The organism is Phyllobacterium sp. YR620 (genome assembly GCF_900104165.1).
GTDB lineage: Bacteria > Pseudomonadota > Alphaproteobacteria > Rhizobiales > Rhizobiaceae > Phyllobacterium > Phyllobacterium pellucidum.
Map to the genome: position 1 here is coordinate 1 of NZ_FNJP01000007.1, position 57,671 is coordinate 57,671.

The following is a 57,671-nucleotide window of genomic DNA, read 5'->3' on the forward strand; positions in this document are numbered from 1 at the left end:
CAATCGACCTACGAATTGTGGACTGAAGTCGATCCGTCAAAGACTTATCTTTCTTTCACCGGGGACAATCCGCGCAGGCTCAAAAAGCTGGACGACATACGTGCAATCGGTGTCGACGGGACCGGAAGAACGGCGTTCAACATTGTCGTTCCCGCCATTGACCGCACCCAAGCGACGGCTCCCATGCTTCACACAGCCCAGGGTTTGGCGATCCTTGCCAATATGCCGAACCAGACGGTGACGGTCTCGTCCACCCTGCCGGCAGAGCAGTCGCCCGGTGCGCTGACGGTCCTTCTTGGTACCGACGAGGAACTGCAATCCCTCGCGCCGTGGGCAGGAGACAGTCGAACGGCGCCTGGCGTGGCATTCGTGGACGACCCTGCAAACGGCAGTTCGATACTCCGCTTTCGCGGCGCCGATTGGCAATCTGTCACCAATGCGGTTGCCGGGTTCGTCGACCCGCTGAAGCGCGATCTCAGCGTGCCGCGGACGTTCATTTCTACCCAGACATGGCGGTCACCCGACGTGCCGCTTTTCATTTCTTCATCGCGGGTAAAGCTCAGCGAACTTGGGGTGGATACGAAGAATTTCACCGGACGCCGGCTGCGTACGGAATTTGCAATTGGCGTTCCTTCGGATTTCTACGCGAACGAGTATGGAAAGGCGACCATTCTCCTCGACGCCGCCTACTCGGAAGACGTTTTGCCGGGCAGTCAGATCAATATTTACGTCAACGACAATATTGCCGCCACGCTACCGATAACCACTTCAGGCGGCGAAATCCTGCGGCATTTTCCGATCAGCTTCACCATGCGGCACTTCCGGCCCGGCGTGAACCTGATCACCATCGAGGCCGCGCTTACCACCAAGACGGATTCCATCTGCGCGCCTGGATCCAACGCATCCTCGACGACGCGGTTCGCGCTCTTCGATTCGTCTGAATTCGTCATTCCAAGTTTTGCCAGGATCGGTACCCTCCCCAACCTTGCCGGCTTGAGCGGAACGAGCTTCCCCTATAACCGTTCGAGCAAGCCATTGCCTGTCGTGATGAACAACGCCGGGGAAAAAAGCCTGTCGGCGGCCGCAACGCTGCTTGCCCGCATGGCCGTGGCTGCCGGACGGCCGATGGAGGTCGATCCGAGGGCTACCGCGAATTCCGCCATGAATTCAAATGCCCTGTTTATCGGCGCCATCCCGCAAATCGAATCGAGTGTCCTGACGCAGACCGGGATTTCCGAAAACACTCGGACGATCTGGAGCGCCGTCAAAGGCAATGTCGAACCGGCACCAGAGGAAAATACCCAAAGCGACTTCAACGAGTGGCGCGAGCGGCTTTCCGGTAGAGGTTGGCGCGGCCAGATTTCTTCTTTTGACGACTGGCTGAACCGCACGTTCAACATTTCCCTGGCGAGCCTCATGACCTCCGATGAGAGCGATGCGCCCTATACGCCGGAACCTGCCGCTACGCTCCTCGTTGCCCAACGGCCAAATCCGAACGGCGACGGGGTGTGGACAGTGGCAACGTCGGCAACAGACGACAATCTCATCGAGGGCGTCCGCGCCCTGACGCGGCAGGATCACTGGCCCGAACTCCAGGGCCATATTTCCATCTACAAAGCCGGCACCGACGAAATGCAGATGGTCCCGGTGGGTAACTACACCTTTGTTCAGTCACAGCCGCTGTCATTTTCGAACATGAGACTGGTCATCGCCAATTGGCTTTCCGGCAATATATTGTGGTTTTCGTTAATCCTTGTTGTCCTTGCCAGCGTGCTTGGCATCGCGACCTCGCGGATGCTGGCAAATCTCGGGAGGCGCATATGAGAGCCTATGCCTGCCTTCTATGTCTTTTGCTCGCCTGGGCCGGCAGCGGAGTTGCGATGGCGCAAAACTTGTCGGGAACCGTGAAACCAGCGGATTGGGCCGCCTATAAATCACGCTTCATTGATGCAGGTGGACGGGTGATTGATGATGCGAACGGCAATATCAGCCATAGTGAAGGCCAGGGTTATGGATTGCTGCTCGCATATCTTGCCAATAGCAAGGCGGATTTCGATCTGATCTGGTCATTTACAAAAACCGAGCTTTTGTTGCGCGACGACGGTCTTGCCATGTGGAAATGGGATCCCTCGGCAAAACCGCACATTGCCGACAGCAACAATGCCTCCGATGGCGATATTCTGATCGCCTATGCCCTGTTGCTGGCGGGAGGCGAGTGGGAACGCAACGATTTCATCGGCGCCGCAAAAACGATTATCGGCGGGATCGGCAAATCGAACGTTGTCAAATGGCAGGACCGCCTTCTCCTGCTGCCCGGTGCCAAGGGATTTTCGGAATCCGACCGCACTGACGGTCCGATCATCAACCTGTCCTATTGGGTCTTCGAGGCCTTTCCGAAATTTGCCTCGATCGACAAGACGACAGACTGGATGCAATTGAGCATGACCGGCGTCGGGCTTCTCAATAAGGCCAGTGCCGGTCCGCGGTCGCTGCCCACAGACTGGATGTCAGCCAAAACCCAGTTAAAGCCCGCCAAGGGATTTCCCGCGGAATTTGGGTACAACGCCTTGCGCATTCCCCTCTACCTTATGCGTGCCCGCATCTACGACCGGGAATTGCTTACGAGGTTGCGCAAGGGCATGACCTCGGAAAGCGGCCAGGTGGTCATTACCGACAGCGACAGCGGAAATGTGAAGGAAACGCTCTCCGACGCGGGGTATGCGATCATTCCGGCACTCGTCGCTTGCGTGCTGGACAAGGTAAAGTTGCCGGAGGCCGTACGCTCGTTCGAACCGTCTCTATACTACCCGTCAACGCTGCATTTATTATCGCTTTCGTTCGCCCATAGTCAGCATCCGGAATGTTTATGAAGAAGCCGGTCCTCATCATCGCACCCCTGATGGTCGCTTGCGCCGCAGCCTTTGCGCTTCAGCAAAGCTATCTGCCGGAGTCGGCGACGGCCGGAGAGACGATCCGGTCGGCGCTGATGGGAGGCGCAAAAGGCAGTTCCGCCCAAGCGGATTCAGCCGGTGAATATGTCATCGCGCAGTCCGGCCGAACGCCTGCTCGCCGCACGCAGCCTGCACCGGAGCAGCCGCCTGCTCCCGCGACGACGCCGAAAGTCGATGAAACCGCGCTGCGTTATTTTGCCCGCCAGGGCGATCAGCGCCGGTTGGCGGCGGAGATCGCCCGGTTGCGGGCGCTCTACCCCGATTGGACACCCCCCGCCGATCCCCTCGCCGTGCCAGTTCAGACCGATGCATCGCTCGATGCCATGTGGAAGCTCTATGCCGACGGCAAACTCGCCGAATTGCGCAAGGCCGTGCAGGATAGGCAGAGTACAGAACAAGGCTGGACACCGCCCGCCGATCTGATGGACCGATTGGACCTTGCCGAAGCGCGCGAGCAACTGATCAATGCCTCCGACCTGAAGCAGTACGATACGGTGATCCGCGTCGGCGCGGCCCATAACAGTCTGATGACCTGCAGCGAGATCGACGTGCTGTGGCGGACGGCCGAAGCTTTCGCCAAAACCGATCGCGAGGCCCGTGCGAAAGCTGCCTACGCATATATCCTCGAGACCTGTACCGATCCGGCTGAACGGCTTGCGACGGTGCAGAAGGCGCTGCCGCTCCTGACGCGGCCCGATCTCGACACGTTGTTGGCAAAGGCCAAAATCCTGCCCGACGGGAAGAGCGAATTCGATTCGATACGCGACGACCTTGCGCGCAAAGCCATCGCCGACGCAGGGTCTGACCCGAAACTTGTCGTACCCCAGCCCGATATCGAGCGGGTGGAGAAACTTGCGACCGCTACAACGGGGCCTTCCGATCCGCTTATCCTCGGTTGGTATTATCTGCGCCGCAATAATTTCGAGGCGGCAGAAAAATGGTTCAAGCTTTCATATGATCGCGAAAGCGCGCCGTCATCCGCGCAAGGCTTCGCACTTGCGATGATCGCGCGCTCGCGCCCGGCAGAAGCCGAAGCAGTCATGTACGAATGGCGCGACAGCTCGGACGACACGAAGGCGGTCTACATGGCTGCCGTGGCAAATCTTCTGGCGCAGGACCCGCCGGTGGAGATTGCGCCTGCGATCCTGCAGCGCATGGTGCCGGAGGTCGTGGAAGCAAAGGATGCCAATGCCGCGCAGCAGCTCGGTTGGTACGCTTATCTGCTCAATCAGTTCGAGACCGCTTCAGGCTGGTTCTCGATGGCCCTGCAGTGGAAGCCGGACGACGAACCATCCTCCTACGGGCTCGTACTGACGCGCCAACAGCTCGGTGATGCGGCAGGCGTAGCGGCGATCCAGCGGCGCTGGGCTGGTCGCTCGGAGCGCATCGCGCGGCTCGGTGAACAGCGCAAGACGCGGCAACCCGGGCTAGCGCCCTCGCCCGAGCGGTTCGGCGACACGCTGGAGCAAACGCAACTGCGGCCGACCCTGACCACGCCGCTTGCGCTGCAGGATATGCCAGCCCCGATTTCCCCTGCCAGCCCACCGGCGGCGCCTCGGACGCTGGCGGACCAGGTCGCCGAGACCATTTCCCGCCAGCGAGCCGACGCATACGAGCAGCCTGCACTCCAAACCGAGCAGGCGCCCCGACCGAGATCGCCGGAAGCGCGTCCGCGTCAAGCGACGCGCGCGGCCACCAACAATGCCGGCGCGCGTTCGGTCCGCGGCTGCACGACAACGATCGACCCGCAGGCTCTTTCACCCGAGAACGCGTTGTCGCGTGGCTGGTGCCTCATGGATATCAATCGCCCACTCGAGGCAGCCGCAGCATTCGAACGCGGCCTCCTGAGCCGGTCTGAGGCACAGCGGAGCGACGCAGCCTATGGCCAAAGCCTTGCCTATCTGCGTGCCGGTCTCAGCGACAAGGCCGCGGTGGCCGCCTCAAAGGCTCGCCAGCAGCAATCCCGCCAGATCGAACTCGACATCGCACTGCTTTCGTCGCGCGCAACGGAGGCCTTCAACGCCGGCCGTCCGAACGAGGCCATCCTCGCACTCGACCAGCGGGCGCGGATCGCTCCCGAACGCACCGACCTCATGATCCTGCGCGGCTATTCCTACATGAAGTTGAACCGGCTCGCCGATGCCTTGCGCATTTTTGAGGCCGTTGCGGCGACCGGCAACAAGGAAGGCTTGCGGGGGATAGCAACGATAAGGGCGATAAGGAACAAAGAGTACTGAGGGCAGTGCAGCTTCTCGTGAATGCCAACGGATCACGAACGTCCCAGAATGTGTTCGACAAGACGAGTTGCTTCGTCGGCGACCGCCAATATGATGCCAGACTTGCGTGTCGAGCCGAAATCCAGTCCCGCGAAGTAGAGGCCCGGGAGGACCCCGACGCCATCCTTGTGAATCGGCTGTCCGGCAGCGTCGAGCGCAGCTGCAAGTTTCACATAGCTGAAATCGCCCTTGAAGCCGGTGCACCACACCACGCTCGTGATACCGAACCCGGCAAGATCGAGCGAATTGATGGCGGGATCCGGCCGATGCCACTGGACCGTCTCCGCTGCGTCAGGAACCGGAACCGGCGCATCGATACCGGCTCGGGCGATATATTCATCGATAAAGCGTTTGGCACTATCCGAGGCTTCGTCTCCAAAGCGAACATTTGCTTCGACATCGTCGGCGAAAGCGAGGCGGCCATGCACAACACCTGTCAATCGCCCGAGAAGCACAATCCCCTGGGCGGCGAGCGCCTGAAGGCTTATCGTGTGCTCCGACCCGAGTACACCACGCGCCGGGATGCGTCCGGCCGACCGAATGATCTCCTCTCGCCGCAGGTCGAGAAACCCGCTTTCATCCAGCCAGATCATGATATCGCGCCCGCGGTAACGCCGTGGGAGCCGCCCGACGCGGCTCGTCGCAAGGAACACCGTCCGACCCGCTTGCGCCAGTTCCTCAGCGATCTGGGCCCCTGATTGGCCGCTTCCAACCACCAGAACCGCTCCACGCGGCAGATCGGCAGCACTTCGATAGCCCGAAGCGTCGACCTGATAAATATCAGGCGGCATCGCATCCGACGAGACCGGACGCACCGCACGATTGAGGCTGCCGCTTGCGATGATCACGTTGCCCGCCCGATGTGTGCCGCGTGAGGTGGTCAGCCGATAGTTGCCATTCTCGTGCGTAAGTTCGCTCACTGCTGTGTCGGGCTCGATAGGCAGGCCGTTTCTCCCGGCGAAGTCCTCGAGCAGGGCGACGAACTGGTCGCGCGTTAGGCAGCCGTACGGATCCTTACCCTCGTACCGGTCTCCAGGCATTGTAGTCTGCACGTTGGGCGTATTCATATGAAAGGCATCCCACCGCTGCGTGCGCCACGTCTCTCCTATGCGACCACGCTCCACCACGCTATGGCGCAAGCCCCGTCGTGCCAGCCAATAGCTTACACCGAGGCCCGCCCAGCCGGCCCCGATGACAACAGCGTCGAGAACATCGCCACTACCATCCATTTGCTGCGGTGATTTCATGATCGGCATCCCCCGAGCCATCCCCGCTCGGTATTAAGCCTTGTTGACCGCAACTAGTCCAGCGCCGCCGGTCTCTTTGCGATGAGCTATCCGCTTGGTCTGCAAGGAGACCCGGGCGGGAACCAAAAGCAACGGTCGTAAGTTGCTGCTCAAAGGAGATACCGATGTCAAACACTGGCAAAAACCGAGACTCCCAGAAGACCCCAAAGGCGGACGCCAAGGGACAATTTGCCCGCACGGGCCACGGTTCGGACAATGACGGCGTCGTAAGTGCGAACCCCCGGGTGCTTTCGGGAAAGTCGGATGGTGACGCGACATTCAAGACAGATGCAAAAGCGAATGAACGTGACAGGCGTGCACCGGCGAAATAATCGGCGGTGCTTGCTGGCCGATCGCGATCACCGGCTGCAACGATCTCGGCATAAAGCCACCATGCGATTATTTTCGTTCAACCGAAGACCGTCTCAACAGTTGGAAACCGCTGAAATTCTGGAGGCCCGGTACTGCGCTTCCCGTCCGGCTTCTGCCATGTCCGGTGCGGAACGTTCCAGGAATCGTGCCGTTAAGAACTTAAGACAATACACGTCGACGTTTAAGATCGGTCGGAGAGGGTTGAATGCGTTTCCTGCGAAACAATGGGCTGACAATTGCGCTTTTTCTGGCCTTTGCCGGGAGCGTGGTCGGCATGATCTGGTCCGGTTGGCGGCAACAAAACCAGGAGTTGAGTCTTCATGGGCAAGCGCTCCTGTCTCTGACCGGCTACCTGTCCGATGAGGCATTCTGGTCCGCTTTGTTTGAGAACTGGGAAAGCGAGTGGTTGCAGATGGCGACCTACGTCGTATTGACGGCTTATCTTTTTCAAAAGGGCTCTTCTGAATCGCGCGATCCTGACAAGCCTGAAAAAAAGCAGGACCCCGGCAGCGGAAGCTGGATTTACGATCATTCCCTGGGATTGGCACTGTTGGCTTTATTCGGCTTGTCCTTCGCCGGGCATTTCTTCGCAAGCCTCGCCACTTACAACTCTGAGGCCGCCTTGCACGGGGAGGCGGCGCTAACGCCGTTGAGCTATATGGGCAACGCCCAGTTCTGGTTCGAGTCGTTTCAAAATTGGCAATCGGAGTTCTTCTCGACTGCCATGCTTGTCGTTCTGTCCATCTTTCTGCGGTATCGCGGGTCCCCTGAATCCAAGAAAGTTATGGCGGCTAATCAACAGACCGGAGATTAGCGGCGGCGCGATCTCTGAGATCGCGGTCCTTGTGACCAGATATCGGCAAGCCATCGCGCGGTGTTACGGAACGCTAGTGTATCTCCCGCGTTGGAAGCCTGTAGATATCCCACTAGGAGAACACACTGATGGCCGACAAAACACTCGAAACATTGTTTCATGAAACGTTGAAAGACGTCTACTACGCCGAGCGCAAGATTTTGAAGGCATTGCCCAAGATGGCACGTGGCGCAACCTCGCCCGACCTAAAAGCCGCTTTTGAGAAGCACCGTGGCGAGACCGAAATCCATGTCGAACGTCTCCAGGAGGTATTCGAGATTTTGGGCAAGCCGGCACGTGGCAAGACTTGCGATGCTATCGAAGGTATCCTCGCCGAAGGCGACGAAATCCTCGAAGATTTCAAGGGGCAGCCAGCTCTCGATGCGGGCCTGGCTTCAGCCGCGCAAGCCGTCGAACATTACGAAATGGCCCGCTATGGGACATTGGCCCGCTGGGCCGGCGAGCTTGGCTTAAAGGACGCACAGAAGCTTCTCGTCACCACTTTACAGGAAGAAACGAAAACCGACGAAGCTTTGACCGCATTGGCGGAAGGCGCTTTGAACCCGGCAGCGATGGCTGCCTGATTCGACAGGGAGCGCTTTCAAAAGGCGCTCCCCTCTTCTCCAGCGTCAATGGTCCATGTTGCCACCGGACAGGCCTCATGCGCTGGGCGATATCGACTTCCCATAGCGGTCGAGCAGGACCGCGACATCCTTCAGAATCGCTGTCAGGAGTCTAGTCCTGTCAATCGCGATCGTCAGGTCCCGACGCTCAAACAGCGCTATGCAGATCTCGCCGGGATCGTGTCGCGATTGATAGGCCAGTCCGTCAGGCTGGTCGGGATGATCCCATAGTGCGTCAGCCCACTGCCCGCATGGCTCATATGGCCCTGTGGAAATCGCGTTGTCCGTGCCCAGCGCCTGCAACCCCGTTCCGTGCACCCGCACGATACGAAGATCGCGTTGCGATCTGAGTTCGGTTGCGGCTCGACTGGTAATTTCGGACGCGGGCACCATCAGCCGTTGCGGGTTACGCAGGATCGTTTCCGCCAGTGCCCCGCTTAGTGACATTCCCACATAGAGCACTCCGAAGCGGCCGCCGGCGCTGTCGAAGCGATTTGTTGGCGAGCTGCCTTTTCCCGGTCCGAAGAAGACGGGGGCAAGTGTGGAACGGTGGATGCGATGCAGCACCGTTCCGGCAGGCAACAGGTCGATTGGCAAGGGCTTTGTGTCGAGCCAGGCAGGCGGTGGCGGCGCGGCCCCGGAAGGGCCACGCTGATCAGTGCTTGCCGCCATCAGGCAAAGCCATCCGATCCATCAGCGCGGACAAGCCGCAAGACGGCGTCCACCTCTCCGTGCCGCAGCGCCTCAAGTGGCGATCGACCGCCAAGCACTGTGTCGGGAGCAAGCAAGAAGTCGAGAGTTGCCCACGGACCTGCCGACGCAAGGCCACGCACGACATCGGCGATCCCGGCAATCACCTCACCCTCATTGAGTTGGCAGGCTGGGTAGCGCCAGTCGCCGCCTTCGCGAACAGCCAGCATTGTGTTCGACCGCCGTCTCTTGTCGACCGCCTGTCTGGTGATGCCAAGGATTCGGCCCGCTTCGTCTGCGGACAATACGCCGCCCGCAAGCTTGAGCAGCCGCTGGCGATGTTCGACATTCCGGGCGAGCGCCGGGACCAGTGGATCGAGATCGGTCACCGCCGATCCCAGTATATCCGAGCGGCTGAGTAGCTGGGCAAGCGAGCCGGCGTCGGTCGGGGCGGCAAGCGCATCCGTCAACGTCTTCGCCGACGCATTTGCGGAGATGCGCTCCAGCGCTGACATTGCCCGTCGCAGGAACGCCGCCTGGACGGAATTCGGATCAGCATGAATATTGAGCGTCAGGGTCGGCGCAGCATGTTCGCGGGCCATCGCGACCTCCAGTGGTTGTCTTTGTATTTATATGGTTCAAGAATATACAAAGTCAACCTACTACGAGGCCGCGCGCACGAGGTCGATGCCGTTTGCGCTTGCCCATTGTCCGATGTCCTGCCGCGTCAAGGCGCATGCCATCATATCCGGAAATTGATCCGGCGTGCAGGCAAAGACCGGACAATCCATCGCGGCGATCGCGCTGGCATTGCGCACGTCGTAGCTCGGCCGGCCGTCGTCGGACAGCGCCAGCAGCACGATTACGTTGACGCCCGCCTGCTTGAATGCCGCTACGCGCGCCAGCATCGACGCTGCATGCCCGCCCTCGCAGAGGTCCGTGACGAGAACGAGGTGCGTCTTGCCTGGCCGGTCGATTTTGGTCTCACAATAGGCAAGCGCAGCATTGATATCGGTGCCACCCCCCAGTTGAACCCCGAAAAGCACCTTTACCGGGTCCGCCAGCTCCTCCGTCAGATCTACGATAGCCGTATCGAAGCAGATGAGTTTCGTTGAAAGAACCGGCAGGGACGCCATAACCGCCGCAAAGATCGACGCATAGACGACGGATGTCGCCATCGACCCCGATTGATCGACGCACAGCACGACGTGATCGAGATCGGCTCTCGTGCGGGTCTTGCGGGCGAAACCGATCAGCGTCTCCGGCACCACCGTGTTGTAGCGCTCCTGGTAGTGGCGAAGATTGGCACGGATCGTTCGCGGCCAGTCGATATCGGCGTGCCGCGGCCGACGTGTCCGCCGCGACCGGTTGAGAGCGCCGGACAATTTCTCAACGGTCTTTGCCCGAAGGCGCTGCATCAGTTCCTCAACGACCTTGTCGATCACCATCCTGGCGGTCTCCAGCGTCCTTTCGGGCATCGCGCCTCGCAGCGAGATGAGATCGGCCACGAGATGCACATCTGCTTCCAGTGTCGCAATGAATTCCGGCTCCAGCATCAGTGCCTTCAGATTGAGACGTTCGAAGGCGTCCTTCTGGATAATCTGCACGACCGGTGCGGGGAAGAATTCGCGGATATCGCCGAGCCAGCGCGAGACCTTCGGGGAAGAAGCACCGAGCCCGCCGCGCTTCCCCCGCGTCTCCGACGCGTAGAGAGCAGACAGCGCGTGGCCAAGTCGCTGGTCGCGTTCGCCAAGTCCATCCATGTCGTCATCGCCAAGTGCCAGTTTCCAGCGGCGGATTTGTTCCGAAGTCATGCGCTTATTCCCAGGATTTGCTTCAGCAGCGGGAGCGCGCGTTCGAAGGCGGGATTCTCTTCGCTCACGGATCGCACTGGCCTCCGCTCCTTTCTGCCGCCCGCGATGCGCTCAAGCACTCGCTTTCGGCCGACGGAATCAAGGCCGGCAAGGGCGCGTCGGAAGAGCGGCAGGCTCTCGACGAAAGTCTCCTCGTCCAGTCCGCAAAGCCACTCGTCGATCAGAAAGAGCAGCGTCTGGTCCTGAATAAGCACGTCCGCGGACCCGGCAACGAAAGCTTCGATGAAAGCGCCGGCGCGGGACGGCATTTCACCAAGCACATGCCGCGAGAAGGCAGCCGACACCTGCAACTCATCCCACAGGCCGAGATCATGCAGGCGGCGCAGGCTGAAACCGATGAGAGGCGCAAGGGATTGCGCATCATCGACCATAAGCGCGAGTTGACGCCGCCAATCCTCGAGCAGTCCTGAATCCCCAAAAAAGCCGACGGCTTCGTCGTAGGCGCGCATTGCATTCAAGCGCTGCAAGGTTGCCTCGTCGTCGAGTTGGCGAGAACCGACGCGGACACCGGCATTAGCTTCTGCACTAAGCGCCGTGATCAGGGCACGCAATTCCAACTCCGGCAGCTTACGGGCGGTGCCGTAGCGTACGATACGCACGAGAGGAGCGACGGCGTTCATCACGTCGGTAATATCGTTGTTATGCACGGCGGTCGCCTGCAAAAGGTTGATGCAGGTGCTGGCGGCTTGCGGAAGATCGGCAACCAGTGCGTAGCGGACAAGTTCGGCAAGTTGCGCAATGCCATCCGTTTTGTGAGCGCGTTCGACGGTTGCGGAGGCCGCGGCCTGCTCAATGGTAAGCCCCCAGACCAGGGCTTCTGCCAGGCGGACAGACATGTCGGGAGACCAGGACACGCTCCAGATCTCGCGATAGGTTCCCCGGCCCGCCTCGGCGTCAATCAGGCGGCCCCAATTAACGCGGATAAGATTGAGACGGTGCAGCAAGGTCGATTTGAGGAGGCCTGCCTCGCTGCGAAGATCGAGCTTTATTTCGCTCGGCTGCTCGTCCGGCTTGAGCCGCGTCTTGCGGCACCAAAGCTCGAAATCCTTCGCCAGCGGCATTTGCGGAACCGCCTTATCGATCTTGCCTATACGGCTGTCGATATAAAGTTTCCGCTCGATCATCGCCAACTGGATATCGTCTCCGTGGCAAAGGCTCGAAAGGGATGCATCCCGCATTTCGGCGAGGCCAGGCATGCCGATCCCGCGCATGCTTGCAAGTGCGAGTGCGAGGCGCGCGGCCTCTATGGCGGAGGCCGTCGAAGCGTCGAACCCCTCCTGCCGTAAAAGCGCCGCTGTCCGGGCCTGCCAGCCCGCCGCAAAGGCCTCTGGTCCATCGTGACGGTCGCCCGAATAGAGGTCCCAAAGATGGCGATACCATCCGGGAGAAACCACGCCTGCGCCGTATCCGGAGGCACGGCTCAGCCGCCCATCGCTCCAGGGCGCCCAGGTCGCTTCGACCTTTATTTTTGGAAGGTCCTTTATGATTGCACGGTCCTCGGCAGCGGACGTGGCTGTGCTCAGCCCGCCGATGTGCCAGGCGCCTACCACCACCGCGACTTCGCCATCGTGCTGCTTCAGCGCGTCCCTTATGTGGATCCGCATGAAAGCCTCACGGCGCTCTTCGCGCAGCCGCTCCGCAGCGCTCCTGTCATCGTAGCCGCCGGGATACTTTCGCAGTTCGGTCATGGCCGTTTCAATGGCGGCGAAGATGTCGAGGGGCGACTGGCCGCCACCATATTGTTCGATCAAACCGTTCCAGAAGGTTTCCCCGTCACTGTATCCGGCTGCGCCGGCCAGCATATCGAGAGGATCGAGGCGCCCTGCGTGACCGGCGTCGTTCCCGCTTTCGTCCGCTTCAGCGTCAGCGTCTGCTGCGTCCTCTTCGCGCCCGGCCTTGGCGAGCGCCAGCGAAACAGCGGCGGGCCAATCGATGAACCGCACCGGACGGGCGCGCGCGATGGCCCATTGGATCGCAACCCACTCCGGCGAGAAATCGGCAAACGGGGCAAAAGCCGCATTGGCAGCTTCTTCAGCTGCGTAGAACAGCATCGCCAGCGGCGGCTTCATGCCGGGGAGCGCCGCATACTGGATCAACGCATCGCCCTCGGGCGGGCCCTCGATCAGCACACAGGCGGGATCGAGCGCATCCAGCGCACCCTTCAACAGGGCCGCCGAGCCCGGGCCGTGGTGGCGAATTCCAAAAAGATGCGCCTGGCGCTTCACGGCTCAGACCACCTCGCGAATAGCTTCGTAGAGGTCGCTCCAGCCATCGCGCGTACGCAGGACGGTTTCGAGATATTCAGACAGCGCAACGCCGTCCTGCACCGGATCCTTGACAACAGCACCGACGATGTTTGCAGCAAGCGCATTTGCATCGATACGGCCATTGCCAAAATGCGCAGCTTCCGCCCATGCCGACACGCCGACGGAGATCGCCTCCGCGGTTGAAAGCGTGCCGGTCGAGGTCTTGAGCTTGATCTTGCCATTCAACGTCTTGCCGTCGCGGATCTCCCGGAACAGGACAACGATGCGGGCGAGTTCCTTGTCCGCAGGCTGGATCGCCGGCAGTCTGAGATTGTTGCCGATCTCGTTGACGCGTTTGACGACGATCTGCGTCTCCTCCTCCAGCGTGCCCGGCGACGGCAATACCACGACGTTAAAGCGGCGCTTCAAAGCCGAGGACAGATCGTTCACCCCCTTGTCGCGATTGTTGGCGGTGGCGATGATGTTGAAGCCGCGTTCAGCATTGATCGCAATGTCGAGCTCCGGCACTGGCAGGGTCTTTTCCGAAAGGACGGTGATCAGCGTATCCTGCACCTCCGAGCCCATGCGGGTCAGTTCTTCAAGCCGAAGAAGCGTGCCCTCTTCCATCGCCCGTACCAGAGGCGTCTTGACCAGAGCCTCCGGCGACGGCCCCTTGGCGAGGAGCAGCGCATAGTTCCAGCCGTAGCGGATCTGGTTCTCGTCCGTGCCGGCCGTGCACTGAATCAAACGTTGCGAGGAACCGGAAATTGCGGCGGCGAGGTGTTCGGACACCCAGGATTTGGCGGTGCCCGGCAAGCCGAGCAGCAGCAACGCCCGGTCAGTCGCAAGCGTCGCGATCGCCGTCTCGATCAGCCGTCGGCTACCGACATATTTGGCCGAGATAGGCGTTCCGTCGGCAGCATCGCCGCCCAGTAGATAGGTAGCGACCGCCTGAGGTGAGAGCTTCCAATTGGTGGGACGGGGACGGTCGTCGCCCTTCGCGAGCGCCTCCAGTTCGGCCGAGTAAATCTCTTCCGCAGGACGACGAAGTAAAGCTTCAGACATCTATGGTCTCCAATTTGTCCATGAGATCGAGAAAAAGGATGGCGTTGCCGCACTCCGCCGGATCGAAGGCGGCAAGCTGGGTGCGAAGCAGGGAGCGCATCGGTGCCGGGCACATGATGGCCATACTGGCTGCGATATCCGCGTCGAGGTACGTCTTTTCATTGCCGAACGATTGCCATTGCTTGGATCGCAGCAGATCACTGAAGAGGGCCTGTGTCGCCTCGCCGCCGAGAAAACGCGCCAGCTGGCCTATGATCCACCGTGCAGTGTCGTTCGTCCACCTGTCCGGGCGGAAGATATAGGCGGCCCATACCTGACGCATCTCAGGCGGATATTGCGCCAGCAGATCAGCCTCCAGCCGCATGAACGGCTCCCAACTGGCATGGAGATGACCATCGCTGATCAATTTCACGATATCGAGGCGCTTGTCCTGTGTGGCCATGAGCAAAAAGGCGACCAGAAGTTCGTCTTGCTTGGCTGCTGCCACCATCGCCTCCACCGAGAGCGACAGGGCGTTGGCGAGTTTATCCAGTCCGACCGGGCCGAAGGTTTCGTTGAGCCAGGCCATCACGGTGTTTTCCCTGACCGTTGCGGGCAACTCCAGCGTGAGGCTTTTCTTCTTGAAAAGGATGCCGGACTTCGTGACCTTGATGCACTCCAGTGCAGCGCGCAGGGGCGGATCGTCCCCTTCAAAGGCGGGCAACCGGACGAGCAGTCTTGCAGCAAGGTCGCGCACGCGGGGCGCGCGATCCTTGTCGAGACCCTTGAGAAAAGGCGCGTCGGCTTCCGACAGGTTCTCCCGCAAAGCTTCGAGAAGTCGTACGCGGCTTTCGGCGCTTTCCGCCTGCCAGGCCGTTGTCACCAGGCCGCGCGCCGCTTCCGGGTCCGATTTGCGGCGTTCCTGGATGTATCCCGCCTTCACCGCGGGCGTCGCATGCATCCAGTTGCTATCATGCAGACTGTCGGGTGCGAAGTAGTTCTGCTGCTGCGTGACAGGGACTTCCCGCTGCGAAAAGGCAAGGGCTTCGGCGCCGAGATGCTCCGCATATGCCCTCACCATGGTCTCGAGCTTTGGCAGGTCGAACGGATGCAACCGAAGCCTTCTCTCGGTCAGTTTGCGAACGATGGCCGCTGTCAGCCGGCTCGATGCCTGGTTCTTGGGGGTGAGGAGCCGCAGCAGAAGCTTTCTTGCTGCGTCCGGAACGATTGTCGCGTGATCAACGACAGGTATCCCGGCATCAAACTGTTCCGGCGATAAGGGACGCTCAAATCGCATCGCCTGGCCCGCCAGCGCGAGAGCCTGCAGGGCGTCGCTAACACCTGCCGCGTCGAGCGGCAGACCATCCTTTGCGCCCGAGAGAAGACGCGGCACGATCACATCTGTCAGACTGGATACGTTCACGCTGTCCACCGCCCGAGTATCGTTTCCGCCCAGAACAGCGTGAACTCATTGCCGTCCCAAAGACCTGCACCGTCGATGTTTTCCAGTTGCAGAAGCGGCCAGACCGCATCGGCTTGCGATTTCACCACCGGCAGGCAGATCGTTTCATCATCGAGATAGATGTTCTCCCCCGAGGTCCGGAGCCGGGCCGCGCGAAACATCACTGGAAAGTCACCGAGCCAGGGCTTTGCAATCAACGCATCCTCATAGCGGCCGTAGGCCGATGCGAGGTCTTCGGCGGGAAGGTTCAAAGGTGCGTCGGACGGCATGGTGCTCCCGGTCTGCACCGCAATCTGCGCCCGCAGCGGAACGCTGGACGGATAGAAGACGAGCTCGGCATCGAATGTATCGCCGATGCCATAGACGCCCGCGGACACGCCTGCAGCAACCGGGACGTATTCGATGAGAACGGCGGGCTTGTCGTTGCCCTGGAGCCAGGTTTCGATACGCCGCAGCTTGTCAGGCTGAATCTCGCTGCGGGTAGCCCAGACGCGCCAGGTGTCCGATATGCGGAGCGCCTCCTCATCATCGAGCAATGCGGCACGCGTGATGTTCCAACCAACCATCTGGCGGACGTCCTGACGCAGTGGATCGGCGAGGTCGGCCTGACGGCGATAGGCTGCGGCCAGAAGATGCAGCATTGCAAGTTCGGTGATTGCCGCAGTGGGACGGGCCGGTGCGGGAAGCACAAAAAGTCGCGTCGACAGGGTATCAACACGCAGCGCCAGGCCGGGCGCCTTGGCATCAAACAGGCGCTGTGCCATCACCCGGCATGCGGCCGAAGCTTTGGCCGGAAACGCGGCAATACCGCCGTCCAGTTGATCGCCAAGCCAGATATCCAGTTCATCGAGACCATTGGCGATGGAAGCCTCACGCTCGATCCGGCTTCGCTCGCGGGCAGCGGCGGCGCGGGCATCCGCTTTTGGATCAGCCGGCGCCTCGGCGTCTTCAACCGCCTCGATCGAGACCCGAGGTTTATTAACAGCGTTCGTGGCGGGCCCGGCAGAAGGGCCACGGCGGCGCGATACCCATTCGGCGACCCACTCGGGAGCCGCTGCGGTCGCAAATGCTGCCTCGCCTTCAGCCCGTATCCACATGAGCGCGAGCCCGTGCTTGCAAGGAAACTTTCGGCTTGGGCAACTACATTTGTACCCGGCGTCGACTTCCGAAACGACTGTCCGGTAGGGCGTGGAGCCGGACCCCTGGCACTCGCCCCAAACCAGGCCAAAGCCGTCCTGGGCGAGCGTCGGCCAATTCGAGCGGTTGAGGAGTTTCTTCGCAGCCGCAAGCGATGCCTGATCCGGCGCAAGCGCTTCGAGCCTTGCCAGGGTCAGGCTCAATGAACCCTCCGGCACGGTTGCATCTGCCTGGGGCTCTTCATTCTCGCTCTGCTTTGCGAAGTTTCAGTCCGGTCTAGCATAGGCTTTGATTACAAATTCTTGCGTAAAATTCGTCTAATACAAGCTAATTGCCGCAATCCTACGTTACGTCTCATCCCCTAGTAAAGCAGCCCAAAGTTGTCTTTGGATGTGTTCGGACGGAACGCTTCATCAAGCTGCGATCAGCCCGTCCGGATTGCGTATTCTGCCGGTTCACTCCTAGGCGCCTTGCGCCTCGGCCAGGAGACGCAGATCGGCGTGAAACCGTTTGATTTCCAAGTGCTGGCGCTCGAGGTCCGGCAGGCGCAGCAGGTAAGAGGGATGAACCGTCGCAAGAAGCGATCGTGTACCATCGAGCGGCATCAGGACGCCTCGAACATCGGTCAAGCGTCCTTGCCGACCGGTCAAGGAGGCCAATGCGGTCGCCCCAAGAGCAACCACGAGTTGCGGCTTCACAAGATCGATCTCCTGCCGCAGCCACCATTTGCAAGCTTCGATCTCGCCGGCATTGGGCTTTTGATGAATGCGTCGCTTGCCTCGCGGCACATATTTGAAATGCTTGACGGCGTTGGTAACGTAGACGTTTCTGCGATCGATGCCGACTTCCGCCAATGCCTTGTCGAATACTTTGCCAGCCGGACCGACAAAGGGGCGTCCCGCCAAATCCTCCTGATCGCCCGGCTGTTCCCCGACAAACATTATCCTCGCATCGGCCGGGCCTTCGCCGAATACGGTTTGCGTAGCGTTGCAGTGAAGCGGGCAGCGGGTACACCGCCGCGCTTCTGATCCAAGCTCGTCGAGCGAGCCCGGGACAGGGGTTTCGTGCTCCCCGGAAATTCGAAGCGTCGTCGCTTCCTGCAAGCGATCGTGGAAAAGCGGCGGCAGCGTGGGCTGCCGCTGTCGCATTTCCATTACGCTTCGTTCGGCGTTCCCCACGAGCTCAGGTATCAAAACTGCCTCGGGAAGGTTCTTCCAGTACTTTTTCGGCATTTCCGCCCGCATTGCCTTTAGCTTCAAACGTGCCGGATTGAAGATGCTCGCGTAATAGGTACGCCAGAGATCGTCGGTCGCATCGGAGGCAGTCGACTTTTCCGCAGGCTCGCGTGACGTGACAAGATTTTGGCCGTCCCACATCATCGACCCCCGGGGTGTGGCGATGATCCAATCCATATCCGTGAAACGCCGCTGGAAAAACGGCGCCACACGCTCCACGATAAAGTGGTCGGGTTCGAACCACGCCACGAACTGTCTTCGTGCGCGGGCCTCCTGGTGGACGACCTCCTTGAAGCGAACAAATGCCTTCATCTTGTGCCTGTCGCGCCGTACCGATTTTTCCAGTTTCAGCGCTGCCGCCACGTCCTCGTCGGAAGCCATGTTCAACAGGCTCTTGTCACTCTGCATCCGCGACAGGATCCGGTACAACAGGCCAAACCGTGCGGGGCTGCTGTGGCAGATAACTGTTTCGGCGAGGTCGATGAATCTTTCAGTTGCAGTGACGGCATGGGACCCGTTCGCCGCTTCGCCAGCGTCGGGGATCGAAAGGCCGAGCATGTCTGATGCCCCTGCGGCATCGCTCCACATGACGTCGTTGGGTTCAATGCCGTGCGACAGCAGGCGCCGCGCGGCATCGCGCCATTCGATGAAATCTCCCCTGCCCTCCAGAATGACGCTTCGCATCAGAGCAATGCGAGTTGTTCGGGTTTTCTTTGAAACATGTGGTTGAGGTCGGCACTGTCTATCAGCCGGTGCGGCGACCAGCCGTCAGCGACAATGAACGCCTTGACCTTTTTCAACGACACGCCAAGCCGCTGCAAATCTTCGAGCCGTAAGCGCCGATGCCGCCGCCCCGAAAGGATCGCCTTGACCGTCTTCGTTCCAAGCCCGGGAATGCGCAGCAGGATTTCGCGCGCCGACCGGTTGATATCCACGGGAAATCGCTCACGATGCGCCAGAGCCCAGGCGAGCTTTGGGTCCATGTCCAGATCCAGCATTCCGTCCGGCCGCGCCGATGTGATTTCCTCAATGTCGAAACCATAGAATCGATAGAGCCAATCCGCCTGATAAAGCCTGTGCTCGCGTTCGAGCGGCGGCCGGATCAGCGGCAGGTTCTTGGACGCGTCCGGGATGGGACTGAACGCGGAATAATATACCCGGCGCAGCTGGTATCCACCGTAAAGGCGCGAGCTGGCGCGCAGGATCGTCGCATCGCTGGCCCCATCTGCGCCGACGATCATCTGCGTGCTCTGGCCTGCCGGGACAAAACGCTTACGCCGCTTTGTCTGCAGGGTCGGCTCGTTTGCCGCCTCGATTTTCAGCCGCAGGTCGGCCATCGACTTTCGTATTTCGCCCGGTCGCTTGTCCGGTGCAAAACGGGCAATACCCGAATCCGTGGGCAATTCGATGTTGATGGAAAGGCGATCGGCATAAAGCCCGGCCTCCTCGATCAAATGCGGCGAAGCGTCGGGTATCGTCTTCAAATGAATGTAGCCGCGAAAGCCGTGGGTCGTGCGCAATTCCCGGGCAACGCGGACCATTTGTTCCATGGTGTTGTCCGATGAGCGGATGATGCCCGATGAAAGGAACAGGCCTTCGATATAATTGCGCCGGTAGAATTCGAGCGTGAGCCAGACCACTTCCTCTACCGTAAAGCGCGCCCGTTCCACATTGCTCGAAGATCGGTTGATGCAGTACGCACAGTCGAAAATGCAGAAGTTCGTGAGAAGAATTTTGAGGAGCGATATACAGCGGCCATCGGGTGCATAAGCGTGGCATATGCCTGCGCCCTCGGTCGATCCCAATCCGCCCGACCTGGACGAGTCACGCTTCACCGTTCCGCTGGAGGCACAGGAAGCGTCGTACTTCGCAGCATCCGACAAGATGGCCAACCGCTGTTTCAAGCTCTTCTTCATATGTTCATGATATGTTCTTGGGGCAACCAGGTCAAGACTGAGCTTTATCAGAAAAGGAGCGCGCCAATCGGAAGCATCAACCCTACACCTCATCGAACGCAGGAAAGCGGTTCCCGGCCGATCCGACCTTGTTTATTGAGCCCACCTAAATCTCGCACCGGCGGCCCTTGTGGATCAGAGGAGCGCCGGCTCGCTTTGCTCGAAGTTATCGATTAATATGTTGCACTTGAAACTTAGCGTTTGACGCCGCCTGCCAATGGTTCTCTAACTGGGTGCAGCGCTGGGTCTTTCTGACGGCATGCCAGCGCTTGCGAGCGTCAATGCTCCCGCCATCACGAGCAGGAGAGCGATATGGCCAAAGGTCAACAACGTAGCAACAAGGAAGTTCGAAAACCCAAACAGGCGAAGGCGCAGGAAGTGAAAGCGGCGGCGCCTGCGGCCTTTAGCACGACTGCGAAGCGCCTGGAGAATCCGAAAGGGCGCTGACGAAAGGCGAATTCGACTATCCCCTCTCGCGGCGCAGCGCAAGAATATGCCGGATCTTGCGGGCGAGTGCCTCACGCTGATAGGGCTTGGAAAGAAGTTCCACGCCCGGGTCGAGCCGCCCGCCATGAACGATGGCATTTTCCGTATAGCCCGACGTAAAGAGCACGGCGATCTGCGGCAGGCGCTGGCGAGCCTGGCGCGCAAGCTCGGGGCTTCCCAGCGGTCCAGGCATAACGACATCGGTAAAGAGCACGTCGATCGGAACGCCGCTCTCGATGATCGATAGCGCGCTCGCCGCATCCTTGGCCTTGAGCACGCGATAACCGAGGTCGCCCAGCATTTCGACGACGGTCGCCCTCACCTCCTCGTCGTCCTCGGCGACGAGGATCGTCTCCGTGCCGCCGATCGTCGGGCCAAGATCGGTCTCGATCAATTCGTCTTCGTTCTGCTGCGCGCGCGGCAGATAGAGTTTTACCGTCGTGCCCTGGCCAACTTCCGAATAGATCTTGACGTGACCGCCTGACTGCCTGACGAAACCATAGACCATGGAGAGGCCCAGCCCAGTGCCGCGACCGACCGATTTCGTCGAGAAGAACGGTTCGAACGCCTGGGCGAGGACGGCGGGCGTCATGCCCGTCCCCGTATCCGTGACCGCCAGCATCACGAATTGACCGGCTTCCGCCTCCGGATTGCGCCGCACATAGGCATCGTCGAGCGAAGCATTGCCGACCTCGATCGTCAGCTTGCCACCATCGGGCATGGCATCCCTCGCGTTTATTGCGAGATTGAGCAGCGCGTTCTCGATCTGCGCCGGGTCAATCATGGTATTCCATAGCCCGCCGGAGCGAACGATCTCAATCTCGATCGATTCACCGATGGTCCGTCGCATCATGTCGCCCATACCGGCGATGAAACGGCCGATATTGACGACCTTGGGTTCGAGTGCCTGCCTGCGTCCGAACGCAAGAAGCTGGCTCGCCAGCTTCGATCCGCGGCTTACGCCCGCCAGGGCGTTTTCGATCCGCCGTTCGCCCCGCGCATTGCCGGCCATGTCCTTGGCCAGGAGTTGCAGATTGCCCGATATGATTTGCAGGAGATTGTTGAAGTCGTGGGCAACGCCGCCGGTAAGCTGGCCCAATGCTTCCATCTTTTGCGACTGGCGCAGTTGTTCTTCCGTTTTCGAGCGCTCGGCGATTTCGTCGAGAACCCGCTGCTCCAGCGTGGCGTTCAGCCGTTGCAGCGCCTCTTCCGCGTTACGCCGGACGGTGAGTTCGCGATCGGCCGCCTGAAACAGCCTGGCGTTGTCGATGGCTGTCGCTGCCTGACCCGCCACGCCGACGAGGAGCGTTTCATGATCAGGCTGGAACTTGCCAGGTTCGTTATGTCCGAAGAACAACCCGCCGAGTACCTCTCCGGTGCGCGAAGTCACGGGTACCGCGAGATAGCTTCGAACCGGCAGATGGCCCTTTGGCATGCCCTTGTGAGGAGCATTTCGGCCATAGCGCGGATCTGCGATAATATCGTGAGAGAGTACGACGCCCTCGCCCTTGAATGTCGGCTCGAATACCGCCGTATTGCGCGGCATCGGAAATTTCGAAAAGGCATCCTTGTCGACGCCGGAGAGCGCGTAGAGCATGTAGCTCTCGCCCTCCTTGTTGAGAACATTGTAAAAGAATGCGCCAAACTGCGCGCCCGTCAGCTCGACGCCTGCGTCAGTCACCATCTGGACCACTTTGCCAAGATCAAGTTCGGCGGCAATATTGGCGCCGGTGCGGTTCAATATCTGAAGCAGGCGCGTTTCATTGCGAAGGGCTTCTTCGGCTTTGATCTTCGCAGTCGTCTCGACTACGATCGCCATGACGCCGCAGGGAACACCGTCCTCGTTGATCAGCGGCGAATAGTCCAGATTCATCCAGACCCGTTCTGGCTTGCCGCTGCGATGAAGGACGAGTTCCTGATCCAGATAGGCGAGCGTCTTGCCCGCAAGCCCGACCCTCATGACATTGTCGTTGAAATCGGCGACCTCCGGCCAGCCTTTTCTCACCTCGCTGCCGAGCAGCTGGGGGTGTCGCCCGCCGGCAAAGCGCGAGTATGCGTCGTTATAGATCATGATGCCGAGTTCGCCCCATAGCGTACTGGTGAATGAAGAATGAGCGAGATCGTCGACTTCAGACTTTGCGGCCAGGCGTCAATTGGGCCGAGCGGGGTCAAGGTCCAGTCGTAGGCTGCGATCAGCCGGGCAAGTTCACCATCGACGCGCAGGAATGTCTGATCGTTGACAAGTGACACTCCTTCTTCAGCGCGCATATCGGCTCCCACAGCTCCAGGCGTTGATCAATTGCATGGCTAAGGACGTTAAGTCTTTGCAACTCCCCTGCAAAACGCACTAACGCAAAGGTGTGAAAGGTGGTTCCCGGCGCTGTCATGCCGATCCCTCCTGCCGCCTCATTTCGCGAGCGCCTTGGCGATCTGTGATGCAAGTTCCGCCTGCGTATACGGTTTGCCGAGCCGTGGCAGATCAATTCCCGAACCGGGCGGCAGGTCCGCATAGCCGGTTGCAACAAGGATCGGCAGTTGCGGATTGAGCGACAATGCGTTTTCCGCAAGTTCAGCACCGGTCATGTGCGGCATGGAGTAGTCTGTGATCAAAAGGTCGATTTCCTTGCCACTTTCGAGGAATTTTAGTGCATCGGCGCCGGAATTTGCCTCGTAGACCTCGTGCCCGAGGTCCTCAAGCATGTCCACTGTGCTCATGGCGATCAGAGCGTCGTCGTCGACAACCAGTATGCGCGCCCTGACGCCGCTGCCGGCGGTGCTGGCCTCTTCACTGACAGGTTCTGCTTGCTTCACGGCACCGGTAACCGGTAGCCAAAGCTCTGCGGTGGTCCCTTTGCCGATACGGCTTGTCATACGGAGCGCGCCCTTGAGTTGGAGAGCAAGGCCGTGAATCATGGAAAGGCCCAGTCCTGTTCCCTTGCCGAGTTCCTTGGTCGAAAAAAACGGGTCAATCGCGCGCTTCAGCGTTTCCGGCGCCATGCCCAGACCGGTATCGCTGACGCCCAGAATGATATAGTCGCCGGTACCAAGGTCATCGGTCGTCGCAGCGATGTCGGCACGCCTGAGGCTGACGACGACGGCGCCGCCATCCGACATCGCGTCGCGTGAGTTGACCACGAGGTTGAGGAGGGCAAGCTCGATCTGGTTGGCATCGGCGAGCACCGGCGGCAGGGCATCGGGAACGTCGTAGCTGATGTGAACTCCGTTTCCGACGGATTTCGCCAGGAGGTCGTGCATGCCGCCGACAAGCGCCACCAAATCGGTGGGTTCGAGCTGCAGGTCCTGGCGGCGCGCGAAGGCAAGCAGACGCTGCGTCAGGGCGGCGCCCCGTTGCGCCCCTTGCAAAGCGCCGTCGACAAGCCGCGCCGCCTTTGAATTGTCGGCAACCGACTTGCGCAACAGGTCGAGATTGCCCAGCACCGCCATCAGCAGATTATTGAAATCGTGCGCAACGCCGCCGGTCAACTGGCCGATCGCTTCCATCTTTTGCGCTTGCCGCAACTGGTCTTCGGCAACCTCGCGCTGGCGGATTTCGTCAAGCAGCGTGCGGTGAGCCTGTTCGAGTTCACGCGTTCGCTTGAAAACCCGATCCTCGAGAGTCTCATTCAGTTGGACAAGTTCGGCCTCGGCGATTTTTCTGTTGGTGATATCGGAACATACCCCGACCAGCCGCTCGGGCTGGCCGAGCCTGTCGGAAACGACGCGTGCCCGCGCGTCGGCCCAGTGGGCGCTGCCGTCCGGCCACACCGTCCGGTGCTCGACCTGGAAATCGCGGCCGGTGCCTTTCGTCGTCGCAATGGCCGTGAGGACACGTTGCCTGTCGTCAGGATCGATGCTCGCAATGAGATCGTCATAGGTCAGTGCCTGATCGGCGCTTCGACCGAAGATGCCCCTGAACACATCGGATGTGATCAGTCCGTTGTTGGCAAAATCGAGTTCCCACGTGCCGAGATTGCCGGCGAGAAGCGCCGTTTGCAGGCGTTCTTCGCCCTCGCGAAGTTCTTCGAGGCGGCTGAGGGCCTCATATTGCCGCCCGCGCGCCTTGAGCGCCGTCTTGGCGACACTGACAAAGGTGGTGGCATGAAACGGCCGCTCGAGAAACGTCACGTTGCCTAGAACCTCGGATAATCGCGCGGCCGCTGGATTGCGCTCAGGACCGCCGCCGCGATGCGTCACGATTATGAATGGCAGATCCGACCAACTCGGCTGAATTTCAACCCATGCCGCGAGCGGCTTCAGGTCGGCGTTCCTTATGGCCTCCTCGGTAATCACCACAAAGCTGGCGCTCTCGCCAAGTAGGGAGGTCAGCACGTCGAGGCTCGGACAGACCTCTGACGCAATTGACGCTTCCGCAAGAATGGCCCCAGCAACAGCCGCGTCGCGGCCCATCGGAGCGTGTATAAGCGCCCGAGTGACATGATCGTTAAGAATTTTCATCCCCTACGCCCAACGCCAGCAGCGGTTCGGCCTTGCCGACGAATGTGGGAACGCCGCGCAAAACACCTTGGAATTCATCAAGAGGCTGGCCGAGAGAAAGGCCGTTTTTCGTTATTCGGAATTCGCGGATGGTATCCTCGTGATTTCCAGTGCGTTTCTTTATGACAGATACCGCACGCCGAACTTTCCCACGCGCCTCGAAATAGCGAAGCAGCACTACCGTATCGGCAAGGTACGTAACGTCAACGGGCGCCTTCATGTCGCCGACAAGCCCGTGCTGCGCCACCGTGAGAATGGTGGTCGTACCCTGGCGGTTCAGATATTGCAGCAATTCGTGCATGTGCAGGACCAGGGCGTTTTCCTCGGGCATCGATGCCTGATAGCCGTTGAGGCTGTCGATGATCACGGTCCTTAGGTTGGCGCTATCGACGCGCTCCCTCACCCTATGTGCAAATTCACCCGGCGAAAGTTCGGCTGCGTCAACCTGCTCGATATGAAGGTTGCCTTCGTCGCGCATCTTTTCGAGGTCTATGCCGATGGCGCGGGTGCGATCGAAGAGAAGGCCCAATTCTTCATCGAAGACGAAGATTGCCGCTTTCTCGCCGCGCCGGATGGCAGAAACCACGAATTGCAGCCCAAAGGTGGTCTTGCCCGTTCCGGCAGGACCGAGAACGAGGCAACTCGATCCGCGCTCGAGCCCGCCGCCGAGAAGGTCGTCGAACTCTCCGATCCCGCTCGAGAGGCGGTCACGTGTAAACTGCTTGCGATGTTCGAGAGCGACGAGGCGCGGAAAGGCGACGACGCCTCCCGTTTGAATGATGAAATCGTGATAGCCACCGCGAAATGCCTGACCACGATATTTGACAATGCGCAGACGCCGGCGCTCGGAACCATAGTTCGGTGCCAATTCTTCAAGCTTGATGACGCCGTGGACGACGCTGTGCACCGTCTTGTCGAGCACGTCCGAGGTCAGATCATCGAGCAGCAGCACCGTTGCGTTGCGCTTGGCGAAATAGTGCTTCAGCGCCAGTATCTGCCGACGATAGCGCAGCGAACCTTGCGCCAGCAGGCGGATTTCCGAAAGGCTGTCGAGAACAACGCGCTTCGGCTGGAGGCGCTCGAACGTCTCGAAGATTGCCTTTGTCGTTTCGCCAAGTTCAAGATCGGATGAATATAGCAGACTTTGCTGTTGATCGGCGTCCAACAGGCTTTCGGGGGGTACCAGTTCGTAAACGTCGATGTTTTCATCGATGATTAGCCCATGGGAGAGCGCACCCTCGCGCAGTTCGTCCTCGGTTTCGGACAATGTGACGTAGAGGCCTTTCTCGCCTGCCGCAGCCCCTTCGAGCAGAAAGCGCAAGGCGATGGTCGTCTTGCCTGTGCCTGGATTTCCTTCAAGCAAGAAGACCCGCCCTTCGCTCAAGCCACCCGACAAAATGTCATCCAGTCCCGGTACGCCCGTGCGCGCTTTTTTCGAAGTCGTGGGTGCAACCATGCTTTGCTTCGTTCCCTTTGCCATCCAATAAGCACACGCAATTGCTCTCGCTACCTAGCGTAGCAATTGAATGAAGGGCGGAATAGAGAAGTGCGCCCCCTGCGCTGTCTGAGAGCCAATAACGTAATGGCGAGCCAATCGTTCCACGCGGCTCGAAATTATAGACAATTAGTATAATGCAGCCAGCCGGCTGGCCTGACCCTTTGCTATGTTATTTCGGATTGACGAAGCTTCCCGGTTTGGCATCGTGCGGCAGCGACCAGCCGAAATAGACTTCAACCGCGGCAATCTTGCCATCGCGGATTGTCAGTATCTCGGTATTGCGAAACCGGTGTCCATCAGACCGCTTGCCCTCATAGGTCACGAACACCTCGTTGCCCTGCGCCACAAGGTGGATGAAGCTAAATGCCTCTATGCTATAACTCGTCGGCCAGCAGCGCTCAAAATAAGTCTGCCGGTCGATGCCGTTGTCGAGCGGGCTGGTGAAATGAAAATCCTCGGCGACGAGGCGCTCCATCGCATCTCTGTCCTTCGCCACATAGGCGTCGTAACTCGCGCGTGCGACGGCAATATTCTTGTCCACCATCACGATCTCCCTAAGGCAATCGTTTGACTACTGCGTTCCATTCGGCTTGGCCGGCTGTTGATCGCCTCCCGAACCCGTCTGCGGCGTGGGATTGGTCTGCGCCGGAGTGTTTACCGTGGGCTCGTTTGTCGCCGGAACTGGTGGCGATGCGGTCGTGCTGTTGTCGGCTTTCGGCGTGTTATCGGTGGTTCGGCCGTACAATTCCGCAGCGCCCCAAGCAACGATGGCAAGGAGCAGGCCACCGATGAGAATCTTGAGCACCGGGCGGCCGGGCGGTCCCTGACGGGCCTCGTTGGCAGTCTCCTGAACCGGAGCTTTCGCCGTATCATTGTCCATGACGACATCCTTTTCATTTAGATAGGAACCGACGAAACAGCGGGAAGTTCCGTTGCGCCCGACTTTCCGCAAGTGTAAAGACGCTCCCCCGACGATTGCCGGGGGAGCGCTCAAAATTCATGCCTTCATCAGAGCGGGCGGTATTCACGCGCTCGCTCGCGTTCGCGGACGAGCTCTTCTTCCGTAAGATCCGGATTACGTTCGTCAAACCCCTGCCAACCCTCTTCCCGATACATTGCGCGGCGCGCGTTGACATCGACCGGAGTGTTGTCGTCGAGGATCGAGCGGACAAGGTCGGTCTGGCTCTCTTCCGCCTGGACTGTAACCAGCGTCCCGCCTCGGCGAACGCCCTCAGCGTAGACGTGAGCATCTTCCTCACTGACACCAGCGCCTGTCATCGAACCGATGATCCCGCCGGCGGCGCCGCCCGCAACTGCGCCTGCTGCTGCACCGGCTGCCGTTGCAGCAAGCCATCCGGCCGCCACCACGGGTCCAACGCCCGGAATTGCCAGCATTCCAAGACCGGCAAGAAGGCCACCGGCACCGCCTACAACAGCGCCAACGCCTGCGCCGGCCGCTGCACCTTCGCCCGCATTGCTTTCTCCGTCACCCGCGCTGCCGCGGCGCACGATGCTTATGTCTGAAGACGCGACACCCGCATCTTCCAGGGCGTTTACGGCCGCACGCGCATCATCATAATCGTCAAACAGTCCAGTAACTATCGTCATTAGGATTCTCCCTTGATGTCTTTATTTGGCGGATGCTGTGATATTGCCCTGGAAGTCGAGCTTTACCTCGACCGACTTTCCGTCCTTCATGGCAGTACCAGTCCAGATCCCGTCCTCGCCCTTCGTCAGGCCACTTACATCGGTGTAACCTTGCCCTTCGATGCGTTCCTTGGCCTGACCTTCGGTGAAGCTGTTTGCACCTGGAACTGGAGCCGCGGGATTGTTTGTGTCCGGCGTTGCAACCGCCGGCGTCTGCGCGTCCGGCTTTGTGGTTGTGTCCTGGGCATAAGCTGCCGAAAGAATGGAAAGTGCGCCAAGCGCAAGTGCGATACGTTTCATGGTTTCTCCTTTATATGATCGGCGATCATGGAAGAACTAACCCATAGATCAGCGTGAAGTTCCGCGCTGATCCGCGGCTTGAGGGCAGTTTATTTTTTTGCCCTTCCGGAACTTTTGGGGCTGTGCTGTCATGGTTCCATAGCTGCTGCCCCGCGGTAGGTTTCGGACAGCGGGGCCCCAAGGGCCTCCGCACGATGGGGCAGTGTCACCTTCGCGCTGAGGATCGCCCGGAAGGTGCTTCTTTCTAGATTTGAACCGGCTTGACGTTGTCTATTCTAATGTTTCCACTGATAATTCCGCGCGCAAGGTCGGTTCGATCGCGCTCTATTTCGATGACCGAATAGAGTTTGTCATCTCGGAAGGCGCTTGCGTTTATGGTGGTAACATCGTCCGCCGGCGCCGCGTCGATCTCCATGAAGTCAAGTTCGCCGCCCGCAGCGACAATCCTGGCGTCGCCTGTTGTTCGGGCAGCGACCGTTACTTCGCCCTGATAGGGCGAGTTTTGCCATCGCGGATCATCCGCCGACGCAGTGGGGACCAATCGGTAAACGTTGAGCGCCTCGCCGCTTCCAACTTCTGACGAGGTCCGGCTTTCGGCATCGGCAATTTGCGCTTGGCTTTCCACGGACTGGCCAAAGCTGGTGGGACTGCTTCTTCCTGTCTTATCTTCTTGACCAATGGACATAGCGAACCTCCTGTTGAAAGTTCGCCAACGCCACCCCGCCGGGATTGTTCCACACCCGGGGCGTCCCCGAAATTGTAAGCGGCGTGAGATCCACAGTCGATTTCGACGGCCGCTCGGGATGGGCGAGTCATCAGGAAGGACGTCTAGCCGGTCTTATCTTCCCACATTGTCGAGCGGAGAAGCGCCTGCATTTGCTCAGCCAGGTCCAGTTCGCCTCGCGCCTCGATTTCCAAAAGATATCGAGCCTTAGCCTTGCGGTCCGCTTCGCCAACTGCTGGATAGGCGCAGACAGCCACCAGCGCCTTTTCTTCGGCTCGGCTGGCACTTTCGGGGTCGCGGCTGCTTCTGACGATTTTTTGGAATGCCGCGTACATAGCTTTGTGCGCCGCGATGAGCGCCCGCAGATCGCGGGACAATGGCAGATCCCGGTCTGTCGATGCGGTGGCGGGCACCGGACCCGCAACCGTCGAGGCGATGATTGCACCGCCGGAATTGAGAAAGAAGGCGCGGCGATTGATCCTGGACATGACGTCTCCACTTCACTTCAACGCAGTCGCGCGATCGTAGCACGCCCGACGGCACGTTCATGTCAGGAGAGGTCGGAACACAAGTGTCTCGCTTCTTTCTTACCCTTCACAACGCATCCGGTTCGTATTCTCGCGGGCCCTGCTCTTTTGCGAATAGCACACAAGCGCCATAGGATCCCCGCGGGTCGTAAGCGAAGCCTTTTGCGGCGAGCGCCTGCGTGATCTGACGGATGCCCGACAATCCGTAGAGGTGATCGTGCAGTTCAAGAAAGACCCGATCAATGCCGGCAAGCTCAGACTTGCAAAGCAGATCTTGTTCGGCGCCCTCAATATCCATGACGAGAACGTTGATGGCGTGGTGCGCGATGAAATCATCGATATTCGTTGAAGTCAGCGATATTTCGCGTTCGTAAGGACCTTGGTTTTTATCCATGGAAGACATCCAGAGATCCTCTCGGACATAGAACGGGATGGTGTGCGGTTCGCCCGCTGCCAGCAATCCTTGGGACAAAACCACGTTGCCGACGCTGTTCGCACTGATCACGCGTTGAGCAAGTGCTGCTGTCGATGGATTTGCTTCAAACGACCACACCTGGACACCTGAAATCTTTGCGATCAGCGAAGTGATCACTCCGATCCCTGCCCCCAACTCCAGCACCCGGTCATTCGCCCTGACGGCCTTGAACACCCACTTGGCTTCCTTTGCCTCGTAGCATCCACTTGTAAGCGCCTGCCAGATAACGGGTGATACTTCGTCTGATGCCAGTGGCACCGTAATTCCGTGGACGGTCAGCAATTCGAACTCAAACTCCCTTGTTGCCTGAGGATGGCAGGCGTTGCCAAGCGGCTAGCTACCCCTGCCAGACACTGCCTTCACATCAACAAGACCTTCATATTCAGCCAAGCTTACGCCATTGCTGGCCTGGCGGAGATGGTCCAGTTGCGTCGCAGGTACGGGTCTGCCGATCAAGAAGCCTTGCACCTGCTCGCATCCAACCTGTTTGACGCAAGCGAACTGTTCCTCGGTTTCGATACCTTCCGCTATTGTCGTCATCCCCAGGCTTCGTCCAACGCCCGTCACCAGTTCCACGATGGCGAAGGCATCTGCGCGCGTGGTGACGTCACGGATGAAAGAGCGATCGATCTTGATCTTGTCGAAGGGGAAGCTCCTGAGACTGCCAAGCGACGAGTATCCCGTGCCAAAATCGTCCATCGCAATCTGGATGCCGACCGCCTTTAGTTGCGTCAAGGTCTCGAGCGTCTGTTCATTCTTGTCCAGGAGAACGGACTCGGTAATCTCCAGCTCCAGCCGGTCTGGATCGAGGCCGCTTTGAGTGACGATGGTGACGACGCTCTGAATGAGATTTCGACTGCGGAACTGAACCGGCGAAAGGTTGACCGCGACTTTAAGCGACCGTGGCCAACGGGCAGCTTCCGTGCAGGCCGTCCTTAAGACCCAATCACCCAATTCATGGATCAACCCGATGTTTTCTGCCACCGGGATGAATTCGGATGGGGGAACTTGCCCACGTATCGGATGAAACCACCGCAGGAGGGCTTCATAGCCACAAATCTCACGTGTAATCGTGTTCACTTGCGGTTGGTAGAATATCTCGAGTTCGCCCTTCCGTAGCGCCTGTTTGAGATCGGCTTCGAACGACTTCTTTTCCGTCAGCCTTGTTTGCATCTGGGATTGGAAGACACACGCATGCCCGGAGCCAAGCGACTTTGCTTCGTAGAGCGCAAGGTCTGCCTGTTTGAATAATTCATCAGTACCGGACCCGATCACCGACAGGGCAACGCCGACACAGGTGCCGATCTTTATCTCACGCTCGCTGACAAGGTAGGGAAAGCTGATTTCATCCATGACATCACGGGCAAAATCAAAAGCCTGCTGCTCGTTCAGCCCCGCGGTCAGGATGGCGAACTCATCTCCGCCCAACCGGCAGACGAGGTCGCCTTCGCCACCAAGCTTTGTAAGGCGGCTTGCCACACCCTGGAGCAGGCCATCACCGACGTCGTGGCCCAGCGTATCGTTCACATCCTTGAAGCCGTCGAGGTCAAGGAGAAAGATCACAGCGGTTGGTCCACCGGCTGTCGCTGTTTTCAACCGGTTTTCCAGATCCTGCCGGAACAGCACACGATTGGGAAGTCCGGTCAGGGCGTCATGGTGGGCGACATGTTTCAGCCGGTAGTTCTGCAGCTTCAATTCGCCCGAAGCCTCGCGGAGATTGTCTGTGAGGTCCTTCATCTTGCGGTGAGCACCGTCAAGAAGGCTGTTGTGGCGCAGAAGGAGAACAACGAGACCCACCCCGCAGAGTATGAGCCCGCCCGCAAGGCCCGTATAGATCAGATGGAGCTGTCGCAATTCCGCCTGGGCAGCGTCTATCAGACCGACATCATATTCAACCGCGGTGGATGCAAGCGCTGTCATAGACGCATCGAGGGCGGCCATGGTTTTCAGCGTCGCTTTGAGGCCTTCGGTATCGAGGGTCTCGAACCGCTGATCAAGCACATCGAGCACCTTGGTCAGCTCTGAAAGCAGTTCGCGGCGCTGCGCGTCATCCTCGATAAAGCTATGGAGACTACCCTGCTTGAGCAGCTGCAACCGACCGATCATAATATCAAGACGCAGACGAACCTCATCGCGATCGGCGTCGTCCATACCCATGGCATAGGCCGCCACGCGATGTTCGAGCCTCATATATTCGGAGACAGTCTGTCCGATGGCCCAGGAGTCATTATAGCGGGCAAACTTCTGCAGCGCAGTCTGCCGCTCTGCAATGACATAGGCGATGTAGGCCGTCGCCACGACAAAGCAACAGATAATGATCCCTAGAAACCGTTTCACTGCGTCTCTACTCGATGATCAGTTTGGCCACCTGCCACGCGGATCGTGTGTAATAAGTCTGACTTTGCAGCTGCGGATCACTTTCGTAAGGATAGACAATAAACAACGGTCCCTTATCGCGGACCGGCATATATTCTCCATCGCGCTTGAGGGCGAGCACGACCTTAAATTTCTTGAAATCGTCCAGCGGAATCGTCGTCACGTAGTCGTTGAGCGCAACCGCCGTCACTTTCGTTCCGGTGGCGCCGACCAGTTCCATCAGCTTGTCGAGCGGCACACCCTCGAAGCGTACACGCTTGTCATACCAAGGCGTTGTCGTTTCAATGGTCTGCAAGCCGATGGCTTCCAGCATCGCACGGTCGAATTCGGCCGTGGAACCCTTGTTTGTGTTTTCAATTTTCCCGGAAATAACCAGAATAGGCTTGCCATCAGGCTTGGCAAGTGAGTCAGCATACGCGCCCGAAATCGTCGCGATCGACAAGGCCAGGTAGATGATTAGGCGGATTAGGCTCATTACATTTCTCCATGATCCATTAGTTTAATAGAGCAAATGAGCTAGACCAGCATTAAAAATAAACATCGGAAGCAATTCGCCGCACAGTTTCTTCGCATACCGACCCGCAGCACTCCTCAATCCGGCATTTTGAGGTGTAGGGTGCGAACGAACGAACCCTTGCGGGAGAATCAGCCACCTCTAGCCAATATCAGCAGAAACACCCAGAACTTCGCGGAGCATTCATGTTCGACCACGTCAAATTCGGCGTCACCGACTATTCGGCAAGCAAAGCATTCTTTCTCAAGGCGCTCGAACCGCTCGGCGTAGCGGTCGTCTCGGAGGGGTCGCCGACATACGGCGTCGAAATGAGTTCAAACGGCAAGGCATCGCTTTGCCTGTACCAATCCGATGAGAAGCCAGCGCATCTTCACTTGGCATTCACGGCCGAAAATCGAAAGCAGGTCGAAGCTTTCTATCGCGCGGCTCTCGAGGCGGGCGGCACAGACAACGGTGCGCCCGGTCTGCGCCCGCACTACCACGCGAACTACTATGCAGCTTTTGTCATCGGACCGGACGGGCACAACATCGAAGCAGTTTGTCACACAGCCGAAGCCTGAAACTTCGCCCTCACTTCATGTTGACAGTTTCGCCGGCAGTGTAGAAAACCATGGGAGGGCCGTACTCGTCCCCTTGCTTCACGTCCTGGCTCCAGGCAATGACGCCTGCATGCTTTGACGCCAAATCATCGGCGGCCGTCTGCGCCTCTTCCTCTGCGTCGAACCGCTGCGGTTCGCCGGATCGAAACAATTCTCCAGCTTCACCCTGATCATATACCGCTACAAAATAAACCTGTTTCATCCCATCTCCTAAAGGCACTGGACGATTTCGCCGAAATCGATCCCCAGTTCATGACAATTCTCGTTGTTTGTCAGACTGAAACGCGCAAGCCAAATGCGTGTTCCAAAGGAGCGGTCGACCGACTCAGCCAAAGACGTCCGATTTTGGAGGCGATGCCTCGTTCACGACTGTTGGACCGCGGCGACGGCTTTTCAGATCACATCATCCAGGATTTTCGGTGGGCTATGGGCTTCGTTCTGGACAGATACCGCTACGATCCCCTCATCCTCTGCCATCCACGCGTCCAGGAGGGTGTAGGCAACCGCAAGCAGGGTCGGTCCCACGAATATTCCGAGAATCCCGAATGAGATCAGGCCACCGATGACGCCTGCGAAGATCAGCAACAGCGGCAGGTCCGCCCCTTTTCGGATCAAGAACGGCCGCAGGAACCCGTCCATTGTCCCGGCGATGATGGCAAACAGCAAAAGTACTGTCGCCCAGAGGGTGTCGCCGCTGTAGTACATCCAGAAAACGGCGGGCGCCAACACCAAGGCAGGGCCGATCTGCATCAGGCAAAGGACAAAGACCAGCGCCGTCAATACGCCAGCCAATGGTATGCCGACGACGAGAAGCCCGATCGCGCTTACGGCGGTCTGCGCGACAGCCGTGACGACCACGCCGAGAGCAACGCCACGGATGGCCCGGCCAGCAAGACGTACCGCCATTTCACCCCGGTCACCTCCAAGCCGATGCCCGAACCGGACGGCAGTCGCTGCCCCCTGCTCACCTTTTGCGTACATGATGGCGGCTATCGCTGTCGTCAAGAGAAATTCGAGGACCATGCCGCCAAGACTTCCCGCTGCCGCCGCGAACCAGTGCGCAAAGGAACCGGCGTAGGGCTGGAGCCTCGGTCCGAGTTCATTCACGCCAAGGCGCCCGAGCCGTTCCCAGCTGTCGTGCAGCCGCTCTCCGACCAGCGGAATTTCATCAAGCCAGATTGGCGGCTCGGGTAATTTGAGCGCAAGCGCGGTCTGGATGTTGTCCGTGATGCGATCCATGTTGTCCATGATGAGACTGATTGCCAGCAAGAACGGCACGATAAGGACAAGGAGAAGGACGACAGTCATGACAAACACGGCAACGCCGCGGCGGTTGCCCGTGTGACGCTGCACCCAGATCATCAGCGGCCAAGTGGCGATGACCAGGGTCAAGGCCCAGATGATTGCCGCAAGAAATGGCAGCATGATCCAGATCGAGCTGACAAGCAGGCCGCCAATAAAGAGGACCGCGAGTGTCACCCGGGTAATATCCTGGTTTCGAACACCGGTCGAAGGAGCAGTTCCCATCAGCTGATCGTCTCCCGTCCGCTCTGGCCCGGAGCCAGCCTTGCCATCGCCAGTACCTGGTTTGAGTACCTGTGCTCGCCTGTTATCTCGATGCCCAACCAAACAGGACGCGGAAACAGGTCGCTTTCGCTTTGCAACTCGATTTCTGCAACCGTCAGTCCCTGGTGGATGCCGTGGTATACATCAATTTCCCAGCGCTGGCCTGCATCGACAAGTTCATGGCGGGTCTTTTCAACAACAACGCCTATGCAGTGACGAAATATCTGAAGAGCGTCCGCGTAGGGTATTTCATATTGGAATTCTTCGCGTCGAAGTGGGCCGAGACGAACCTTTACCGTGAGTGTCGCACGTAAGTCATCGATGGTTCGAACCCGCACCGATCGCTGTGCGGCTGCCAGCAGGTAGGCTTGGCGCAGAGTTGAACCGTTGGAGGCGTATTTCCTCCAGCGTTTGTCCTTGACGAGGTATTTGCGTTCGATCTCGATAGCCAATTTTGCAGTTCCAGTAAGTTGTGGTTCAGTCCGTTAAGTTCGGTCAGGGCCGGCCTTAAGGATAGCCCTTGGACCCGAGCGCTTCAGCGATCTCCCTCGCGAGACTATCGGCCATCTCCGCGAATTCATCGCGCCGTTTCTCACGAATATTAACAGGCAGGTGTTGAGCATCTTCAAGCGCGCGTTCGGCTGCCGCGAGGTCGGAGCACAGCTCCTTAAATGCTTCGTTTCCCAGCATGAGTTGTCGAATGCGAAATGCGGATTCCGGAAATCTGCGAAGAGCCGCAGCCAATCCATCTTCCCGCTCCGTGTCCCAGGATCGCGGCGTCATCGGTGCCTCCGCTGACTGCTCTCGTTTGTCGTCCCATAGTATTGGAATAACTTCAGTTAGAGGCGTAAGATACTGTACCATACAGCCGTAAAGGACGGTTGCTTGTTCGGGGAAACAAAGGGGTGAGCGTTGCCGCTGACGGCGTGCCGGTAGACAAGCAAGCTCTGCCGACGGATGCCGATGTCCTTGCGCAGCTTGATCGCATTCGATCGAGTGCCGAATTCGATGTGCCTGAGCGCGCGCGCAGATTCCTGACCTATGTTGTTGAAGAGACAATAGCGGGCCGCGGCAACCGGATCAAAGCCTACTCGATCGCCATGGAAGTCTTTGGGCGCGATTCATCGTTTGACGCGCAACTGGACCCCGTGGTCCGGATCCAGGCGGGTCTGATCAGGCGCGGCCTCGAACATTACTATCTCGTTGCCGGCAACGACGATCCAGTCGTTATCACCATGCCCAAGGGCGGCTACATTCCCATCTTCTCGCGCAAGGATCCGGTAACGGCGCCCGAGAGCTATTTTAGGCCGATTCATGGAAAAAACCTCGGCCGCCTCTTGGAGCGCGCGTCTCCTGGCAAATGGTCGGTACTGGTCTTGACCGCCATTGTCATTGGCTCAGTCATGTTCGTTGGCGGCTATCTGTTTCACCTGGACCCGCTGGACCTTACGGGCGGAAATAGTATCAGGCAGGCTGGACCCGACATCCCGAAAGTGCTGGTCGAACCAATCGAGGACCTTTCGGGAACACAGCGCTCTGCAAATATTGCGCAGGATTTGACTGATGAAGTCATCAGTCAGCTTGCGAAATTCAAGGAAGTCGTCGTCGTAGCAGGACGCTCATCCGACGCTTCCAGCACGTTGTTTAGGATCAACGACACGCGGCCAAGCTTTGCGTTGCAAGGGCGTGTCCGCATCGACGGGGAGAAGCTTCGTTTAAGCACCCGGCTCATGAATCGCGCCGACAGCTCCATTGTGTGGACCGGCAACTACGAGAACGACCTAAAAGCCGAGGGGTTGGTCCAACTTCAAGGCGACATAGCCCGTTCCGTGGCCACCGCGCTGGCGCAACCTTACGGCATTCTCTTTCAGAAGGATTCGGCTCAGCTCGCACAATCACCGCCAAATAATATCGAGGCCTATACCTGCACTTTGGCCTATTATCGCTACCGCGCAAACCTGAATCCGCAAACCCACACTGCGGTCCAGAACTGCTTGAAGCGGGCCGTCGAGCGCTATCCGGGCTATGCAACTGCCTGGGCACTTCTTTCATTGACCTATCTCGATGAGGTCCGCTTTCGATACCGCCTGGACTCGGTGCCTGCCCCGTCGCTGGAGCTTGCGGGCTCCGCCGCAAAGCGGGCCACCGAACTCGATCCGCAGAACGTACGCGGTCTGCAGGCGGAGATGCTGACGTACTTTTTCCGGGGTCAAGTCCAGGAGTCACTGCAGATCGGCGCGCGCGCCTACGCGATCAACCCCAACGACACGGAACTATCGGGCGAGTATGGATTTCGCCTCGCATTATCGGGAAAATGGGACGAAGGTTGCAAGCTGATCGCCTCGGCGGTGTCGCGCAATCCAGGACCGTCCGGATATTTCGAGGCAGCGCTTGCCGTCTGCTCATACATGGCGGGCGACTATGTTGCGGCCGAACAATGGTCGCAATTGTCGGACCTTGGCCCCAATCCGATCTTTCATATCATACGCATGGCGATCCTTGGAAAACTCGGCAAGCGCGAGGAAGCCGACATCGAACGGAAGTGGCTTGAACAAAATGCTCCGGCTTTTCTCCCGGACATCAGGAATGTCGTCGCCACGCGCATCCTTCGACCGGAAGACCAGTTGATCTTTATCGATGGACTGAGAAAAGCGGGCCTTACAATCCCGGGAAACTAGCCGCTTTGCTGCCCGCTCTGTAAGCGGGCGCCGTATATTACACGATGCTACACGTATTGGCGTTCGCATCGGTCTACACTCTAGCCACATGAAACGGGCCCTGCGCCCGCTCGAGGGAGGTAGCCGTGTTTCTCGATTACTCCGCGTTGGGTGTGCTCTTGTTCGTGGTATTGACCCCGATGGATGGGATCATCGCCATTCACAATATCGATTAAGATGGTCGCGGCAACGCACCCTTGGCCTGTTTTTAAGAGCCTGGCGGGCTATCGGGCCAATTGGCTGGGACGCGACATCGGTGCGGGTCTTGCGGTTGCCGCCGTTGGATTGCCGAGCGCCATCGCTTATCCGGCAATTGTCGGCCTACCCCCGGAAACAGGTATTTACGCCAGTATCGCGGCACCAATCGCGTATGCACTATTCGGACCGTCGCAAAGGCTCGTACTCGGACCCGATGCGGCCACCATGACCGTGCTCGGCGCCGCCATCGCGTCAATCATAGCGTCGATGCCGGCGGACGCAGCGGTTGACCGCGTAACCATAGCTTCGGCGCTGGGGCTCGCGGTCGGGGGAGTATGCCTGGCAGCCCGGCTGTTGCGGCTCGGGGTCGTTGCCACGTTTCTGTCCCGCCCTATTCTGGTCGGCTTTTTCGCTGGCATCGCGATATCCATTGTCGTCGGTCAGATTGGCCGGCTGACGGGAGTGAAAATACAATCCGAAGGGCTTGTCGCACCCGTGCTCGAGCTGATCGGCAAAAGCGCCGAAATCCATTGGCCGTCCCTGCTGCTCGGTGCCAGCATGTTCGTTCTCCTGCAAGCGGCAAACAGATTACGGCTCCCCATTCCCGGGCCAGTCCTTGTCGTCGTCCTTGCCATGGTCCTCTCGGCGCTTTTTGGATTTCGCGAAATGGGCGTGAAGGTGGTTGGAGACATTCCCCTCGGACTCCCATCGTTTTCTATTCCCTCGTTTCGTGGGCTGCCATTGGACAAGATGCTGCTCGGTGCTGCTGCGGTTTTTCTTGTGAGTTTTGGCGCGGGCATTATTACGGCGCGCAGTTTCGCGGCGCGCTCGGGTGAAGCGGTCGACGCCAATGGTGAACTGATTGGGCTCTCGGCCGGCAATATTGCTGCCGGTCTCTTCGGCGCATTTCCGATCAGCATGTCGGACTCACGGACGGCGATCGCGTTTGCGGCGGGCGGCAGATCGCAAATTGTCGGGCTCGTCTCGGCAGCTACCTTGATCGCCACGCTGCTCTTCCTCGGAGAAGCATTGCGAATTTTGCCCTTGCCAGCGCTTGGAGCAATCCTAGTATCTGCGGCTATCGGCTTGATCGATATCGGCGAGCTGAAACGCATCTGGCAAATCAGCCGGCCCGAATTCGTGTTCGCCATGATCACCATGTGGGGCGCGATAAGCTTTGGCGTGCTCAATGGGGTGGTCATCGCTATCGCCGCGACCCTGGTCTACTTGTTGCGCAAGTCGATGTATCCGCGCGACGCGCAACTCGGCCGCATTCCTGGCCGCGACGGACTTTATAAGCTGCATCGCTCGCCCGAGGCCGTCCCGATACAGGGTCTCGTGCTCTACATGATCCAGGGCAGCCTGCTTTTCGTCAACGCCGATTACGTTGCGGAGCGCATCAAGACCACGGTCCGCAAATTGGCGCCCGGATGCCGCTGGTTCGTCATAGACGCCAGCGCAATCGTCCAGGTCGACAGTACGGCCGCTGCAATGCTCGATGAAATCAGGGAGGAACTTGCTGCCAAAGACATCAGGCTGTGCCTTGCGGAGGTCCACACCGAGGTGAGGGAAATTCTCGAGCGCAGCGGCGTGATTGAGCGTATCGGCACGCAATATTTCTTCGATGATTTGGAAGACGCGGTCGCTGCTTTTCAGACTGAAGCAGAGCAGCCTCGCGCCCAAGAAGGATTGTTGTCATCGGCATTGCCGATCCACGTTTCGGAGTTGAAAAGATGAGTAAGGACAATCACAAATCTGCTGCCACGGAAGGTGACGACAAGAAGGGTTTCAAAGACCGCTACAACAAGGAGATGAGAAAGCTGCAGATCGAGCTTGCGCATCTGCAGGCGTGGGTAAAGAAATCAGGGGCCCGTGTCGTCATTCTGTTCGAGGGGCGCGATGCAGCCGGCAAGGGGGGCATGATCAAACGGATTACCGAGCGCGTGAGCCCGCGGGTTTTTCGTGTCATCGCCCTGCCAGCGCCAAGTGATCGGGAAAAATCCCAGATCTTCATGCAGCGCTACATTGGATACCTGCCCGCTGCCGGGGAGATCGTGATCTTTGACCGGAGCTGGTACAACCGGGCAGGCGTCGATCGCGTGATGGGCTTCTGCAGTGAAAAAAAGGCCCGCCGCTTCCTTGAGCTGGCTCCGCGTTTTGAAGCAGCCATCGTCGAGAGCGGCATCATTCTGCTGAAGTATTTCCTGACAGTCAGCGAGGAGGAGCAAGACCGCCGCTTCCGTCGTCGCATTGACGATCCATTGCGGCAATGGAAGCTCAGTCCGATGGACATAACATCCTATCAGCGGTGGTGGGATTATACGCGGGCCTATGACGAAATGCTCAAAATGACGGACAGCCAACACGCGCCGTGGTGGATCGTGCCATCCGACGACAAGGAGCGCGCGCGTATAAATTGCATTTCTCACATCCTCAAATCGATCCCTTATGAAAGGGTCAAGTTTGACGAACCCGATCTTGGCAAACGCCAAAAGCGGCCCGGCGACTACATCGACCCCGAGATGACCCTAAACGTGGTTCCGAGGATTCTCTAAGCGACGAGGTGCCGGCCTCATATTCTCGACGAAGTGGAGGAAAGAGATGTCTGACAAAAAAGAACTTGACGTGAACGCGATGCCTCCGAGTGCGACGGAACTTCGCCAGGAAGTTAAGAAGCGGGAGTCGGAGGAGGCAAAAAAGCAGGCGAAAGCCAAGTCCGTCCAAGAACAGAAGATCGCCGATTTCGCCGAAGACTTTCTCAAGAACCATGTCGGTGAGGCGGACATTCTCGCTGTACGCCGCGCCGTGGCCGCTGCGGTCGAAAATGGTAAATTCGAAGCCATGGTCTATACCTTCTCCTCAGACCTTTGTTCGGACAGCGGCCGGGCGATCAATAGCGGCGACAAGAGCTGGCCTGATACCCTTCAGGGGAAGGCGAAGGAATTTTACGATCGCTACCAGAAATTCGGTAAGCCGCAAGGGTTCAGGCTCAAGGCAATGATCATCAGTTTCCCCAATGGAATGCCCGGCGACGTCGGCTTCTTCCTGAATTGGGGTTCCGATCTAGGCAGCTGAACAGCACGTTACTAAAAAGGGAAGCCGAAACATGAAGTTAGCGCTTTTGCTGGTCTTGCTTTCTGTGTCGCCGGTCAACGCAATGAGTGCCGCCGAACTCTTGAAAGCCGATAAGGGATACGCCTCAGGCTACATTTTCGGTGCGATCGAATATCAAATTGCCGTCGCATGCGATGACGATGTCTCGGTGCGCCGTCAGGAAATTCGCAAGTGTCTGGTCGACGGCAAATTCATGTCACAACAGCTCTATGGGACAGTCATCAGCTTCATCAAAATTCATCCTGAACAAACGAGCGCGGTGGGTGCGATCGTGCACGCGGTGGATGAAATTTGCCCGCGCTCCGGGAGATAAGCAACAATGTCAGCCACGAACGCCTATTTGTTGAAATCAGCGATTGCCATGCGCCAGATCTCGTTGGCATTGGCGATCTCGTGCCTCAGCGTTTCCGCCCTCGCGGAGGCGCCATCCTTCGCAAAACTTCAAGCCATGTGCGGCAATGTGAAGGACCCCTTGGACCATGGATATTGTGTAGGATTTCTTGAAGCGGTTGCGCTTCGTATCGTCCACGACAACAAGCACTGCACGGTCCTTCAAGAATATATTGACCACCCCAACTCAAGCCTCGCATTCCCGGATTTGATCGCAGACGTGGACCCCAAGGAATATTCAGGGAGCGCTCTCGAAGGCGTCGAGAAGTATTTCCTCAACAAAGGGTGCATGTAGGTTATCGGTAAGGCAATGAGCGCGAAAGCCAGGGAAACGCGGCGCATTTTCTTCAGAGAGTTCTTTCGCCAGCTCGGCGTTGTTTGGCCAATCCTGTCCGGAATTCTTTTGTTGATGGTGGGGTTTGGGCTCGTGATTGGCAGAATAGAAGATTGGCAGGCAATGGACACGCTCTACTTCACCTTCGTTACCGGCCTGACAATAGGCTATGGTGATCTCGCGCCGACCCACGCTTCATCGCGCTTGCTGGCTGTCGGGATTGGTTTTTGTGGAATCGTCATGACCGGGCTCATTGCGGCGGTCAGCGTGCAAGCGCTTATAGCCGCAGCCACAGCCAGAAAGCCATGACTATCATATGCAGTGGATTTTCGTTTCGCATAATTTTTAATTCAAAGCAGAGCACAGGAGAAGATCATGCATTTATTCGCTTGGACTACCCTAGCAGTCGCTGTCCTCGCCGTTCCATGTGAGGCCGCCGTCACAAAATATGGTTCGGCGGCGGGCTGGGACATATATGTCGACGACACCATGGGCCCTGGTTGCCTTATCATGCGGGATAATCCCGATGGTGAAACACAGGCGCAGATCGGTATCGATGCGACCGCGGCCCCCCGCGGCTTTCTCGCGCTTTATACCAAGACACCCACAAAAATTACCGCCGGTGAAAAGCTTGATGTCGTTTTCGATGTCGATGGTCAGAAATACACGGGCGTAGCCAAGGGACAGCAGATGCAAGGATATGACGGCGCATATGTTCCGTTCGACAACCTCGATTTCATCTACGATCTCGCCAAGAAGAAGGCGCTGACGATCACCGCGAAAGGACGCAAAACCGTGGTGGTAAATCTCACTGGCACCGATGACGCGTTCAAGGCGTTGCGGGCTTGCCAGGCCGCCCAGAAATAGCCGGAAGCCCGGTTCCCCGCGGGAGGGGCCGATAGTCTTATGACCGTGACATGGGACCGTTCCATGTCACGGTCATATCGTGGCGAGGGATTAGAGAGCTTCTGAGGGCGCTTTTTGCTCGTTGTCGCTACTCTGGAACTGCCTCCCATGTCTTGTCCGGGTTGAAGGAATTGATTTCCTTCACCAGTTTCGCGGTTCCGGGCCCAAGGTCTTTTTGGTAGACGATGCCGTGCTGACTGACGGCGAACGTCATGACCCCGGTCTCGCCATATATTGCCGGCCAGGCGATCAAGGCGTGCCCGGCAATCATATTGCCGTTGATGACGAAATTGTATTTGCCACCGGCAATATTGCTGCCTTGGGACTTGAGGATGCGATAACGATAGCCGAAATATCCGTGGTCCGATGCCGCCGCACCCTGAACCCTGGCGGGATCCGCAAAACGTCCCGCCGGACTTTCTTCGCCACCATCAGACGTCCAATAGAGGCCATCGTGCGCGTCCTTCTCGCTGATAAGCTTCTGCGCGAACTCCAGAACGCCATCACCATCGTGATCTTCTTCCGCGTACGCAGCCTGCGCTACGAGTTCGTCGCGGCAGGTCTGGATCGCCTGCAGCTCATTCTCGCCAATGCGGCGCGCGAGCACTTCCTCAAGGCCGGCTACGGTATCGAACTGCCAGCCGGCATCGTGCTTCACCAGTGGAAACGGGAACGGCCAGACCCGGTTGCCGAGGACCACTTCCTTCGAGCCGTCTTTGCGGTCTTGCAACGTAGTTCGTTCCTTGGCCGCCTGCTGCAGTTCCGAGAGCCGATCGCCGATGTCTTCGGACTTTCCAGCTTGTTCTTCGTTCAGTCCGAGTAACTTTGCCAAAGCGGTGATGTCCTTTGCCTCAAGTTCCTTCCTGAGCGCGTCCACTGCTTCGTTGGGCTCCTTGAAAATCTGGGAATCGGAGCCAACGAAGCGCTGGAGCGATGCCTCCGCCGCGAATGATGCAGGCGCGGACAGCGTTGCGAGGACGGCGGCGGTAATAAGCATTTCCATGGTTGTGCGGAACATTTGGAATTCCCTTCAAACTGTTGCATCAACGGCGACCGCCGCCGCCTCGTCCACCCCCTCCTCGGCCGCCGCCACCACCACCTCGGCCGCCGCCGCCGTGGGATATACGTGGTCCTCCACCGCCGTGTCCCATTCTTGCGCCACCGCCGACGTTGCGACTGATGTTGCCGCGCTGCGACGCGATGCGCGTGTCACGGCCGGGTCCATAATTGCCGAGTGCGCTTGGCTGCCGTGGACGGTTGTCGATACGGCCCGCCGCCTTTTTGGTCGGACGATTGGTGTTCTTGACCTGGCCCGCCGCTTTGCGCGGTCGGTCAAGATTGGCGGCCTGGCCCTTGTTGGGACGGTTGGCTATCGCCTTTTGCCCCGCATCGCGTTTGGCGATCTGACCCTGCAACTTTTCTCCGGACATGCCGCCCGCTTTTTGTTTAAGGCCCTGCTGCACGTCGCGCCGAATATCGCTGCTTTGAACTTTCGCCCGTGCTCCTGCAAGGTTGCCAGGGGCATTTTTAGCCTGCAGATTGTTTTTCAGATCAACGCGGTTTGCCTTGTTCTGCCGAATATTGCTGGCGACTGAATCGCGATCGAACTTGAATTTGTCTCGATCGAAGTTGATGTTGCCGATATTGTTCCTGTCAAAGTGGAAATCGTCGCGGTTGATGTTGTCGATGTCGATATCGATATCGTCCCCACCCCAGGAGTCCCAGTTGTCCCAATCAACCGCTGCGCCGAAAACTGCACCGGTCACGAAGCCGGGCCAATAGGGCGCATAGGGGTAGTAGTATGACGGATACGGATCGCCGTAGACGATTGGCTCCGTCGCAACGTAAGCCGGGTTTGTCAGGATCACTGGGTCATAGGTCGGAACATAAGTGACTTCCTTTTGCGCGGGGCGAATAATGACATTGTCGTTCTTCGTTTCGACGACCACCTTGCTGTCCGATTTGATCGTCCCGTCTGCCACCGCCTGGTCGCGCAACTGCTGTATCGCGACCAGGACGTCCTTCTGCTGGTCGGTAATCGCCCGGCCAAGCTGTTGGGTCCATTGGAGATCGTCATTCATCATCGTCAGGACAGTGGGATAGTTGAGCAGAGCAATGATGCTGCCGTCCAGGGCTGGATCAGGTTTGAGGTCAGGTTTGCTTTTTACTTGATCCATGAATCGCGCGGCCTGCACGATCTGCAACGGGTTAATGCTGGCGGACAGCACCAGTGCCACAAGGTCGTCGGGGTAAAGGGCAATGCGGGCAACGAGCGTTTCGAGCTCGTCCTCCGTTAACAATGTTTGTTCCTCGGCTGCAGGGGTAGCTGCCGTCGTGTTCGGGGATTGTGCGGATGCGCTGCCCATCCATGGGCCTGCAGACAGCACAAATCCCGCGAGTATTACGAGGGCGACTTTATTCGCGTAGAGCAACATCACGGTTCTCCTCCCGTGTTTACATATACAGCGTCTCTCCGCATCCCCCGGTTCCCGCCGAAACTCACGGGGATTGATGAGAACAATAGAAATCATCAACAAAAGATGAGGCTGGGCCAATCTGACGTCCTGGATCACCCTGGTCATGCCAGCAACATCACCAGCACCATGCCCCAGATGGTCAGCAGCGTATTCCCCACCGCATAGGTGACCGTATAGCCGAGGCCGGGGATCGTGCTCTTTGCCCGGTCATTGATCATGCCAAGGGAAGCGGTGGTCGTGCGAGCGCCTGAACAGCACCCCAAAAGGATGGCGGGATGGAACCGGAACACGTATTTCCCGACATACATGGCGAGGACGAGCGGAATGGTGGTCACGACGATACCCCAGAGGAAGAGGCTGAAACCGAGTTGCTTCAATCCCGCGACAAAACCCGGTCCGGAGGAAATTCCGACCACCGCGATGAAAATATTGAGGCCGACGGAATTCATGAACCAGACGGTCGATGAGGGAATGCGGCCAAACGTTGGATGTACCGAGCGCAGCCAGCCGAAGAAGAGCCCTGAAATCAACGCACCGCCTGACGTCGACAGAGTGAGCGGAACGCTGCCGATCTTGAAGACAAAGGCGCCAACGAGCGCACCGATAGCGATAGCCCCGCCGATGAAGGCGACATCGGCGATGTCGGTCTGCCGGTCTGGTACTCCGAGAGCCTTGGTCGCTGCTGTGGTATCCTGGGTCCGCCCCACGATTGTAACGATATCGCCGCGGTTGATTTGAGTGTTCGGCAGGATTGGGATCGATATTGCGGTGGCGCCCCGCGTTATCTTTCGCAGAAACACACCACGTGCTGACGGCATTTTTGCGAGTTCGGCCAAGGTCTTTCCATCAACCTCCTTATTGGTCACAAATACGTCAACGCCTTCAGCCGGAACCGCCAAAAGCTGCGGATCGTCGATTTCTTCGGCGGTGTGGCCAATGACATTTACGAGTACTTCGCGGCGCCCGGCGACGGCGACGATGTCGCCCGCCTGAATCACAGTGTCGGCGGTGGCGTCCAAGAGCTTGCCGCCGCGGCGTATGCGCTCGATGAAAACTCGTTGCTCCGGAAGGAGTGCTTCGGCTTCGTGCGCCGTCTTGCCGACTATGGGTCCGCCTTCGCGCACCCGGTAGGCACGCAATTCGTAGTGGTGCCAGGCCGTACCAGCGCCCCCGATTTCCTTGTCACCGCCGCCTTGTTCCTGCTCGTAGCGCTTGCACTCCGCTTCTAGATCGATCCCCAGCAAGGCGGGTCCGAGAAGCGCAAGCACAATAGCTGAGCCTACGGTGCCAAAGATATAAGTAACGGCATAGGCAACAGGCATTGCATCAAGCAAGGCCTTCGTCTGGTCGGGCGGCAGCGCTAGACGATTGATGGCATCGGTTGCAAGCCCCATGGAAGCCGAAATCGTCTGCGAACCCGCGTAGAGGCCGACAGCGGAGCCGACGTCATAACCCGCGAGAATTGCGCCAAAATAAGCGGTTGCCAGACAGAACAGGCAGACAACGACCGCAAACAGAGCCTGAGGAATCCCGTCTTTAGCGATGCCCCTGACGAATTGCGGGCCAACGCCGTAGCCAATGGCGAACAGAAACATCAGGAAAAATGTTGCCTTCAACGGCGGCGAGATGGTGATGCCGAGCTGTCCTATGAGGACGGCGGCAATGAGGGTGGCCGTCACCGCGCCTAGTCCAAGGCCCTTATAGGTGAAGGACCCGAAATAGTAACCGAGCGCAAGAGACAGGAAAATGGCGATTTCGGGATAGCTACGCAGCACATTAACGAACCAGTCAATCATCATGCCCCTCCCAGAAAGCTAAAAGAAGCGCCCCGTCATCCAACAATTTGGAACGGTCCATCGTTGTCAGCCAGAACAGATCAATCATGCGAGCTTTGCACTGCGGAGCGCAGGGAAAAAGTAGTATCCTGTATCATACTGTATGGTACGTGCTGCAAACCTGGAGGGTTTGCTAGTCTCGAGTGTGACGACTTCAAGTAATTTGAAGAGTTGCACTATGGCTTATCAGCTTCCCGATTCTGCTCGCCGAAGTGAAAGCCGGAATGAATTTTCCAAAACTGACGTGGCTACTTTGTATTACCGGGGAGGAAGACCCTATGACAGTCATCGATTACCGCGACTACGAGAAGATGAGCCCGTTTGAAATAAAGGACGGCTTGATCAAGCTCGCCAAACGCAGTTCACAGAAATCCGCAAAGGTGCTGCTCAATGCAGGCCGCGGCAATCCGAACTGGATTGCGACAAGGCCTCGCGAGGGGTTCTTCCTGTTTGGCCAGTTCGCCTTGTCCGAATGCCGCCGTACAATGGACAACCCCACCGCTGGCGTTGCCGGCATGCCGCAGCAGAAGGACATCGCCGAGCGCTTCAAGGCCTGGATCGAGAAGCATGCCGATATGCCGGGGGCAGACTTCCTGACGAAGATGGTTGCACATGCCGTCACGGCTTTCGGATTTGACGCGGACGCCTTTGTCTTCGAGCTAACGGATTCGATCATTGGCGATAATTACCCTGTGCCTGATCGCATGCTGGTCCATGCCGAACAGGTGGCGCACCGCTACCTCATGTGGGCAATGTGCGGCGACAAGGTTCCACCCGGCAAATTCGACCTTTATGCGGTGGAAGGCGGCACTGCCGCGATGTGTTACATCTTCAAATCTTTAATCGCCAACCGCATCCTCAAGAAGGGCGATACGATCGCGCTAGGGACGCCCATATTCACGCCTTACATCGAGATCGCGGAACTTGAAGACTATGCGTTCAAGGCCGTTCACATCAAGGCAACGCAGGAGCATCGCTTCCAATACTCGGACGAGGAGATAAAGAAGCTCGAGGATCCAAAGATAAAGGCCTTCTTCGTCGTCAACCCCGGCAACCCTACTTCGATGGCGATCGATGCGCCTACAATCAAGAAGATCGTGGATCTCGTAAAGAAGAAGCGGCCCGACTTGCTGCTGCTGACAGACGATGTCTATGGCACCTTCGTGCCGGGCTTCCGCTCATTGATCGCCGAACTGCCGGAGAATACCATTGGCGTCTACTCGTTTTCGAAATACTTTGGTTGCACTGGCTGGCGGCTTGGCCTTATCGCCATCCATGAGAAGAACATCCTGGACGAGATGACAAAAAAGCTTCCGCAAAAGGAACTGGAGGCTGTCGACAAGCGCTACATCTCGATCACGCTCGAGCCCCGCAAGCTCAAGATGATTGACCGGATCGTTGCTGATAGTCGCGACGTCGCTCTCAATCACACCGCAGGGCTGTCCCTGCCGCAACAGGTGATGATGACCATGTTTTCGCTCAGCGAATTGATGGACACCGAAAAGCTCTACCAGAAGGCGTGCATGGATATCTGTCACAGCCGCGTTGATAGTCTTCTTGAAGGCCTGCCGCTTGATGTCCAGCCAAATCCAAACTTTGCCTACTATTACGGCACGATCGACTTCGAATTCTGGCTGCGCAGATATGTCGGCGACGACATGGTGAAGTGGCTGAAAAAGCATGTCCATCCACTCGACCTCGTCTATCGCCTGGCGGAAGACCATTCGATCGTGCTTCTCAATGGCGGCGGTTTCGATGCTCCGAACTGGAGCGTCCGCGTCTCCTTCGCCAATCTTTCCGATGATGTCTATGACGATATTGGCAGAGGCGTCCGCGCTGTCGCACGTGGATACATTGATCAGTTCAATGCATCGAAAAAGGGAAAGTAGGCTTGGCGCGTCCAATTAGCCGGCAAACTCACTGTCGATCGTGCGAACTGACAGACGATCGACAGAGGGCACCATTTGGAGGGCAATATGTACAGGGTTCGAGTAGCGCTTTTGGTCACGCTGTTTGCCACAGCGACCGGATATGGTGCGCAAGCAGCCACGATAAAGGAGCTCCAGGGTGCCTGGGCGATGAAAGGTAGCAAATGCGAAGAGATCTTTCAGAAGGTCGGCAGCAAAATCGAATTCAAGGATAGGATTGCTTCAACCACAACCGGCCTCCTCTTCGCTGGCAACAAGGTTGCGGGGCCAATGGCGGTCTGTACGGTCACGAAGATTCGAAAGAAGTCGTCGCATCTTTCGGCCCAGCTATCCTGTGAGACGTCGATGATCGTTGAAAACGTTTCCGTCGGTTTCGACATTCCCAACCCGTCGGAGCTTAAGCGATTCGATCCCTTCGGCGAGAACACGTATGTAACTTACCGGAAGTGCAATTTATAGCGGCAGCAGGCGGCATGGATTGACAGAACGAATTGTCTGACCTAAGTCAGATAAATGCCATACGACCCAGTTTTTCGCGTCCGTCGCTTCAACCGTGCTGTCACCGCCGAAGTCGGAGCTCTCGATACCTCGTTCCTCGGACGTGGCCGTCCGCTTGGCGCGGCACGCGTGCTTAATTTGATCGGTCAAGGACAATCGGATGTTGCAGCTATCCGCGATGATCTCGATCTCGACTCTGGTCTCATGAGCCGTCTGCTGCGCAGCCTTGAAGAGGACGGTCTCATTGAGACTGTATCCAATCCGCAGGACGCGCGTCGGCGCATCGCCAGGTTGACCGAAACCGGCCGCTCCGAATTTCGGGCATACGAAGCGCTTTCCAATGCGCAGGCGACAGCATTTCTGGCGCGCCATTCCCAGCCGGAAGAACTTCTGCGCGCCATGGATATTGTGGCTTCCACGCTAAGGCGCAGCCACATCGCGGTCGAGGAGAAAGATCCGCGAAACGCGGACGCCACCTATTGTCTCGGCGAATACTACGCCGAGCTTGGGCGCCGTTTCGAGAAGGGTTTCGACGTTTCGCTGTCGCGGGATCCGGACGCCGGGGATATGATCCGCCCGCGCGGTGTATTCCTGGTAGCCACATCGGATTCTCTGCCGATAGGCTGTGTCGGGTTGAAGGGCAGCGGCGGTAACGTTGCGGAAATCAAAAGGCTTTGGGTCGCGCCATCAGCACGGGGACTTGGGCTGGCAAAACGGCTTATGGCTGCCGCCGAAAATTGCGCCCGTGAACTATCCATAGAGGTCCTGCGTCTGGATACGAATAGTGCGCTGACCGAAGCACAGCAGCTTTATCGCAGAACCGGTTGGACTGAGATCGCACGTTTCAATGACGACCCCTACCCTGACACGTTCTTCGAGAAGCGCCTCTAAAGTGGCGGCCGCCCAGACCTCCGTCGGTCGATCGTGCGTAGTTTGATCCCGTCTACCCATTATACGGCCAGCCATACTCTCCTTGTTAATGGATGAGCGAACCTATGCTTTGGTATCGCTGCCCAATCCTGCAGGGCCATCAGCTTTACCAGCGCGCGTAACATTTGCCCTCGCGCGCCGAATGGTGCGCTCGAAGGCAACCCCAATTCTGATGCCGCCAAAGGCTGCTCGAAACGCCGTTTTGGCGGCACTATAGCCCGTTTCCCCTGCGTTGGTTCGCCCGTCGGCCGTGGTAGCCGGACCTATACGACCGTATGGCCCGGTCTGTCCCTGACACCAATTGTCCGCAAGCAGGGCGAGAAATAACCTCAACCATGCCGTGCACAAGACGGCGGTCAGCAGGCGAAGAAACAGGAGAACTGATATGAACTTACAGACCTCACACCCCGCCGTTAAACCTGCGCCCGACGAGCTGGTCCCGTCGCGCTACGCGTTGAAGATCGGCGAGATTGACGTAATGGTTGTAAGCGATGGTGTACTGCCGTTGCCAGGCAAGATGTTGGGCCACAACGCCGATGCTGCCGACCGGGCGGCTTGGCTAAGCTACAATTTCCTGCCGACGGATAAGCTCGACTGGGGGCTGAACGTAGTCGTGGTGCGTAGTGGCGGCAAGACCATCCTCATCGACGCCGGCCTGGGGGACGATCCCAACTTGCACTTGCCGCGGGCAGGGCAGCTGGCCCATCGGCTGCAGGCTGCCGGCATCGAGCTTGCGTCGGTGACCGACGTGATCCTGACCCATATGCACATGGACCACATTGGCATGTTTCTTGTCGACGGGGTGAAGGAGCAGTTGCGTAAGGACCTGCGGATCCACGTGGCGGAAGCCGAAGTCAAGTTCTGGACCCACCCGGATTTTTCCCACGTCTCCATGCCTGAGGGGTTTCCGGACGCGCTTCGTGCGACGGCCAAGCGGTTCGCTGAAGAGTACAAGCGCAATCTTCAGACATTCAAGGAGGAGTACGAGGTTGCGCCCGGTGTGGTCGCCACCCGCACCGGCGGTCATACCCCGGGGCACAGCGTGGTGCGCCTCGCATCCGGCAACGACCGGTTGATGTTCGCCGGCGACGCCGTATTCGCGGTCGGCTTCGAGCATCCCGACTGGTTCAACGGCTTCGAACACGACCCCGAGGAGGCCGCGCGCGTCCGCGTCCGTCTTTTGAAGGAGCTGGCAGCGACCGGCGAGCTGCTGGTAGCAACGCACCTCCCGTTCCCATCCATCGGCCATGTGGCGGTCGAGGGGGATGCCTTTCGCTGGGTGCCGATCTTCTGGGATTACTGACCGGACCGGGGCGTGAACCACTACGTCGCGTGGTCCACGCCCTGGCTCAGTCTGCATTGCTACACTCGTCCGTACCGACGTGCCCGCGTCACGGGCTGCTTTGAGCATGAAATCGATAATTGGTGGCTTAGTGAAAGAATCGGCCAAGGACCACGGAGAACCCCATCCGCTCCTTGGTCCGCGATGAATAAACTGGCGTGCCCGCGTGTTTAGTTTGAATGGCCTTGTCCGAGGAGGGCATTGAATGCCTGGAACAGCATAGGCAGGACTGGAACATCCAAAAAACAATGGAGCGAGCCGCTGACGACGACATTCGCCAAATCCGCTCCACCAGCTGAAACGGCCGAATTATTCGGTGGAATGACGCTTGCCCGTCAGTTCATCCTCGCTGCGAGCGCCGTGCTGATCGTAGGCATGGCCATCATTGCCTTCTGGGTCACCTCCCGCATCGAGGAGTCCGTTACCCGCAATGCGGCGTCCGCCACCGCGCTCTATGTCGATAGTATCATCGCACCCCTCACCCAGGAACTTGCCGACTCGGACACTCTTGGGGAAGGTGCGCGCCTGGCATTAACGGAGACACTTGGCCAGGGCGTGCTAGGCGACAAGATTGTTTCCTTCAAAGTGTGGAAGCCGGATGGGAGCGTAGTGTTCAGCAATCAACCTGAAATCGTCGGTCGCCGTTTTCCAATCAGCGATCGTTTGCAGGGAGCTTTCGCGGGCACGGTTCAGGCGGAATTCGACAAACTCGACAGCGCTGAAAATGCGCCCGAACGCGCCAAGGGAATTCCGCTCCTCGAAATCTACAGTCCCATCCGGCAACCATGGTCCGGCAGGGTGATCGGCGTTGCGGAATTTTATGAGATCGCCACGGACCTGAAAGCCGATCTGAACCGCGCCCGCCTGCGCAGCTGGATTGTCGTCGGTCTGGTCACACTTGCCATGCTCGGGGTGCTTTTCGGGATCGTGGCGCGCGGCAGTCGCCTGATCACACGGCAAGCCGCGATCTTGAGAGACAGGTTCGACGAACTCAATCGTCTGCTGAATTCAAATCGGGCGCTTCGATTGCGAGCCGAGCAGGCCGCGCACCGCACCGCGGCGCTCAATGAGCGATATCTTCGCCGCATCTCCGCTGATCTGCACGATGGTCCCGCCCAACTCATCGCTTTCGCCTGTCTGCGGCTCGAAACTGCAACAAAGGGATCGGTGATGGGCCCTGACCTCGAAACAGTCACGACTTCGCTCGAGGAAGCACTGCAGGAGGTCCGCAATATCTGTCATGGACTGATGCTGCCGGAACTCGATGATCTCGAAACACGGGAGATTTGCATGCGCGTGATCAAGGCGCATGAAAGCAGAACCAGAACGAGCGTTGAATTCACGTGCGGTGACAACCTCCCGGAATTGAACCAGGCCGAGAAGATAGGCCTCTATAGATTTGTCCAGGAAAGCCTCAACAATGCGTTTCGCCATGCGAACGGGATAGGCCAGAAGGTCACCGTCGTATCGTCAAATGACGGGCTAAGCGCGACAGTAGCCGATGGAGGCAAGGGCTTTGATCCAGTCAACGCAGACAAGGGCCTCGGATTGACCGGACTTGAGGAGCGATTTGCAGGTTTGGGTGGCACATTCGTCGTCAACTCATCGCCGGGGCACGGCACGATCGTTACAATGCATCTACCGGGAGGGCGGGACGCATGACCACGGCAAGCATCAGGATCATCATCGTTGACGATCATCCATTCTTTCGCCAAGGCGTTGCAGTCAGTCTTTCCGAGCAGGGATTCACAGTTGTTGGCGAAGGCTCGAGTGCCGATGATGCCGTCCGCCTGGTCAACGAGCTGCGACCTGACGTAGCGCTTCTCGATCTGTCGATGCCGGGCGGCGGACTGAGTGCGCTCCTCACTATTCTGGAAGCCAGCCCGGAGTTGAAGGTCGTCATCCTCACCGTCTCGGAGAGCGACGAGGATGTGTTGCAGGCACTACGGTGCGGGGCCCACGGTTATGTTCTGAAGGGCGTCCGGGCAGCAGGCCTTTGCGAAATCATTCAGAATGTCGTTGCCGGCGAACGCTATGTTTCACCGGCGCTCGCAGCGCGCATCCTTACGGAGATGCGCGGTTCAGGCGCTGCGGTAGCGCCGAGCCAGCCTGTTTCGGACATTTCCGATGCCATTCAGTCCCTTACACCGCGCGAGGAACAAATCCTTACGCTCGTCTCCAACGGCAAAAGCAACAAGGAAGTCGCACGCGAAATCGGCTTGCAGGAAAAAACCATCAAACATCACATGACCAGCATTCTGCAGAAACTGCAGGTGCGCAATCGCACCGAAGCTGCCTTGTTGCTGCGCGAGGCGCGCTGGCAATCCTGAAACGGCCTAGCGGGAGCTGCTTTTGTCGATGCGGAGCGCATCGGCAGGGATCGCCTTCCTGTTGATGACCGAGCGGCCCTGTGGGTCGAAGATCTCATAACGGCCGTTACGGATGCGCTCGGTCCATCCTCCCTGATAGACGCGTTCCTGCCCCGCGGAAAGGGAGGGTGTTGCATGCGATTCGCTGTCACTTGAGTTTGCGCGCGAATTCTCTGAACCGGATCCCGAACTACTTGATCCTTGCGAACCGCCCGATCCGGAGCCTGAATTGCTCGATCCGGAGCCTGAATTGTCCGAACCCCCACTTGACCCGGAATTCGACCCCGATCCGGAACTGCCGGAACCGGAGCTACCGCTGCCCGATCCTCCGCTTGAGCCGGAACCGGAACTTCCCGAAGATCCGGAACCCGATCCCTTGTCGCCCCAGGCATAACTCGTCGGGCCAATAACCCCCGACAACAGGGCCACGGCAAGCAAGGAGACACGGATTGCAGAGGCTGCTCTGCAATCTGTCGCGATGGAACGGATACCTGCCCGACTCAAAACTCACCTCATATGACTCTGTCTGGCCAGATTCTGTGCCGCCGCTTCGTACGGCGCGACGACACAGTGTTTCGGCAGCGTAGGTCAGCCACTGTCAGCAAACGCCTATTCCGGCGTCACCTGTAAGCATAACACGTTGATCGCTGACTTTCCTGCGTTGATGCAATCCACGATCGTCGTTCTGGTCGTGGATACCCCTGTGGATGCCGTGATCATCGTTCTGATCGTGGATACCCCGGTGGATACCGTGATCATCGTTCTGATCGTGGACGCCTTGGTGGACGCCGTGATCGTCCCCTGGCGCATCGTCAGCGCCGCGTCCGTGCCTGGCTTCACCGCGACCGCCATGATCGTCGCCTGCGGGATCATCGGCCCCGCGACCATGATGGCCTCCGTCATCATTGCCCCGGTCTCCGTGATCATCGCCGCCGCCGTTGTCACCGCGGCCGCCGTGGTCATCGCCACCGCCATCGTGATCGCTGCCCCGGCCACTATTGTCCGAGCCACTGCGGGCCATCAGGATCATGTTGGTCGTGCCGGATTTGGTCAGATGTGAATCGAACTGAGTGGAAGCGCTGGTACTGGCAGTCAGTCCGAGAAAGCTTAGTGCGATCACTCCGGCACCAGTCATAATGGATTGAGCGATTTTCATGGTCAAATCTCCCTAAGGAGGCCGTGGCCCGCCTTGGCGGGAAGGGCCGGCGAGCCACGGTGGCCCGTCTTCTTCCGCAACTAAACCGCCGTCCATCAGGAAATTATACGTCCTACAGACCTATACGCGACCTGTTCGGACCTTAGTCCTACCAGACCGACCTGGCGCGCCAAGTCGAGGTTTCTTCATCCTCGAACAGTTTTCAACGAGCGCCGCCCCCGCAGCAGGATGACTGTTTTACGAAACGCGCGAATCTTGAAAAGAATAGTCTACCAACTTGGTAGACATTGTGAAAACCTTTCGTCTCGTCCTCGCCACTTTGGCGTATGGGTAAATAGAGAGGGTACAACCGTGCGCATCAAAACAGTTCTCGGAGCTTTCGGTCTGATTGCTTCGCTTATCGCCTCGGCGCATGCAGAGGATACGAAAAAAGTCGTCATCGCATATCAGACCGGCGCGGTTCCATATCTTGTCGGCATTGCCAATGGCGAACTTGCCAAGGGGACCGGATGGGATATCGAGTTCCGCCGCTTCAACTCCGGCGCCGATATTTTTGCGGCGATCGCTTCGGGCGACGTCCAGATCGGCGACGTCGGTTCCAGCCCCTATGCGGCGTCGGTCAGCAAGGACCTCGACGTCAAGGGAATCTACATTACGGCGGGTGCTGGCGACAGCGAGGCCCTGGTCGTTCGGCCGGAGATCAAGTCGGCGGCTGATCTCAAGGGCAAGAAGTTTTCAGCAGCTCCGGTCTCCACCGACCACTATCAGTTGTTGGCCTATTTGAAGCAGGAGGGCCTGACCGAAAATGATGCTCAGGTCATTGCGATGCCTCAGCCACAGATCGTCGCCGCATGGAAGCGTGGCGACATCGACGGCGCGTTCGTCTGGGATCCGGCGCTTTCCGAGCTGAAAAAGGATGGCAAAGTCTTGATCACATCTGGCGAAGTCTCCAAGCGCGGCGCGCCCGTGTTCAGCTCGCTCGTCGTAACCGGCGACTTCTCGAAGAAGAACCCTGACTTTCTCGCCAAATATGTCGGCCTCATCGACAAGTATTATGTCGATTTTGCCAACCACCCTGATGCCTGGGGCCCGGCGTCCGACAATATCAAGCTGATCGCCAAGCTTCAGGGCGGCACACCCGAAGAAAACGCTGGCTGGCTTAACACCACCGTGGTTGTTCCGCTGGAGCAGCAGGTCACCGATGCATGGCTTGGCGGCGGGGACAAGGGGAGCGTCGCCAAGACGCTGAAGGACACGGCTGCATTCCTCAAGGAGCAGAAGAAGATAACGGCGGTCAAAGACGGCTACGGCGACTTCGTCGACCCGCAGTTTGCAGCGGCCGCACTCGCTTCCAACTGAAATCTTGCAACCGCCTGGCGGCCGCCCCTTGCCGGCCGCCATCCTCATTGGAACTCGACAATGCTTTCAATCCGCAACGCCACCGTAAAGTTCGAAGCCGCCGACGGAACGGAAATCCACGCGCTCGATCGGGTTTCGTTCGACATTCCGCCGGACTCCATCGTTGTCGCACTCGGTGCGTCGGGATGTGGAAAATCAACCCTGCTCAACGCTATTGCCGGCTTTCAATCGCTGACCGAGGGGCAGATTCTTATCGATGGCTCACCCGTCGACAAGCCCGGTGGCGATCGCGGTGTCGTCTTCCAGAAGGATACACTCCTGCCCTGGTCGAATGTCATCGACAATGTCGCGCTTGGCTTGCGCTACCGCGGAGTGCCCAAGCTTGAAAGGTATCGTCAGGCGCGCGAACTCCTGCAACTGGTGGGCCTGTCGGATTTCGAGAACAAGCCCCCTTATGAACTCTCCGGTGGCATGCGTCAGCGGGTCGGCATAGCGCGTGCACTCGCCACCGACCCCAAGATACTGCTGATGGACGAACCCTTCGGTGCGCTTGACAGCCTCACCAGGGAAAACATGCAACAGCTTCTGGCAACGGTCTGGGCCAAGACGCGAAAGCAGGTCTTCTTCATCACGCACTCGATCGAAGAAGCTCTGGCGCTCGGCACCCATATTCTGGTGATGTCCCCACGGCCTGGGCGTATCGTCGCTCGCTACGAGGCCGATTTTGTCAGGACGTTTGCAGCAACCGGTGACCTCGGACCCATCCTTGCCGATCCCCGGTTCGTGTCATTACGTGAAGAAATACGCTCGATCATCCATACGCCCGCCAGCCACAACGAGCGACACGCGGCCTGATAACTACGCCGCGATTGCAGAGAGGAGCTCATGATGAGCGCAGTAATTGACCC

General features: G+C 58.5%; 55 protein-coding genes and 1 pseudogene (1 of these 56 running past the window's edge). 27 read left to right on the forward strand and 29 right to left on the reverse strand.

The window, feature by feature from the left end; translation table 11 throughout:
- The 3 genes from BLR72_RS19810 to BLR72_RS19820 all read left to right on the forward strand — a co-directional run.
- Positions 1-1,824: cellulose biosynthesis cyclic di-GMP-binding regulatory protein BcsB (locus BLR72_RS19810; protein WP_091951337.1), on the forward strand; the 1,824-nt coding region annotated here is incomplete at its 5' end.
- Positions 1,825-1,880: 56 nt separating this feature from the next.
- Positions 1,881-2,870: a glycosyl hydrolase family 8 gene (locus BLR72_RS19815; RefSeq protein ID WP_244506776.1), complete on the forward strand. Its 990-nt coding sequence runs from the start codon at positions 1,881-1,883 to the stop codon at positions 2,868-2,870.
- Entirely contained in the window at positions 2,867-5,188 is a 2,322-nt protein-coding gene (locus BLR72_RS19820) for a tetratricopeptide repeat protein (RefSeq protein WP_091951341.1), read from the forward strand. The genes BLR72_RS19815 and BLR72_RS19820 overlap by 4 nt, the downstream gene beginning before the upstream one ends.
- 32 nt (positions 5,189-5,220) lie before the next feature.
- Here BLR72_RS19820 and BLR72_RS19825 read toward each other — a convergent pair whose 3' ends face one another.
- Positions 5,221-6,474: a flavin-containing monooxygenase gene (locus BLR72_RS19825; protein WP_348271831.1), complete on the reverse strand. Its 1,254-nt coding sequence runs from the start codon at positions 6,472-6,474 to the stop codon at positions 5,221-5,223.
- A 164-nt stretch (positions 6,475-6,638) separates the two neighbouring features.
- Between BLR72_RS19825 and BLR72_RS19830 the strand changes: the two genes are divergently transcribed.
- The 3 genes from BLR72_RS19830 (at position 6,639) to BLR72_RS19840 (ending at position 8,322) form a co-directional block, all read left to right on the forward strand.
- Positions 6,639-6,845: a hypothetical protein gene (locus BLR72_RS19830; protein ID WP_091951345.1), complete on the forward strand. Its 207-nt coding sequence runs from the start codon at positions 6,639-6,641 to the stop codon at positions 6,843-6,845.
- 245 nt (positions 6,846-7,090) lie between these two features.
- Positions 7,091-7,699, forward strand: a complete 609-nt coding sequence (locus BLR72_RS19835; RefSeq protein ID WP_091951347.1) for a DUF6766 family protein — start codon at positions 7,091-7,093, stop codon at positions 7,697-7,699.
- Between the two features lie 128 nt (positions 7,700-7,827).
- On the forward strand, positions 7,828-8,322 hold the full coding sequence (locus BLR72_RS19840) for a YciE/YciF ferroxidase family protein (RefSeq protein WP_027232762.1): 495 nt from the start codon (positions 7,828-7,830) through the stop codon (positions 8,320-8,322).
- Between the two features lie 75 nt (positions 8,323-8,397).
- On the opposite strand, the gene BLR72_RS19845 is transcribed toward BLR72_RS19840, so the two are convergent.
- The 9 genes from BLR72_RS19845 to BLR72_RS19885 form a co-directional block, all read right to left on the reverse strand.
- Positions 8,398-9,033, reverse strand: coding sequence for an RES family NAD+ phosphorylase (locus tag BLR72_RS19845; protein ID WP_091951349.1), 636 nt, complete (start codon positions 9,031-9,033; stop codon positions 8,398-8,400).
- Positions 9,033-9,653, reverse strand: a complete 621-nt coding sequence (locus BLR72_RS19850; RefSeq protein WP_091951351.1) for a MerR family transcriptional regulator — start codon at positions 9,651-9,653, stop codon at positions 9,033-9,035. The genes BLR72_RS19845 and BLR72_RS19850 overlap by 1 nt, the downstream gene beginning before the upstream one ends.
- Positions 9,654-9,713: 60 nt before the next feature.
- Positions 9,714-10,865: a VWA domain-containing protein gene (locus BLR72_RS19855; RefSeq protein ID WP_091951353.1), complete on the reverse strand. Its 1,152-nt coding sequence runs from the start codon at positions 10,863-10,865 to the stop codon at positions 9,714-9,716.
- Positions 10,862-13,150 (reverse strand): DUF5682 family protein, encoded by a 2,289-nt coding sequence (locus BLR72_RS19860; protein WP_091951354.1) that lies wholly within the window; start codon positions 13,148-13,150, stop codon positions 10,862-10,864. Before BLR72_RS19860 ends, BLR72_RS19855 begins: the two co-directional genes overlap by 4 nt.
- A 3-nt stretch (positions 13,151-13,153) precedes the next feature.
- Positions 13,154-14,236, reverse strand: coding sequence for an AAA family ATPase (locus BLR72_RS19865; protein WP_091951356.1), 1,083 nt, complete (start codon positions 14,234-14,236; stop codon positions 13,154-13,156).
- Positions 14,229-15,638, reverse strand: a complete 1,410-nt coding sequence (locus BLR72_RS19870; protein ID WP_139202560.1) for a DUF5691 domain-containing protein — start codon at positions 15,636-15,638, stop codon at positions 14,229-14,231. The genes BLR72_RS19865 and BLR72_RS19870 overlap by 8 nt, the downstream gene beginning before the upstream one ends.
- On the reverse strand, positions 15,635-17,017 hold the full coding sequence (locus tag BLR72_RS19875) for an SWIM zinc finger family protein (protein WP_091951359.1): 1,383 nt from the start codon (positions 17,015-17,017) through the stop codon (positions 15,635-15,637). Before BLR72_RS19875 ends, BLR72_RS19870 begins: the two co-directional genes overlap by 4 nt.
- A gap of 258 nt (positions 17,018-17,275) precedes the next feature.
- On the reverse strand, positions 17,276-18,733 hold the full coding sequence (locus BLR72_RS19880) for a UdgX family uracil-DNA binding protein (RefSeq protein WP_091951361.1): 1,458 nt from the start codon (positions 18,731-18,733) through the stop codon (positions 17,276-17,278).
- Complete coding sequence (locus BLR72_RS19885) at positions 18,733-19,965, reverse strand: putative DNA modification/repair radical SAM protein (RefSeq protein ID WP_091951363.1); 1,233 nt, start codon at positions 19,963-19,965, stop codon at positions 18,733-18,735. The genes BLR72_RS19880 and BLR72_RS19885 overlap by 1 nt, the downstream gene beginning before the upstream one ends.
- A gap of 351 nt (positions 19,966-20,316) precedes the next feature.
- Here BLR72_RS19885 and BLR72_RS22835 point away from each other — a divergent pair, with 351 nt between their 5' ends.
- Positions 20,317-20,451 (forward strand): hypothetical protein, encoded by a 135-nt coding sequence (locus BLR72_RS22835; protein WP_280140141.1) that lies wholly within the window; start codon positions 20,317-20,319, stop codon positions 20,449-20,451.
- 22 nt (positions 20,452-20,473) lie between these two features.
- On the opposite strand, the pseudogene BLR72_RS19890 reads toward BLR72_RS22835, so the two are convergent.
- The 12 genes and pseudogenes from BLR72_RS19890 to BLR72_RS19945 form a co-directional block, all read right to left on the reverse strand.
- Positions 20,474-22,758 (reverse strand): annotated as a pseudogene (locus BLR72_RS19890) (ATP-binding protein); the annotation flags it as partial.
- A 138-nt stretch (positions 22,759-22,896) separates the two neighbouring features.
- A complete protein-coding gene (locus BLR72_RS19895) occupies positions 22,897-24,945 on the reverse strand; it encodes a PAS domain-containing hybrid sensor histidine kinase/response regulator (RefSeq protein WP_091951365.1) in 2,049 nt (682 codons plus the stop codon).
- Entirely contained in the window at positions 24,932-26,440 is a 1,509-nt protein-coding gene (locus BLR72_RS19900; RefSeq protein WP_091951665.1) for an ATPase domain-containing protein, read from the reverse strand. Before BLR72_RS19900 ends, BLR72_RS19895 begins: the two co-directional genes overlap by 14 nt.
- Positions 26,441-26,651: 211 nt before the next feature.
- Positions 26,652-27,026: a nuclear transport factor 2 family protein gene (locus BLR72_RS19905; RefSeq protein WP_091951367.1), complete on the reverse strand. Its 375-nt coding sequence runs from the start codon at positions 27,024-27,026 to the stop codon at positions 26,652-26,654.
- Between the two features lie 27 nt (positions 27,027-27,053).
- Entirely contained in the window at positions 27,054-27,362 is a 309-nt protein-coding gene (locus BLR72_RS19910) for a hypothetical protein (protein WP_091951369.1), read from the reverse strand.
- A gap of 128 nt (positions 27,363-27,490) precedes the next feature.
- Positions 27,491-28,090 (reverse strand): hypothetical protein, encoded by a 600-nt coding sequence (locus tag BLR72_RS19915; RefSeq protein WP_091951371.1) that lies wholly within the window; start codon positions 28,088-28,090, stop codon positions 27,491-27,493.
- A 21-nt stretch (positions 28,091-28,111) separates the two neighbouring features.
- Complete coding sequence (locus BLR72_RS19920) at positions 28,112-28,429, reverse strand: PepSY domain-containing protein (protein WP_027232748.1); 318 nt, start codon at positions 28,427-28,429, stop codon at positions 28,112-28,114.
- Positions 28,430-28,673: 244 nt separating this feature from the next.
- Positions 28,674-29,114: a hypothetical protein gene (locus BLR72_RS19925; RefSeq protein ID WP_027232747.1), complete on the reverse strand. Its 441-nt coding sequence runs from the start codon at positions 29,112-29,114 to the stop codon at positions 28,674-28,676.
- 143 nt (positions 29,115-29,257) lie between these two features.
- Entirely contained in the window at positions 29,258-29,641 is a 384-nt protein-coding gene (locus BLR72_RS19930; protein ID WP_091951373.1) for a hypothetical protein, read from the reverse strand.
- Positions 29,642-29,747: 106 nt separating this feature from the next.
- The gene (locus tag BLR72_RS19935) at positions 29,748-30,437 is read right to left on the reverse strand and encodes an FkbM family methyltransferase (protein ID WP_091951375.1); all 690 of its coding nucleotides are present in this window, start codon (positions 30,435-30,437) and stop codon (positions 29,748-29,750) included.
- Between the two features lie 51 nt (positions 30,438-30,488).
- On the reverse strand, positions 30,489-32,492 hold the full coding sequence (locus BLR72_RS19940; RefSeq protein ID WP_091951377.1) for a putative bifunctional diguanylate cyclase/phosphodiesterase: 2,004 nt from the start codon (positions 32,490-32,492) through the stop codon (positions 30,489-30,491).
- Between the two features lie 7 nt (positions 32,493-32,499).
- Entirely contained in the window at positions 32,500-33,006 is a 507-nt protein-coding gene (locus BLR72_RS19945) for a putative pterin-binding protein (RefSeq protein ID WP_091951379.1), read from the reverse strand.
- 224 nt (positions 33,007-33,230) lie between these two features.
- Between BLR72_RS19945 and BLR72_RS19950 the strand changes: the two genes are divergently transcribed.
- On the forward strand, positions 33,231-33,605 hold the full coding sequence (locus BLR72_RS19950) for a VOC family protein (RefSeq protein ID WP_091951381.1): 375 nt from the start codon (positions 33,231-33,233) through the stop codon (positions 33,603-33,605).
- A gap of 10 nt (positions 33,606-33,615) precedes the next feature.
- Here the strand turns inward: BLR72_RS19950 and BLR72_RS19955 are convergent, their stop codons facing one another.
- The 4 genes from BLR72_RS19955 to BLR72_RS19970 form a co-directional block, all read right to left on the reverse strand.
- Positions 33,616-33,846 (reverse strand): hypothetical protein, encoded by a 231-nt coding sequence (locus BLR72_RS19955; protein WP_091951383.1) that lies wholly within the window; start codon positions 33,844-33,846, stop codon positions 33,616-33,618.
- Between the two features lie 191 nt (positions 33,847-34,037).
- Positions 34,038-35,171, reverse strand: a complete 1,134-nt coding sequence (gene ydiK, locus BLR72_RS19960; protein WP_091951385.1) for an AI-2E family transporter YdiK — start codon at positions 35,169-35,171, stop codon at positions 34,038-34,040.
- Positions 35,171-35,662 carry a CYTH domain-containing protein gene (locus BLR72_RS19965; RefSeq protein WP_091924175.1) on the reverse strand — a complete coding sequence of 164 codons (492 nt, stop codon included), beginning with the start codon at positions 35,660-35,662 and terminating at the stop codon, positions 35,171-35,173. Before BLR72_RS19965 ends, ydiK begins: the two co-directional genes overlap by 1 nt.
- 55 nt (positions 35,663-35,717) lie before the next feature.
- Positions 35,718-35,993: a hypothetical protein gene (locus tag BLR72_RS19970; RefSeq protein WP_091951666.1), complete on the reverse strand. Its 276-nt coding sequence runs from the start codon at positions 35,991-35,993 to the stop codon at positions 35,718-35,720.
- A 122-nt stretch (positions 35,994-36,115) separates the two neighbouring features.
- Between BLR72_RS19970 and BLR72_RS19975 the strand changes: the two genes are divergently transcribed.
- From BLR72_RS19975 to BLR72_RS20010, 8 genes are all read left to right on the forward strand, one after another.
- Complete coding sequence (locus BLR72_RS19975) at positions 36,116-37,888, forward strand: hypothetical protein (protein ID WP_091951387.1); 1,773 nt, start codon at positions 36,116-36,118, stop codon at positions 37,886-37,888.
- 216 nt (positions 37,889-38,104) lie between these two features.
- Positions 38,105-39,862: a SulP family inorganic anion transporter gene (locus BLR72_RS19980; RefSeq protein ID WP_091951389.1), complete on the forward strand. Its 1,758-nt coding sequence runs from the start codon at positions 38,105-38,107 to the stop codon at positions 39,860-39,862.
- Positions 39,859-40,680 (forward strand): polyphosphate kinase 2, encoded by an 822-nt coding sequence (gene ppk2 / locus BLR72_RS19985; protein ID WP_091951390.1) that lies wholly within the window; start codon positions 39,859-39,861, stop codon positions 40,678-40,680. The genes BLR72_RS19980 and ppk2 overlap by 4 nt, the downstream gene beginning before the upstream one ends.
- 46 nt (positions 40,681-40,726) lie before the next feature.
- Positions 40,727-41,200, forward strand: coding sequence for a histidine kinase (locus BLR72_RS19990; protein WP_091951392.1), 474 nt, complete (start codon positions 40,727-40,729; stop codon positions 41,198-41,200).
- Between the two features lie 31 nt (positions 41,201-41,231).
- Positions 41,232-41,552, forward strand: coding sequence for a hypothetical protein (locus BLR72_RS19995; RefSeq protein WP_091951394.1), 321 nt, complete (start codon positions 41,232-41,234; stop codon positions 41,550-41,552).
- Between the two features lie 6 nt (positions 41,553-41,558).
- Positions 41,559-41,924 carry a hypothetical protein gene (locus tag BLR72_RS20000; protein ID WP_244506777.1) on the forward strand — a complete coding sequence of 122 codons (366 nt, stop codon included), beginning with the start codon at positions 41,559-41,561 and terminating at the stop codon, positions 41,922-41,924.
- Between the two features lie 15 nt (positions 41,925-41,939).
- Positions 41,940-42,272: a potassium channel family protein gene (locus BLR72_RS20005; RefSeq protein WP_091951395.1), complete on the forward strand. Its 333-nt coding sequence runs from the start codon at positions 41,940-41,942 to the stop codon at positions 42,270-42,272.
- A gap of 66 nt (positions 42,273-42,338) precedes the next feature.
- On the forward strand, positions 42,339-42,830 hold the full coding sequence (locus BLR72_RS20010; RefSeq protein ID WP_027232734.1) for a hypothetical protein: 492 nt from the start codon (positions 42,339-42,341) through the stop codon (positions 42,828-42,830).
- 127 nt (positions 42,831-42,957) lie between these two features.
- Here the strand turns inward: BLR72_RS20010 and BLR72_RS20015 are convergent, their stop codons facing one another.
- From BLR72_RS20015 to aspT, 3 genes are read right to left on the reverse strand one after another with little or no spacing between them, the layout of a single operon-like run.
- A complete protein-coding gene (locus tag BLR72_RS20015; RefSeq protein WP_091951397.1) occupies positions 42,958-43,887 on the reverse strand; it encodes a DUF2950 family protein in 930 nt (309 codons plus the stop codon).
- Between the two features lie 25 nt (positions 43,888-43,912).
- Positions 43,913-45,451 carry a DUF3300 domain-containing protein gene (locus BLR72_RS20020; RefSeq protein WP_091951399.1) on the reverse strand — a complete coding sequence of 513 codons (1,539 nt, stop codon included), beginning with the start codon at positions 45,449-45,451 and terminating at the stop codon, positions 43,913-43,915.
- A complete protein-coding gene (gene aspT / locus BLR72_RS20025; RefSeq protein ID WP_091951400.1) occupies positions 45,448-47,142 on the reverse strand; it encodes an aspartate-alanine antiporter in 1,695 nt (564 codons plus the stop codon). The genes BLR72_RS20020 and aspT overlap by 4 nt, the downstream gene beginning before the upstream one ends.
- A 317-nt stretch (positions 47,143-47,459) precedes the next feature.
- Here aspT and BLR72_RS20030 point away from each other — a divergent pair, with 317 nt between their 5' ends.
- From BLR72_RS20030 to BLR72_RS20075, 11 genes are all read left to right on the forward strand, one after another.
- A complete protein-coding gene (locus tag BLR72_RS20030) occupies positions 47,460-49,070 on the forward strand; it encodes a bifunctional aspartate transaminase/aspartate 4-decarboxylase (RefSeq protein ID WP_091951402.1) in 1,611 nt (536 codons plus the stop codon).
- 111 nt (positions 49,071-49,181) lie between these two features.
- Positions 49,182-49,568, forward strand: coding sequence for a hypothetical protein (locus BLR72_RS20035; RefSeq protein ID WP_091951403.1), 387 nt, complete (start codon positions 49,182-49,184; stop codon positions 49,566-49,568).
- Between the two features lie 54 nt (positions 49,569-49,622).
- Positions 49,623-50,498 (forward strand): bifunctional helix-turn-helix transcriptional regulator/GNAT family N-acetyltransferase, encoded by an 876-nt coding sequence (locus BLR72_RS20040; RefSeq protein ID WP_091951405.1) that lies wholly within the window; start codon positions 49,623-49,625, stop codon positions 50,496-50,498.
- Positions 50,499-50,922: 424 nt separating this feature from the next.
- Positions 50,923-51,840: an MBL fold metallo-hydrolase gene (locus BLR72_RS20045; RefSeq protein ID WP_091951407.1), complete on the forward strand. Its 918-nt coding sequence runs from the start codon at positions 50,923-50,925 to the stop codon at positions 51,838-51,840.
- Positions 51,841-52,200: 360 nt separating this feature from the next.
- A complete protein-coding gene (locus BLR72_RS20050) occupies positions 52,201-53,541 on the forward strand; it encodes a sensor histidine kinase (protein WP_091951409.1) in 1,341 nt (446 codons plus the stop codon).
- Positions 53,538-54,209: a response regulator gene (locus BLR72_RS20055; protein ID WP_091951411.1), complete on the forward strand. Its 672-nt coding sequence runs from the start codon at positions 53,538-53,540 to the stop codon at positions 54,207-54,209. Before BLR72_RS20050 ends, BLR72_RS20055 begins: the two co-directional genes overlap by 4 nt.
- A 289-nt stretch (positions 54,210-54,498) precedes the next feature.
- Entirely contained in the window at positions 54,499-54,642 is a 144-nt protein-coding gene (locus BLR72_RS22575; protein ID WP_155810924.1) for a hypothetical protein, read from the forward strand.
- Positions 54,643-54,888: 246 nt separating this feature from the next.
- Positions 54,889-55,308 carry a hypothetical protein gene (locus BLR72_RS22580; RefSeq protein ID WP_027232727.1) on the forward strand — a complete coding sequence of 140 codons (420 nt, stop codon included), beginning with the start codon at positions 54,889-54,891 and terminating at the stop codon, positions 55,306-55,308.
- A 447-nt stretch (positions 55,309-55,755) separates the two neighbouring features.
- Positions 55,756-56,763, forward strand: coding sequence for a taurine ABC transporter substrate-binding protein (locus BLR72_RS20065; RefSeq protein ID WP_051615203.1), 1,008 nt, complete (start codon positions 55,756-55,758; stop codon positions 56,761-56,763).
- 60 nt (positions 56,764-56,823) lie between these two features.
- A complete protein-coding gene (locus BLR72_RS20070) occupies positions 56,824-57,618 on the forward strand; it encodes a taurine ABC transporter ATP-binding protein (protein ID WP_091951415.1) in 795 nt (264 codons plus the stop codon).
- Positions 57,619-57,651: 33 nt separating this feature from the next.
- Positions 57,652-57,671, forward strand: partial view of an ABC transporter permease subunit gene (locus BLR72_RS20075; protein ID WP_091951417.1) — the 5' end (the start) only. 826 nt of this gene lie beyond the right edge of the window; 20 of the gene's 846 nt are visible here — the first part of the coding sequence; its start codon is at positions 57,652-57,654; its stop codon lies off the right edge, out of view.

Coding starts and splice junctions, on each gene's coding strand:
- BLR72_RS19825 (WP_348271831.1), bottom strand. CDS start 6,474: ATGAAATCACCGCAGCAAATGGATGGTAGTGGCGATGTTCTCGACGCT.
- BLR72_RS19900 (WP_091951665.1), bottom strand. CDS start 26,440: ATGGTTGCACCCACGACTTCGAAAAAAGCGCGCACGGGCGTACCGGGA.
- BLR72_RS19840 (WP_027232762.1), top strand. CDS start 7,828: ATGGCCGACAAAACACTCGAAACATTGTTTCATGAAACGTTGAAAGAC.
- BLR72_RS19835 (WP_091951347.1), top strand. CDS start 7,091: ATGCGTTTCCTGCGAAACAATGGGCTGACAATTGCGCTTTTTCTGGCC.
- BLR72_RS20015 (WP_091951397.1), bottom strand. CDS start 43,887: ATGTTCCGCACAACCATGGAAATGCTTATTACCGCCGCCGTCCTCGCA.
- ppk2 (WP_091951390.1), top strand. CDS start 39,859: ATGAGTAAGGACAATCACAAATCTGCTGCCACGGAAGGTGACGACAAG.
- BLR72_RS19925 (WP_027232747.1), bottom strand. CDS start 29,114: ATGTCCATTGGTCAAGAAGATAAGACAGGAAGAAGCAGTCCCACCAGC.
- BLR72_RS19865 (WP_091951356.1), bottom strand. CDS start 14,236: ATGTCTGAAGCTTTACTTCGTCGTCCTGCGGAAGAGATTTACTCGGCC.
- BLR72_RS20050 (WP_091951409.1), top strand. CDS start 52,201: ATGACGCTTGCCCGTCAGTTCATCCTCGCTGCGAGCGCCGTGCTGATC.
- BLR72_RS19895 (WP_091951365.1), bottom strand. CDS start 24,945: ATGAAAATTCTTAACGATCATGTCACTCGGGCGCTTATACACGCTCCG.
- BLR72_RS20055 (WP_091951411.1), top strand. CDS start 53,538: ATGACCACGGCAAGCATCAGGATCATCATCGTTGACGATCATCCATTC.
- BLR72_RS20045 (WP_091951407.1), top strand. CDS start 50,923: ATGAACTTACAGACCTCACACCCCGCCGTTAAACCTGCGCCCGACGAG.
- BLR72_RS19850 (WP_091951351.1), bottom strand. CDS start 9,653: ATGGCCCGCGAACATGCTGCGCCGACCCTGACGCTCAATATTCATGCT.
- BLR72_RS19970 (WP_091951666.1), bottom strand. CDS start 35,993: ATGACGCCGCGATCCTGGGACACGGAGCGGGAAGATGGATTGGCTGCG.
- BLR72_RS20070 (WP_091951415.1), top strand. CDS start 56,824: ATGCTTTCAATCCGCAACGCCACCGTAAAGTTCGAAGCCGCCGACGGA.
- BLR72_RS19880 (WP_091951361.1), bottom strand. CDS start 18,733: ATGCGAAGCGTCATTCTGGAGGGCAGGGGAGATTTCATCGAATGGCGC.
- BLR72_RS20040 (WP_091951405.1), top strand. CDS start 49,623: ATGCCATACGACCCAGTTTTTCGCGTCCGTCGCTTCAACCGTGCTGTC.
- BLR72_RS19845 (WP_091951349.1), bottom strand. CDS start 9,033: ATGGCGGCAAGCACTGATCAGCGTGGCCCTTCCGGGGCCGCGCCGCCA.
- BLR72_RS20000 (WP_244506777.1), top strand. CDS start 41,559: ATGTCAGCCACGAACGCCTATTTGTTGAAATCAGCGATTGCCATGCGC.
- BLR72_RS19990 (WP_091951392.1), top strand. CDS start 40,727: ATGTCTGACAAAAAAGAACTTGACGTGAACGCGATGCCTCCGAGTGCG.
- BLR72_RS19885 (WP_091951363.1), bottom strand. CDS start 19,965: ATGAAGAAGAGCTTGAAACAGCGGTTGGCCATCTTGTCGGATGCTGCG.
- BLR72_RS19905 (WP_091951367.1), bottom strand. CDS start 27,026: ATGGTGGACAAGAATATTGCCGTCGCACGCGCGAGTTACGACGCCTAT.
- BLR72_RS19980 (WP_091951389.1), top strand. CDS start 38,105: ATGGTCGCGGCAACGCACCCTTGGCCTGTTTTTAAGAGCCTGGCGGGC.
- aspT (WP_091951400.1), bottom strand. CDS start 47,142: ATGATTGACTGGTTCGTTAATGTGCTGCGTAGCTATCCCGAAATCGCC.
- BLR72_RS20005 (WP_091951395.1), top strand. CDS start 41,940: ATGAGCGCGAAAGCCAGGGAAACGCGGCGCATTTTCTTCAGAGAGTTC.
- BLR72_RS19820 (WP_091951341.1), top strand. CDS start 2,867: ATGAAGAAGCCGGTCCTCATCATCGCACCCCTGATGGTCGCTTGCGCC.
- BLR72_RS19855 (WP_091951353.1), bottom strand. CDS start 10,865: ATGACTTCGGAACAAATCCGCCGCTGGAAACTGGCACTTGGCGATGAC.
- BLR72_RS19830 (WP_091951345.1), top strand. CDS start 6,639: ATGTCAAACACTGGCAAAAACCGAGACTCCCAGAAGACCCCAAAGGCG.
- BLR72_RS20030 (WP_091951402.1), top strand. CDS start 47,460: ATGACAGTCATCGATTACCGCGACTACGAGAAGATGAGCCCGTTTGAA.
- BLR72_RS19815 (WP_244506776.1), top strand. CDS start 1,881: ATGGCGCAAAACTTGTCGGGAACCGTGAAACCAGCGGATTGGGCCGCC.
- BLR72_RS22835 (WP_280140141.1), top strand. CDS start 20,317: ATGGCCAAAGGTCAACAACGTAGCAACAAGGAAGTTCGAAAACCCAAA.
- BLR72_RS19950 (WP_091951381.1), top strand. CDS start 33,231: ATGTTCGACCACGTCAAATTCGGCGTCACCGACTATTCGGCAAGCAAA.
- BLR72_RS19955 (WP_091951383.1), bottom strand. CDS start 33,846: ATGAAACAGGTTTATTTTGTAGCGGTATATGATCAGGGTGAAGCTGGA.
- BLR72_RS19910 (WP_091951369.1), bottom strand. CDS start 27,362: ATGGACAATGATACGGCGAAAGCTCCGGTTCAGGAGACTGCCAACGAG.
- ydiK (WP_091951385.1), bottom strand. CDS start 35,171: ATGGGAACTGCTCCTTCGACCGGTGTTCGAAACCAGGATATTACCCGG.
- BLR72_RS20010 (WP_027232734.1), top strand. CDS start 42,339: ATGCATTTATTCGCTTGGACTACCCTAGCAGTCGCTGTCCTCGCCGTT.
- BLR72_RS19920 (WP_027232748.1), bottom strand. CDS start 28,429: ATGAAACGTATCGCACTTGCGCTTGGCGCACTTTCCATTCTTTCGGCA.
- BLR72_RS19930 (WP_091951373.1), bottom strand. CDS start 29,641: ATGTCCAGGATCAATCGCCGCGCCTTCTTTCTCAATTCCGGCGGTGCA.
- BLR72_RS19915 (WP_091951371.1), bottom strand. CDS start 28,090: ATGACGATAGTTACTGGACTGTTTGACGATTATGATGATGCGCGTGCG.
- BLR72_RS19995 (WP_091951394.1), top strand. CDS start 41,232: ATGAAGTTAGCGCTTTTGCTGGTCTTGCTTTCTGTGTCGCCGGTCAAC.
- BLR72_RS19945 (WP_091951379.1), bottom strand. CDS start 33,006: ATGAGCCTAATCCGCCTAATCATCTACCTGGCCTTGTCGATCGCGACG.
- BLR72_RS20020 (WP_091951399.1), bottom strand. CDS start 45,451: ATGACCAGGGTGATCCAGGACGTCAGATTGGCCCAGCCTCATCTTTTG.